This is a genomic window from Pseudomonas sp. GW822-FHT02G04 (assembly GCF_058802085.1).
In genome coordinates this window covers 1-57,671 of sequence record NZ_JBXANU010000018.1, presented here as the reverse complement: position 1 = coordinate 57,671, position 57,671 = coordinate 1, and the positions used below count along the sequence as shown (strand labels likewise).

Annotated in this window: 32 protein-coding genes, 1 rRNA gene and 3 pseudogenes (1 of these 36 running past the window's edge); 10 read left to right on the top strand and 26 right to left on the bottom strand. The window is 61.4% G+C overall.

The window, feature by feature from the left end; genetic code table 11:
- The 7 genes from AC1RO5_RS20910 to AC1RO5_RS20880 form a co-directional block, all read right to left on the bottom strand.
- Positions 1–217: the 5' portion of a sulfotransferase family protein gene (locus AC1RO5_RS20910; RefSeq protein WP_493177366.1), read on the bottom strand. It extends 728 nt beyond the left edge of the window; 217 of the gene's 945 nt are visible here — the first part of the coding sequence; its start codon is at positions 215–217; its stop codon lies off the left edge, out of view.
- On the bottom strand, positions 205–990 hold the full coding sequence (locus tag AC1RO5_RS20905; protein WP_493177456.1) for an aspartyl/asparaginyl beta-hydroxylase domain-containing protein: 786 nt from the start codon (positions 988–990) through the stop codon (positions 205–207). Before AC1RO5_RS20905 ends, AC1RO5_RS20910 begins: the two co-directional genes overlap by 13 nt.
- A complete protein-coding gene (gene cysC / locus AC1RO5_RS20900; protein WP_493177365.1) occupies positions 987–1,592 on the bottom strand; it encodes an adenylyl-sulfate kinase in 606 nt (201 codons plus the stop codon). Before cysC ends, AC1RO5_RS20905 begins: the two co-directional genes overlap by 4 nt.
- On the bottom strand, positions 1,576–3,093 hold the full coding sequence (locus AC1RO5_RS20895; protein ID WP_493177364.1) for a TolC family protein: 1,518 nt from the start codon (positions 3,091–3,093) through the stop codon (positions 1,576–1,578). The genes cysC and AC1RO5_RS20895 overlap by 17 nt, the downstream gene beginning before the upstream one ends.
- Positions 3,094–3,134: 41 nt before the next feature.
- Complete coding sequence (locus AC1RO5_RS20890) at positions 3,135–11,000, bottom strand: Ig-like domain-containing protein (RefSeq protein ID WP_493177362.1); 7,866 nt, start codon at positions 10,998–11,000, stop codon at positions 3,135–3,137.
- A gap of 50 nt (positions 11,001–11,050) precedes the next feature.
- The gene (locus AC1RO5_RS20885; protein WP_018929397.1) at positions 11,051–11,896 is read right to left on the bottom strand and encodes a sulfotransferase family protein; all 846 of its coding nucleotides are present in this window, start codon (positions 11,894–11,896) and stop codon (positions 11,051–11,053) included.
- Positions 11,897–12,043: 147 nt separating this feature from the next.
- Entirely contained in the window at positions 12,044–13,615 is a 1,572-nt protein-coding gene (locus tag AC1RO5_RS20880) for a glycosyltransferase family 39 protein (RefSeq protein WP_493177360.1), read from the bottom strand.
- A 291-nt stretch (positions 13,616–13,906) separates the two neighbouring features.
- Here AC1RO5_RS20880 and AC1RO5_RS20875 point away from each other — a divergent pair, with 291 nt between their 5' ends.
- Positions 13,907–14,494 (top strand): phage tail protein, encoded by a 588-nt coding sequence (locus tag AC1RO5_RS20875; RefSeq protein WP_493177358.1) that lies wholly within the window; start codon positions 13,907–13,909, stop codon positions 14,492–14,494.
- Positions 14,495–14,550: 56 nt separating this feature from the next.
- Complete coding sequence (locus AC1RO5_RS20870; RefSeq protein ID WP_493177356.1) at positions 14,551–14,862, top strand: DUF6916 family protein; 312 nt, start codon at positions 14,551–14,553, stop codon at positions 14,860–14,862.
- 123 nt (positions 14,863–14,985) lie between these two features.
- Here the strand turns inward: AC1RO5_RS20870 and AC1RO5_RS20865 are convergent, their stop codons facing one another.
- The 15 genes and pseudogenes from AC1RO5_RS20865 to AC1RO5_RS20795 form a co-directional block, all read right to left on the bottom strand.
- A complete protein-coding gene (locus tag AC1RO5_RS20865) occupies positions 14,986–15,483 on the bottom strand; it encodes a GNAT family N-acetyltransferase (RefSeq protein ID WP_493177355.1) in 498 nt (165 codons plus the stop codon).
- Between the two features lie 12 nt (positions 15,484–15,495).
- Positions 15,496–17,592: a site-2 protease family protein gene (locus AC1RO5_RS20860; RefSeq protein ID WP_493177353.1), complete on the bottom strand. Its 2,097-nt coding sequence runs from the start codon at positions 17,590–17,592 to the stop codon at positions 15,496–15,498.
- The gene (locus AC1RO5_RS20855) at positions 17,593–18,912 is read right to left on the bottom strand and encodes an efflux RND transporter periplasmic adaptor subunit (RefSeq protein WP_493177352.1); all 1,320 of its coding nucleotides are present in this window, start codon (positions 18,910–18,912) and stop codon (positions 17,593–17,595) included.
- On the bottom strand, positions 18,909–19,691 hold the full coding sequence (locus AC1RO5_RS20850; RefSeq protein ID WP_493177350.1) for an efflux RND transporter periplasmic adaptor subunit: 783 nt from the start codon (positions 19,689–19,691) through the stop codon (positions 18,909–18,911). Before AC1RO5_RS20850 ends, AC1RO5_RS20855 begins: the two co-directional genes overlap by 4 nt.
- Positions 19,692–19,971: 280 nt before the next feature.
- The gene (locus AC1RO5_RS20845) at positions 19,972–21,537 is read right to left on the bottom strand and encodes an efflux transporter outer membrane subunit (RefSeq protein ID WP_493177348.1); all 1,566 of its coding nucleotides are present in this window, start codon (positions 21,535–21,537) and stop codon (positions 19,972–19,974) included.
- The gene (locus AC1RO5_RS20840; RefSeq protein ID WP_493177347.1) at positions 21,534–22,604 is read right to left on the bottom strand and encodes an HlyD family secretion protein; all 1,071 of its coding nucleotides are present in this window, start codon (positions 22,602–22,604) and stop codon (positions 21,534–21,536) included. The genes AC1RO5_RS20845 and AC1RO5_RS20840 overlap by 4 nt, the downstream gene beginning before the upstream one ends.
- Positions 22,605–22,630: 26 nt before the next feature.
- Positions 22,631–24,169, bottom strand: a complete 1,539-nt coding sequence (locus tag AC1RO5_RS20835; RefSeq protein ID WP_493177345.1) for an MFS transporter — start codon at positions 24,167–24,169, stop codon at positions 22,631–22,633.
- Positions 24,170–24,347: 178 nt separating this feature from the next.
- Positions 24,348–25,268: a LysR family transcriptional regulator gene (locus AC1RO5_RS20830; protein WP_493177344.1), complete on the bottom strand. Its 921-nt coding sequence runs from the start codon at positions 25,266–25,268 to the stop codon at positions 24,348–24,350.
- Between the two features lie 76 nt (positions 25,269–25,344).
- Complete coding sequence (locus AC1RO5_RS20825) at positions 25,345–26,211, bottom strand: ABC transporter permease (protein WP_493177342.1); 867 nt, start codon at positions 26,209–26,211, stop codon at positions 25,345–25,347.
- Between the two features lie 20 nt (positions 26,212–26,231).
- Positions 26,232–27,092, bottom strand: a complete 861-nt coding sequence (locus AC1RO5_RS20820) for an ABC transporter ATP-binding protein (RefSeq protein WP_493177340.1) — start codon at positions 27,090–27,092, stop codon at positions 26,232–26,234.
- A gap of 5 nt (positions 27,093–27,097) precedes the next feature.
- The gene (locus tag AC1RO5_RS20815) at positions 27,098–28,123 is read right to left on the bottom strand and encodes an ABC transporter substrate-binding protein (RefSeq protein ID WP_493177338.1); all 1,026 of its coding nucleotides are present in this window, start codon (positions 28,121–28,123) and stop codon (positions 27,098–27,100) included.
- Between the two features lie 15 nt (positions 28,124–28,138).
- Positions 28,139–29,050 (bottom strand): TauD/TfdA dioxygenase family protein, encoded by a 912-nt coding sequence (locus AC1RO5_RS20810; RefSeq protein ID WP_493177337.1) that lies wholly within the window; start codon positions 29,048–29,050, stop codon positions 28,139–28,141.
- Between the two features lie 319 nt (positions 29,051–29,369).
- On the bottom strand, positions 29,370–30,737 hold the full coding sequence (locus tag AC1RO5_RS20805; RefSeq protein WP_493177335.1) for an HlyD family type I secretion periplasmic adaptor subunit: 1,368 nt from the start codon (positions 30,735–30,737) through the stop codon (positions 29,370–29,372).
- A complete protein-coding gene (locus tag AC1RO5_RS20800; protein ID WP_493177333.1) occupies positions 30,727–32,883 on the bottom strand; it encodes a type I secretion system permease/ATPase in 2,157 nt (718 codons plus the stop codon). The genes AC1RO5_RS20805 and AC1RO5_RS20800 overlap by 11 nt, the downstream gene beginning before the upstream one ends.
- A gap of 39 nt (positions 32,884–32,922) precedes the next feature.
- A pseudogene (locus tag AC1RO5_RS20795) lies at positions 32,923–33,770 on the bottom strand (TolC family protein).
- A gap of 358 nt (positions 33,771–34,128) precedes the next feature.
- Here AC1RO5_RS20795 and AC1RO5_RS20790 point away from each other — a divergent pair.
- From AC1RO5_RS20790 to AC1RO5_RS20780, 3 genes and pseudogenes are all read left to right on the top strand, one after another.
- Positions 34,129–34,554: pseudogene (locus tag AC1RO5_RS20790) on the top strand (retention module-containing protein); the annotation flags it as partial.
- A gap of 93 nt (positions 34,555–34,647) precedes the next feature.
- A pseudogene (locus tag AC1RO5_RS20785) lies at positions 34,648–44,658 on the top strand (immunoglobulin-like domain-containing protein); the annotation flags it as partial.
- A gap of 147 nt (positions 44,659–44,805) precedes the next feature.
- Complete coding sequence (locus tag AC1RO5_RS20780; RefSeq protein WP_019582912.1) at positions 44,806–45,144, top strand: hypothetical protein; 339 nt, start codon at positions 44,806–44,808, stop codon at positions 45,142–45,144.
- A 48-nt stretch (positions 45,145–45,192) separates the two neighbouring features.
- Here the strand turns inward: AC1RO5_RS20780 and lapD are convergent, their stop codons facing one another.
- Both lapD and lapG read right to left on the bottom strand, forming a co-directional pair.
- Complete coding sequence (gene lapD / locus AC1RO5_RS20775) at positions 45,193–47,139, bottom strand: cyclic di-GMP receptor LapD (RefSeq protein WP_493177331.1); 1,947 nt, start codon at positions 47,137–47,139, stop codon at positions 45,193–45,195.
- Between the two features lie 14 nt (positions 47,140–47,153).
- Complete coding sequence (gene lapG, locus AC1RO5_RS20770) at positions 47,154–47,846, bottom strand: cysteine protease LapG (protein WP_493177330.1); 693 nt, start codon at positions 47,844–47,846, stop codon at positions 47,154–47,156.
- Between the two features lie 243 nt (positions 47,847–48,089).
- Between lapG and AC1RO5_RS20765 the strand changes: the two genes are divergently transcribed.
- From AC1RO5_RS20765 to AC1RO5_RS20745, 5 genes are all read left to right on the top strand, one after another.
- Positions 48,090–48,800 (top strand): GntR family transcriptional regulator, encoded by a 711-nt coding sequence (locus AC1RO5_RS20765; RefSeq protein ID WP_493177328.1) that lies wholly within the window; start codon positions 48,090–48,092, stop codon positions 48,798–48,800.
- Positions 48,801–49,557: 757 nt separating this feature from the next.
- Positions 49,558–50,334, top strand: a complete 777-nt coding sequence (locus AC1RO5_RS20760) for a DUF3050 domain-containing protein (RefSeq protein ID WP_493177326.1) — start codon at positions 49,558–49,560, stop codon at positions 50,332–50,334.
- Complete coding sequence (locus AC1RO5_RS20755) at positions 50,331–51,260, top strand: diiron oxygenase (protein ID WP_493177325.1); 930 nt, start codon at positions 50,331–50,333, stop codon at positions 51,258–51,260. The genes AC1RO5_RS20760 and AC1RO5_RS20755 overlap by 4 nt, the downstream gene beginning before the upstream one ends.
- 13 nt (positions 51,261–51,273) lie before the next feature.
- Entirely contained in the window at positions 51,274–54,690 is a 3,417-nt protein-coding gene (locus AC1RO5_RS20750; RefSeq protein WP_493177323.1) for an amino acid adenylation domain-containing protein, read from the top strand.
- Between the two features lie 30 nt (positions 54,691–54,720).
- Positions 54,721–55,188, top strand: coding sequence for an SRPBCC family protein (locus tag AC1RO5_RS20745; RefSeq protein WP_493177321.1), 468 nt, complete (start codon positions 54,721–54,723; stop codon positions 55,186–55,188).
- 118 nt (positions 55,189–55,306) lie between these two features.
- On the opposite strand, the gene AC1RO5_RS20740 is transcribed toward AC1RO5_RS20745, so the two are convergent.
- Both AC1RO5_RS20740 and rrf read right to left on the bottom strand, forming a co-directional pair.
- A complete protein-coding gene (locus AC1RO5_RS20740; RefSeq protein WP_493177319.1) occupies positions 55,307–57,187 on the bottom strand; it encodes a methyl-accepting chemotaxis protein in 1,881 nt (626 codons plus the stop codon).
- A gap of 409 nt (positions 57,188–57,596) precedes the next feature.
- Positions 57,597–57,671 (bottom strand): 5S ribosomal RNA (rrf, locus tag AC1RO5_RS20735); the annotation flags it as partial.

The following is a 57,671-nucleotide window of genomic DNA, read 5'->3' as shown; positions in this document are numbered from 1 at the left end:
GGCCGGGACTGCAAGCCCGCCAGTCCGCGAGGATCGACAATGCCGTTTTTCGGCGAAATGCCTGATTGAACGGCAGTCGCAGCGCATCCTCCACGGCGTCACGAAAAAACGGTTGATGCAGCCGCGTCTCCCCGAACCAGCACCAGTCGACTTGCCATTGCCCGGCCTCTTGCCACACGCGAATCGGCAACCAGCCTTCGAGGTTCAGGCGCTCCATTGTTCAGTCCACTGGCGGCGACCATCGCGCATCGCCGTGCGCAATTCTTCGCGGGTGAACACAAGGCCACGCTCGGCGGCCAGCTCCAGAGTGCGGGCGATAAAGGCCTCGTTGTCCCGCAATCCCTGCAAGGTCTTGCACAGCTGCGGATCGCCGGCCAGCAGTGCCTTGAATTGCTCTAAAGCTTGATGACCGATTTGCGACGACGGCGTGGTTGCCACCCCATCGATAATCGCCTGCTCCAGCCAGGCACCGGGCCGACAATCGAGCACCAGATGAATCCGTGCCTGGGTATCGCGATTGTCCACGCGATGAGGTCTCGCCAGATCGAGATACCAGCATTCGCCAGCAGCCATCGGCATGCGCTGGCCGTCCAGCATGAAGTCCACTTGAGGTGGGCTGAGCAGCGGAATGTGCAGACGCAAGTCCGCATCCGGTTCGCCCAGGTCATAGTCGCGATGCTCGTGGATACGCCCGCCCGGACCGAGTCGCAACAGGCGCGCGCAGACGATCTGCAGCGGCAGATCCCGCAACCCTTGCTGCCATCGGGCATCCCGTCGCCAGGATTCGCGCAATCGAGGTTCACCGCGACCGGGTGCCAGCTCGGTCAAGGCATCGGCCGCGGATATCAGCGCCACCCCGCTCCAGTCGCCAGTGTAATAAGCGCTGTTGAAATGACCGTGCCAGTCGTCCTCACCAATCGCCGCCAGCGCCTGCAACAGCAACGGCAAATCCACCGTCACCGGCAATCGGGAGAATGCCGGCCGGCTCATCGTTTCGGCAGCACCGCGCATTCGCCGAGCCAGGTCAGCAAACGGTCAAGACAGGCCTCGACCGATTGCGCGCCTGTGTCGAGCACCAGCGACGCACACGGCGGTGGTTCGTAAGGCGCGGAGACACCGGTAAACCCCGCCAACTCACCCCGTCGAGCCCGGGCGTAGTGACCTTTGGGATCACGCTGTTCACACACCGCCAAAGAGGCGCTACACCAGACTTCGCGGTAATCCTCACCCAGCCGGCGGGCGAACAGTTCGCGCAACTCCACCAAGGGCGCGATCATCGCGAGGATGACAATTTGCCCGTTCTCGACCAACAGCGCCGCCAGTTCGCTGGCGCGGCGGATGTTTTCCAGGCGATCGCTGTCGGTGAACCCCAGATCGCGATTGAGCCCGACCCGCAGTCCATCGCCATCGAGCACCACACTCTGCACGCCATGTTCGAACAGCTCGGCGTGCAGTGCCTGGGCCAATGTCGACTTGCCCGCCGCCGGTAAGCCGGTCAGCAGGATTGCCGTGCCGCGATGACCGTTGCGGGCCTCCCGTTGGGCGCGGCTGATGCTCGCCGTCGGCGCCAGCAGGTTAGCGGACCGGGGCATGGGCCACCGGCGGTACTGAGATGTTGCCCGCCGCCCACGCCTCTTCGCGATTGGCCAGTGCCGTGGCGATGGACTGGACTTCGGTTGATTGCACTTCGTCCGGCAGCGGATCGAGACCGGCGCTGGCGAAGATTTGCCCGTAAGCGTTGCGCAGGTCAGCGTAGGACAGGTCGCGACGCAGATCGGCCTGCAACGTGTTCAGCTCGCCCTGGATCAAATCCAGCTCACCCAGCCCGGCCGCCTGATAGCGGTTGCGCAACTGGCCGACGATTTGCCCATCGATGTTCGACAGTTGCTGATTGGTCTGGAACTGCCGCAATGCTTCGCGATAGTTGGCGTTGGCCACGTAGAGCTGGGCCAGCACTGCGATGGACATCGCCTGGCGACGTGCTGCGGCGACTTCTTCGCCGGCCTTGGCGACGTCGATCGCGGCGGGCGCGGAGATCACGTTGAACAGGTTCCAGGTGACTTTCACCCCGTAATCCGCCCAGCCCTGCTCCACCAAAAACGAGTTGCTGTCGTAATGCCCGCCGGCGGAAAACTCCAGCCCCGGCAGCAGGCGCAGCATGGCTTTGCGGGTTTCGGCGGCGCTGATGCGGGTCTGGTAATCCTGCTCGCGCAACTCCGGCCGACTGGTCAAGGCTTCCTGTTCCAGGCTGGCGAGGTCGACCTTGAGTTCCGGAATGACGTAGTCGTCCTGGGTCGCCAGCGTCAGCTCGGTGCTCGGAGGCAGGTTGATCAGGGTCGCCAACTCGGTTTTTGCCAGCGACAGCGCGCGGCGTTGCTCTTCCAGTTGCCGGGTGGCTTCAATCAGCGAGCGCTGATAACCCAATGCCTGAATCGGATCGCCGATACGCTGCTGGCTCATGCTCTGGCTATTTTCACGGGCGGTGTCGACACGGGCCATCAGGCTGTCGATTTGTTTGAGCAAACGCTCGGCGGCCACGGCTCGCCAATAGGCCGAGCGCACGTCCTGGACGATGGTGTTGATCACCTTGCGCCGACGCTCCTGCACGATCAGGCGCTGATCGCCCTGCTGCTTGGCGCTGATGTAGCTGACACCGAAGTCGAGCACGTTCCAGACCATGGTCAGGTCCGCCACGTCACGGTCGCGGTCCTGGGAGGTCGACGGTTCCAAAGACTGAGTGCCGGTGCGCACGCTCTGGCTACTAGAGGCGTTGACGTTGTTGCGCCCCACGTAACCGGCATCCAGCGCCATGCGCGGCAGCATGTCGAAACTGGCGAGGTCGAGTTGGCGCTTGGCCAGGGCCTCTTCCATGATCTTGAGCCGGCCTTCGAGGTTGTATTTCACCGCGCGGGCCATGGCCTGGTGCAGGGTCAGCGGGCCGCTGAGGGGCTCCTGACCCTTGTACATGTTTTGCAGATCGCTTTTGGCGCGCTGTTGGCTGACGCTGCGTTCGATCGGTTGACTGGTGACTGCACATCCGCTGATCGCCAGCGCCAGCAGGCTGGCGCCGAACAACTTCTGACTTCTTTTCATCCTTGTATTGCCCCCAGTGCCGTACTGCTTTAATGGTTTTTTCAGGCCTGCATTTCACTGATACCGACCTGTTGCAAAGCCGCGGCCAGGCTGTCGACCTGCCGTTGCTCGGTGTCTTTGAGTTGTTGTAATTGCTGGCCAAGACTCGGTGCGCCAAACACGCCGCGCAGCCCTTGGGAAGCATCCCCCGCCCTGATTGACTGATTACCAAAGGTGTTCAGCGAATCCCCCTCGCTACTGGTGTTCTGATTGAACAGGCTCGACAGCGTGCTGCTACCGAAGACCCCGCCGTCGCCCCCGCCAAAGCCAAGGAAGCCGTGGCCTGAGCCATCGCCACCGTTGTCGCTGCTGGTGAATACCTGGGCGATAAAACTCGGCGTCAGCGCCCCGTGGTTTATGAAAATGTCGCCCAGAGGCCGAATGCCATTGCCGATCACTCGTTGTTCAAACAGCGGGGCAAAGGTCAGTGGCGAGCCGAGATCGCCAGTGGGTGGGGTGAAGATGATCGGTTGCAATGGCACGTTCGGTGGATCGGCCACGACCACCGGTGTCAAGACCAAGGGCGGGGGCGTCGGTACGGTGTTGATCGTGTAGTTATTGGATACCGCGACGCTGGCGCCCAGGTTGCCTGCCAGGTCCGTCACATTGCTGGTGTCCAACGCAATGAAGTTACTCGGGTCGGTAATGTTCGCGGCGGGCGTGAAGGTGCCGGTCCAGGTCTTGCCGCCGTCGCTGCTGGCCAGATTGGTCAGTTCACCGTTGGTCACGCTCAAGTCCGACAAGTCGAAATTGCTGACCGCCTCGCTGAACGTGAAGGTCACCAGCGTCGTCTGACCAATTCCCAGCACCGGGTTGGCAACCACGATGCTGACGGTCGGGCGAGTCGCATCCAGCGCGTAGTTGTTGGAGATGGCGATGCTGGCGCCGGCATTGCCCGCGGCGTCGAGCACATTGCCGGTGTCGAGCAGGATCAGGTTGGTCGCATCGTTGAGGCTCGCGGTCGGCGTGAACGTCGCGGTCCAGGTCACACCGCCGTTGTTGCTGACCAGATTGGATAGCACACCATTGGCCACGCTGAGGTCCGACAGGTCGAAACCGGACACCGCTTCGCTGAAGGTAAAGGTCACCGTGGTGGTCTCGCCGATCCCCAGTTTATTGTCCGCGACCACAATGGTCGCGGTCGGGCGAGCGGTGTCGATCGCGTAGTTGTTGGAATCGGTCACGCCGACGCCGCTGTTGCCCGACCCGTTGGTCAGTCCACTGTTGTCCAGACTGATCAGGTTAGTGGTGTCCGTGACGCTGGCAGTAGGCGTGAATGTCGCGGTCCAAGTCACGCCACCATCGCTGGACGAAACGTTGCTGAGGGTGCCGTTGGCAACGGTCAGGTCAGCGTTGGTGAAACCGCTCACCGCTTCGCTGAAGGTAATAGTCACCAGCGATGTTTCACCCACCTTGAGGGCATTGTCGGCGACTACGATAGTGGCGGTCGGTATCTGGGTTTCCACCACATAGTTGGCCGAGTTGGTGGTGCCCGCCCCGGTGTTGCCAGCCAGGTCCGAGACGCCGCTGTTGCTCAGGGTAATGAGGTTGCTGGCATCGGTAACCCCGGCAGTCGGGGTGAAGGTTGCGGTCCAGGTGATGCCGCCGTCGCTGCTGCTCACCGCGCTCAAGGTACCGTTGGCGACGCTCAAGTCACTGTTGTCGAACCCCGTCACCGCTTCGCTGAAGGTGATGGTCACCACGGCGGTTTCCCCCGGTTTCAGGGTCGAATCGCTCAATACGATGGTGGCCGTCGGGCGTTGGCTGTCGACGGCGTAGTTGTTGGAGTCGGTGGTGCCGCTGCCGGTATTGCCAGCCACATCGGCTACCCCGGTGTTGTCCAGGGTGATTACGTTGGTCGTATCGGTGATGCTCGCCGCCGGCGTCAGGGTGGCGGTCCAGGTGATGTTATCGCTGGTGCTCAGACTGCTCAGGGTACCGTTGCTCACCGTCAGGTCGGCGATGCTGAAGCCGGTCACCGCCTCGGAGAAGGTGATCGTCACCACTGATGTCTGACCCACCGCCAGCGCCGAGTCCGCGACTACGATGGTGGCCGTCGGGCGCACGGTATCAATGGCGTAGTTGTTGGAGTCGGTGGTGACGCTGCCGGCGTTGCCCGAGGCGTTTTGCACACCGCTGTTATCCAGGGTGATGACGTTGCTGGTGTCGGTGATGGCGCTGGTCGGGGTGAAGGTCGCGATCCAGGTGATACCGCCGTCGCTGCTGCTCACCGCAGTGAGCGTACCGTTGGCAATCGTCAGGTCGGCGTTGGTAAAACCGCTCACCGCTTCGCTGAAGGTGATCGTCACCAGCGACGTTTCACCGATTTTCAACGCATTGTCGGCGACCACGATGGTGGCCGTCGGCAGCACCGTATCGATGGTGTAGTTGCCGGAGTTGGTGGTGCCGCTGCCGGAGTTGCCCGCCAGGTCGCTGACCCCGGTATTGTTCAGGGTGATGACGTTGCTCGAGTCATTCACGCCGACGGTCGGGGTGAAGGTCGCGGTCCAGGTGATGCCGCCGTCGCTGCTGCTCACTGCCGTGAGTGTACCGTTGGCGATGCTCAGGTCCGCGTTGGTGAAGCCGCTGACCGCTTCGCTGAAGGTAATGGTCACCAGCGAGGTTTCGCCGGCAGTCAGCGTCGTATCGGCCAGCACAATCGTGGCGGTCGGACGAACAGTGTCGATGGCGTAGTTGTTGGAGTCGGTGGTGCCGCTGCCAGCGTTACCCGCCAGATCGTTGATCCCGGTGTTGTCCAGGGTGATCAGGTTGGTGGTGTCGTTGATACTGGCGCTCGGGGTGAAGGTCGCCGTCCATGTGATGCCACCGTCGCTGCTGCTCACTGCAGTGAGCGTACCGTTGGCGATGGTCAGGTCGGCGTTGGTGAAACCGCTCACCGCCTCGCTGAAGGTGATGGTCACCAGCGAGGTTTCGCCGATTCTCAGCGCCGAGTCCGCGACCACGATGGTGGCCGTCGGGCGTACGGTGTCGATGGCATAGTTATTGGAATCGGTGGTGCCAGTGCCCACGTTACCGCTGGCGACAGCCTGCACACCGGTGTTGTCCAGGGTGATCAGGTTGGTCGCGTCGGTGATGCTGGCGGTCGGGGTGAACGTCGCCGTCCAGGTGATGCCCCCGTCGCTGCTGCTGACGGAGGTCAAGGTGCCGTTGGCGATGGTCAGGTCGGCATTGCTGAAACCACTCACCGCTTCACTGAAGGTAATGGTCACCAGCGACGTTTCACCAATTTTCAGCGCATTGTCGGCCACCACGATGGTCGCCGTCGGAAACACCGTATCGATGGTGTAGTTGCCGGAGTTGGTGGTGCCACTGCCGCTGTTGCCCGCCAGATCGCTGACCCCGGTGTTGTTCAGAGTGATGACGTTGCTCGAATCATTCACGCCGACGGTCGGGGTGAAGGTCGCGGTCCAGGTGATGCCGCCGTCGCTGCTGCTCACCGCCGTGAGTGTACCGTTGGCGATGCTCAGGTCCGCGTTGGTGAAGCCGCTGACCGCTTCGCTGAAGGTTATGGTCACCAGCGAGGTTTCGCCGGCAGTCAGCGTCGTATCGGCCAGCACAATCGTGGCGGTCGGGCGTACGGTGTCGATGGCGTAGTTGTTGGAATCGGTGGTGCCGCTGCCGGCGTTACCCGCCAGATCGGCGATCCCGGTGTTATCCAGGGTGATCAGGTTGGTCGTGTCGTTGATGCTCGCCGAAGGCGTGAAGGTTGCCGTCCAGGTGATGCCGCCGTCACTGCTGCTCACCGCCGTGAGCGTACCGTTGGCGATGGTCAGGTCAGCGTTGGTGAAACCGCTCACCGCTTCGCTGAACGTAATGGTCACCAGCGAGGTTTCGCCGATTTTCAGCGCCGTGTCCGCGACCACGATGGTCGCCGTCGGGCGCACGGTGTCGATGGCGTAGTTGTTGGAATCGGTCGTGCCAGTGCCCACGTTACCGCTGGCGGCCGCCTGCACGCCGGTGTTGTCCAGGGTGATCAGGTTGGTCGCGTCGGTGATGCTGGCAGTCGGGGTGAACGTCGCCGTCCAGGTGATGCCGCCGTCGCTGCTGCTCACCGCCGTGAGCGTACCGTTGGCGATCGTCAGGTCGGCGTTGGTGAAACCGGTTACGGCCTGATCGAAGGTGATGGTCACCAGTGACGTTTCGCCGATTTTCAGTGCGTTGTCAGCTATCACGATGGTCGCGGTCGGCGGGGCGGTGTCGATCACATAGTTGTTCGAGTTGGTGGTGCCGCTCCCAGAGTTGCCCGCCAGATCGCTGACCCCGGTGTTGTTCAAGGTGATCAGGTTGGTCGGGTCATTGATGCTGGCCGTCGGGGTGAATGTTGCGGTCCAGGTGATGCCGCCGTCGCTGCTGCTCACCGCCGTGAGTGTACCGTTGGCGATGCTCAGGTCCGCGTTGGTGAAGCCGCTGACCGCTTCGCTGAAGGTAATGGTCACCAGCGAGGTTTCGCCCGCGGTCAGCGTCGTATCCGCGACCACGATGGTGGCCGTCGGGCGTACGGTGTCGATGGCGTAGTTGTTGGAGTCGGTGGTGCCGCTACCGGCGTTACCCGATAGATCGCTGACCCCGGTGTTGTTCAGGGTGATCAGGTTGGTCGTATCGTTGATGCTGGCGCTCGGGGTGAAGGTTGCGGTCCAGGTGATGCCGCCGTCACTGCTGCTCACCGCCGTGAGCGTACCGTTGGCGATGGTCAGGTCAGCGTTGGTGAAACCGCTCACCGCTTCGCTGAACGTAATGGTCACCAGCGAGGTTTCGCCGATTCTCAGCGCCGTGTCCGTGACCACGATGGTGGCTGTCGGGCGCACGGTGTCGATCGCATAGTTGCTGGAATCGGTGGTGCCACTACCGGCATTGCCCGCCAGGTCGCTGACCCCGGTGTTGTCCAGGGTGATCAGGTTGGTCGTGTCGCTGATGCTGGCGGTCGGGGTGAAGGTCGCCGTCCAGGTGATGCCGCCGTCACTGCTGCTCACCGCCGTGAGTGTACCGTTGGCGATGGTCAGGTCCGCATTGGTGAACCCGGTCACCGCCTCGCTGAAGGTGATCGTCACCAGCGAGGTTTCGCCGATTTTCAGCGCCGTGTCCGCGACCACGATGGTCGCGGTTGGACGGAGCGTATCAATTGCATAGTTGTTCGAATCGGTGGTGCCGCTACCGGCGTTGCCCGACAGGTCGCTGACCCCGGTGTTATTCAGGGTGATCAGGTTGGTCGTGTCGTTGATGCTGGCCGTCGGGGTAAAGGTCGCCGTCCAGGTGATGCCGCCATCGCTGCTGCTCACCGCCGTGAGCGTACCGTTGGCAATCGTCAGGTCGGCATTGGTGAACCCGCTCACCGCTTCGCTGAAGGTAATGGTCACCAGCGAGGTTTCACCGATGCTCAGGCTGGTATCGGCCACCACAAGGGTCGCGGTCGGGCGCACGGTATCGATGGCGTAGTTGTTCGAATCGGTGGTACCGCTCCCGGCGTTGCCCGCCAGGTCGCTGACCCCGGTGTTGTCCAGAGTGATCAGGTTGGTCGTATCGGTGATGCTGGCGGTTGGGGTGAAGGTCCCCGTCCAGGTGATGCCGCCATCGCTGCTGCTCACCGCCGTGAGCGTGCCGTTGGCAATCGTCAGGTCCGCATTGGTGAGACCGGTGACCGCTTCGTTGAAGGTGATGGTCACCAGCGAAGTTTCGCCGACTCTCAGCGCATTGTCTGCCACTACGATGGTCGCGGTCGGGCGTACGGTGTCGACCGTGTAGTTATTGGAGTTGGTGGTGCCGACGCCGGCGGTGCCCAGACCGTTTATTACTCCGGTGTTGTCCAGGGTGATGACGTTGGTCGTATCGGAAATACTGGCGGACGGGGTGAAGGTTGCCGTCCAGGTGATGCCGCCATCGCTGCTGCTTACCGCCGTTAACGTACCGTTGGCGATGGTCAGGTCGGCGTTGGTGAAACCGGTCACGGCCTCGGAAAAGGTGATCGTCACCAGGGACGTTTCGCCGATGCTCAGTGTGGTGTCGGCGACCACAATGGTCGCGGTCGGCGGTGGCGAATACGCGGTGTTGAGTACGCCACCGTCGTTGTAGATAGTCGCGAAGGAGGTCGGCGAGGTGCCGGTTGAACCTCCGCCCTGCGCGGTACCGCCTGCGCCACTGGCCGCGGCATTACCGGCCAGGGCGGCGAAGTTGGCGGCCGTCATCAGCAGCGTGCCTTTGTTCCAGATCGCACCGACGCCCCGGCCGCCAATGCCGCCATTACTGGCATTGCTGCCTTGGCCACCGCCACCGCCACCGCCGCCACCGGCGCCGATGTTGTTGCTGATGGTCGACGTGCCGATGACGGTGATGGTGCCGCTGCTGGCGTTGTAGATCCCGCCCACCGCGTTGCCGCCGGCGCCACCCACCTTGTCCCAACCGGCCCCGCCGCCGCCACCGCCAATGGAAATCGTGCCATTGGTGGCCGTCGAACCGTTACCGCCGTTGCTGTAATAGGAAACGCCCACCCCGCCAGCACCGCCAGTAGTGGTACCGCCGCGACCGCCCATGTGGGTGGCGTCATAACCGCCGCCATAACCACCGACACCGCCGCTGCCCGCCTGGCCGCCCAATGTGCCGGTGCCCGGCCCTGCCGAACCGCCATGCCCGCCGCCCTGGCCACCCAAGCCGCCGCCACCACCACCGCCACCGCCGTAAAAAGCGCCGGTGACACCGCCACCGCCACCGCCACCGGAAGCGGCGTTGGAGGTCACGGTAACGTTTTTCAGGGTCAGAATCCCTGCGTTGAAAATCCCCCCGGCCATCGCGCCGGTGGCGCCGTAGCCACCGTTGCCACCGTTGCCCGACACCAGGCCACGGGTGATCACCAGGCCATCGAGTGTCACGATGCTGCCAGACGCCACTTCAACCACTCGGGTCTTGTACTGACCATCGAGAGTCACATCTGCCACACCGTCGTTGTTCAAGTCGCCATCAACGTAGACGTTCTTGTTGATCAGCAATTCGGAGGTCAACTGCACCGTCATACCGCTGCTGAAAGTGACGATATCGCCGGCCTGCGCCGAAGCGAGGGCGGCACGCAGCGAGCCGACGCCCGTGTTGGCGTTATTGGTGGCGGTCCAGGTGGCCAAGCCCCAGTGATAGTCGCTCATGGCCGTGGTCGAGAGCACGTTGGCGCTTTCGATGTTGCCGGTGGCAATTTCCAGATTCCAGTCGCCACCGACCCCGGTGCGGTTGCTGGAAGCGGCGATATCACGGCCGGTCAGTTGCGCCAGCGAGTCGACGAAACTCAAGCCGCGCTCGCCTTCGGCGGTGTAGCAGCCGTAGATCAAAATATCGCCGCCGACGTTCATGTCCTTGCCGATTTCCGCCAGCACGGCGCTGCGGGCCGCGACGTTATCGGCCGACAGATAACTATTACCCAGCCACAGATCACCTGCGTTGCCGTGGGCGATGATCTGCACCGAACTGATGCCCTGATGGGTATCGAGGTAGTCGGCAATCTGCTGCAAGCCGTCCTTGCTCGCCTCCAGCTGGACCACCTGGGTGCCGGGCGCGACGCCTTTAAGCAGGCTGTTGGTGTCCTTGACCCGCGAATCGACGAATACCACGCTTTGCCCCGGCACCGCGACAGCCGTCGGGGTTGGCGTGGCATCGGCCTGGCCGTGGGTATCCTTGCTGGCGACCGACTGGTCGGCAGTCGGTGCCTTGACCGCGTCAGCCGTGGTATGGCTGTCAGCCTGGGCGGTATCGGCAACCGTGGCGGCCACCGCACCGTCGAACAGCATGCGCGGCTCCAGGGACATAATCATTGGCGAGGCCAGCGCTCGTGCGCCTTGAGTAACCCGCGACTTGCCTTTGCTCCACCACATGCTGCTCACCCGGACTCGAACTTTTTGACAGACCAATGAAAACGCCGCGATCAACTGATCGCGGCGTCGGCTTTCATACGAATGACATTGGCGGCGCTGGCTGAGCCATCGAGCCAAAAGGACAACTCGGCGTACTGCTTGAACAAGTCCGGCGGCAGGATCGTGCGCCTGGACTGCAATTGGACCTTGGCCTTCACCTTGTGCAGCCCTGAGAGGCCAAGGGCCTGGTCGAATTCCGGCGCGTCGTAGGCCAAATGATCGAAATCATGTTCGAACCAGGGCTCACCGATGAAGTCGTAGACCAGCCGCATCACCCGCTCCGGCGCCTGGCTCAGCAGGTCGTAGTCGATGATCAGCAACGAGTCGGCGTGTTCGCCGTAATAGGCTTCCTTGAGCGCGGCCCAGGAAAATCCCACCAGCCGATTGCGCTGGGCCAGGGTTTCGCAGCGGCTGTAGACCGTGTTGCGCTCGACCGCATCGCCGAACAGCTTGGTGTTTTCGAAGGGATTGGCGCGGTACAGGCGCTCGATGCTGTCCATGACCCAGGCGACATTACGCACACAGGCAATGATCTTGGCTTGAGGGAACAGATCGCTGATCGCCGGCAGGCGCGAACTCCACAAGCGGTTGGTGTCGAACACCACCGGTTTGTCGGCCTTGTCGGCGTAGTAAGAATCGAACAGGCCGCGCAACAGGCGGCGACGCAGGTCGGTGTCGATCACCGCACCGAATTCGCTGCCGGCGCTGCATTGTTCCAGAACACCGGAAAAAAGTGCGCCCACTGGGCTGGTCATGCCGGCATGAAAACGCGGGTTCTGCAAAAGAATGGCAGAAAGCAGGGTCGAGCCCGAGCGCGGCAAGCCGGAGATAAAGTGGAATTGTTGCAATCCATTCACCCGTCATTCAGTCCTTTGTACGACGGAGCGTAGACCATGAATGGCCTTACATCTAGTGGTGTTTTGATATCAAATCGGAGCTAAATCGACTGGAAAACGCGATTTATATAACGGACTGAAAGATGAATCGTTTAAGCCCTCACCGGATTACTTCAGCACATACAAGCGTGCCTCGGCGCCGCCCGCCCGGGCATCGCTGACACGTTGCCAGCCTGCGGGTAACGGCGCGAACTCGTCCGGCCCCTCGATGCTACCGACCAGCCATATTCGACCAGTGCCTTTGGGCAAGGCGCCAAGGCTATCCAGGTAGATGTCATTGGTCACCAGCGTGCCGAAGCCGTAGGCATTCGGCCGGCTCGATCGGCCATCGGCCATCGGCGGTGTGTACAGCATCGGTTTGGCGGCGGTCTGGTTGTAATAGACGTAACTCAGGTACCAGAGCATGTCGCTGGTGACGATTCGGTCGCCTGGCATGAAGTGCTGGTTCACATAGTTGACCATGACGCTGATCTGATCGCCGGTATCCACCGTGGCATTGTTCTTCAGCCCCACCAGCTCGACGCCGGCAAACAGCAGCAACACGGCCAGCGCCAATACCTTGAAGTCTGCGTACAGCCGATCGACGGCTAGCGCGACAACCATCGGCAAGCCCAAGGCATAAGCGGTCAGGTAACGCTCGATGAACACCGGCGAGATGAACGACACCGCAAACACCAGCAATAACGGGATCACGGTGTAGATCACCGCCAGCGCACTGCCACGGAACACACTGCGGTCGCGGGCCAGCGCCACACCCGCCACGGCCACCAGCGCCAGTGGCAGCGCGATAAAAATCAGCGTGGGCAGGTTCTCGCCATCGTCCTGGATCAGGAGCGACCAGATCATCGACGGCAATGAGTCGAGCGTGACGGGGGGCTCCCACCCCACATCGCCATTGGCCTTGAGCAGATCCATGTGCTGGATCAGATCGATCAGGCTGGGCACCCACGGCAGGTACAACAGCACAATGGCCACATTGGCCAACCACCAGCCCGAGCGCTGAATGTGCCGCAGTCGATACCCTGGCTGCACACGGATCACACCCAGATACAACCAGTGACACAGCACGCACAGCGCGGTGAAGTAATGGGTGTAGAACGCCGCAGTCATCAGCAGGGTGTAAATCACCAGATAGCGCGTACGTTGCGGCTGTTTTATCCAACACATCAAGGCGATCGTGGCAGCGATCAGCCACAACCCCAGCAGCGAATACATCCGCACTTCCTGGCTGTAACGCACCGCCGTGGGCAACAGCGCCAGCAGAACCCCGGCCAGCAACGCGGCGCGGCGGGTCGCGAGCAGGTCCACCAGCCAGACGCCGAGCCCGACCGTGACAATCCCTGGCAGCGCGCTGAGGATGCGAATCGAAAAAATGCCGTCGCCGAACAATTCGATCCAGCCGTGCAGCAGCATGAAATACAGCGGCGGATGCACATCATGGGCCGCATGTTCCCAGATCCCGACCAGGGAATACTGGCTCAGTAACAGGCTGGAGCCTTCGTCGCCCCAGATCGCCGCCGCCGTCAGGTCGTAAAACCGCACCAGCGCGGCCAATGCCAGGATCGGCAGCAGCCAGTGCTCCCGCGCCCATCGCAGCAAGCGCCGGGCAGCCGCCCACGAGCCCGGCATCGCGTGCGGATCCTGGGTATCGCCCAGCGGTGTTTCTCTACGCGCCTCCATTGCCTCCCCTTGTTTTGACTTGGTGAGCCACGACCCAGTGGGCTACTACCCAGTGAGCTACTACCCAGTGAATCAGGAAATTTCCCGAGCACTGTAGGACAGCCGCAGGCCCGTCGTCGATGCCGACTTTGCGACGGACGACGTCCGGCAATCATTGCGATCAGCGTCTACGCTTTGGCGTGGCGTGACCCAGCCACGGAGATGAATGGAGTCGGCTGATCACTGCGAACTACCCGGATAACCGGGCCTGCAACGTGACGCATCAGACACTAACCTGAGGGATGAGGAACTATGGAAGCATTCATGGGCACTATCCAACCTTTCGCCTTTAACTTCGCCCCCAACGGCTGGGCCCTGTGCTATGGCCAGACGCTGGGGATCTCCCAATACCAAGCGCTTTTCTCACTGCTGGGAACCTACTATGGAGGCAATGGCACCACCAATTTCGTGCTGCCCAACCTGCAAGGCCGCATGCCGGTTTGCATGGGCAACGGCCTGGGCCTGACCCCGCGCGTCATCGGCGAAGTCTCCGGGACCGAGAACGTCACCGCGACCATCAATAACCTGCCCAACCACACCCACGCCTTGTCCGGGCTCACGGCCACCACCACCCTGCAACTGGCCAGCCCGGCGAGCAGCCCGGTCAGCAACCCGACCGCGACCAACTCGTACATCGGTGCCTCGAGCGGCGGGCCCGGCTCGGCGAACATCTACTCCGATCAGCAAGGTGCCGCGGCCGTGCCGCTCAAGGGTATAACCAGCACAGTGACGGGGGAAATCTCGTCCGCCGGCAACGGTTTGCCCATGACGGTGATGAACCCGTTCCTGGTGCTCAACTTCAGCATCGCCCTGAACGGGCTGTTCCCTTCGCGTAACTGAGGGTCTGGCCGGGGGACGCACATCCCCCGGCCACTTTTGCTTGATGGAGGGATGCCATGCTGCAACAGGTTCAAAGCCAACACTTTCAGGCACTGCTGGGCAAGACCGGGACGCTGCGGCTGCCCGATGGCAGTGAATTGCCGGTCCATATCGACACCCTGAAAGAAACGCCTCATTCACAGATGCCCAAAAGCGAGCGCATGCCATTCAGCGTCGAGCTCAACAGCCTGCAACCCACTGACTTTGTCGATGGCTTGTGTGCGCTGGAGTTACCGGAATTGGGCGAGGTGGAAAATATTTTTGTCTCGCGAGTGCCGACGATGGGGCGGGATCCCGACGTGGGTTATTTCTACATCGCGTTCAATTGAACAGCGACGCTGATCGCTTTATGTAGGAGTTGCCGCAGGCAGCGATCTTTTGATTTTGATTTTTTTAAGATCAAAAGATCGCAGCCTCGTTTCACTCGGCAGCTCCTACAATCGGTTATGGGTTCAGCCTTGCGGATACCACACCAGCCGCTCCGCCGCGGGGTTGCGCTCTTCAACCTGAAACCCCAGCGCCAGGTAATGCTGGCGCGCATGGGGATTGTTGGCCCAGACCACCGTCGCCACCGGGCAGCGGATTTGTTGCGCGGCTTTTTGCACGCCTTGCAGCACCGTCCGCCCGTAACCCCGGCCTCGGGCCTGGGGGATGAACGCCAGGTACAGCACGCGAATTTCATTGGAGCCAAAATCCGTGGTCAGTGCGCCGATGGCCGTGTCGAGTTTCTCGATCACGTAATGCATGGCGTTGGGAAAGTTCTCCTCCAGCCCTTGTTCCTGCACGTTGAATTGCTGGGCAACCACCTGTTGGACCACTTCCTGCTCGCCGTCGATCCATTGCAGATCCGGCCGCGCCGCCTGGTAAAGGCTGTGCAGAAAAGGTCCATCGCTGGCCCGCGAAGGCCTGACCACCAAGCCGTCCGCTGCCACTGAATCGCTGCTCGCCATCGCTGTTCTCCCTTAGAAACCGCTTTCCCTGACCCCCAGGGCCGCCATGCGCCGCCAGGCAACGCCCAGCAACGATTCGCCGCTGCCCTGCAACACCACAATGCCGCGTAAAGGTTGCACCGGCGTCGGCGTATTTTCGAGGATGCTCAACCGCGCGCCATACTGCGCCTGCACCGGCTCGGCGCGCTGATGCTGATCCCGGCGCACGGCAATCGGCCCGTGGTGATCGGAGGTCAGTGCTTCCTGATCGACATAGGCCACGCCGTTGGTATCGATTTCGCTCAATTGCACGGCGATCGCCGGGTGCATCGGGTCATCGGCGATGAACCGCCCGCTGGCACCCGGGGCGACACGCCAGAGCTCGGCTTCGGCCAGATAACCGCGCAACCGTGCGCCGTCTTCGACCACCCGAGCCAAAGGATCCTTGGTCGAAAGCCAGCGACCGACCGTTAGCTGCGGCAACAGATCGCGCACCTTGCCGGCGTGGGGCGCACGCAACAGCAGACGCTCACGCCGGGCGACCAGGCCTCGGTATTCGGCCACCGCTTCCGCCAAGCGCTGTTCGACGATTCCGGCGTCGGCCGCGGTTTCGCTACGGCTGGCCTGACGACGCATCTGCGACTGCTGAATCTGGATCTCGCGACGGACGATGGCCTGGCGTGAGTCCAGATCCGGTGATTCCAGCTCGATCAGCACCTCGCCTTGGGCGACGATCTGGCCGTCGTGCACATTCACCGTTTTGACTCGCGCCGCCACCGGCGCGTACAGGGCACTGGCGCGGCCAGCTTCCAGCATCGTCGGCAACTCCACCGCGCTGCGCCACGGCAGCGCCAGCAGCAACAACAGCCCGAACAACGTCAGGCCGCTGAGCAGTACCCGAGGCGTATGCGCCTGCTCGCGACGACTCCACCATTGCCGCCACTCGCTCAGGATCGGCAGGAAGATGAACCACACCAGTTCCACCAGCATCAGGAAGATCCCCAATACCTTGAAGAACAGGTGATAAACCGCCAGCGCAATCCCGAAAAACAACGCCGCGCGCCACAGCCACGAGCCGTATCCCCAGATCAACAAACGCCGCTGCATCTTCGGCGACCACGGCTCCGGTGCCGGGGCAGCGTAGCCGAACAGAAACTCGCGCAATCGCCAGCGACACAAGGCAAAGGCGCGCCCCTGAAGGTTGTCCACTTCCCAGAAGTCGCTGAGCAAGAAGTAGCCGTCGAAACGCATGAACGGGTTGAGGTTGATCACCAGCGTGGTGATCCAGGTCGCACTGGCGAGCATGAACGCCGCCGTGCGCCCGGGGCCATCGGGCAGCAGTGACCAGGCGAGCAGCGCGATACACGCCAACACCAGTTCCGCCAGCACCCCGCCGGCGCCGATCAGCAACCGCGCACGTCTGTCGTTGACCCGCCAGGCGTCGCTGACGTCCGTGTAAAACATCGGCAGCAGCACCATGAACGCCACGCCCATGCTCTGCACCCGACAACCGGCGCGCTTGGCCATGAAGGCGTGGCCGAACTCGTGGCACAGCTTGGCGAAAAACAGCGCCACCGCGAACGCCAGCGCGCCGCCGAGGCTGAACAAGTGCGGAAAGGTGGCAATGAATCGCTGCCAGTCCCGCGACACCAGAAACACCCCGAGCCCCAGCGTCGCGGGCAATCCGTAGCGCAATGCGTGTGGGCCGAAACGCTCCAGCCACGGCCAGACACGATTGAGAAAAGCGTCCGGGCGCCACAGCGGAATCCGGAAAAACAGGTATTGATGCAGCAGGATTTTCCACAGGCTCTGGCGCTGAGCCGCGGCCTTCAGGCTGTAACTGGCGCGCTGCGATGGGTCGAGGGCGCTGATCAGGTCGTGGCCGCGCAAAAATTCCAGCAATTGCTCAAGCGCCGCGCCGTCCAGCGGCAGCCCTGGCTCGCGGTTGGCGGCACGCAGCACCTGCTCGGGATCACCGAGGGACCAATGACGCAGCAAGCGCATCGCCGCCGCGCCGAGTTTGAAATAACGCCCACGCACCGGGTCGGCCAGGGTCCAGCAAGGGGACCCGTCGAGGGCCGGGGCCGCCGTCGACAATTGCAGGTCTGCCCGCAGGCTCGGCAGGCTCATCTAAAGGCCCACGCTCTGACGCAACCCAGCCAGCGGTCGACGCAATAGGTACAGCGCCAGCGGCGCACGGTCGCCGAAGACTTTCGCGGTGCCACGCAGGCCAATGCGCGGCGGTGCAGCGTCGAACGTCGCATCCAGTCGATAAGCCAATTGCCCGCCAGCTGTTGGCTGCGCTTCATAGGCCGAACGTTCGAGTCTGGCCTGGTGCCGCTGTAACGGATCGCTGTCGAGAAACAGTGCGACCTGCGCCCCCGGTTCCAGGGAAATCGCATCGCCCACGGCCAATTCGATGCGCAACTCGGCCTGGTTCGGGTCGGCAAGTTCCATCAAGCGCTCGCCGGTCTGCACCGGTTTGCCGGTCCAGCGTTCGGCATCGGCGAACACCGCGATGCCGTCCCGTTCGGCGCGTACTTCGCTGCGCTTGAGCAGTTCACGGGCGTAATCCCGTTCGGCGCGCTTCTGCTCGACGCGGGCCGCCAGCAGATCGATTTTCGAGCTGGATTCGGCATCAGCGAAAGAGCGTTGGGAATTGGCCTTGAGTTCCGCTTCGGCAACGCCCAGAGCGCGCTCGGCCACATCAGCCTGAGCCTTGAGCGTGGTGCTTTCGAAGCGCAGCAACAGGTCGCCGGTTTTCACCGTCTGGTTGGGTTTGACCAGGAATTCGGCGATCACCCCGTCCAGCGGCGCCGCGACCACCCGGCCGCCCAACGGGACGACCTCGGCCGGCGCCAACACCGATTGGCGCACCGGAATCAGCAACCCGAGCAACAACACGGCGACCAGTGCCACCTGACGCTTACGCGTCCAGCGCAGTCGCCAGGGTTTGCGCGGTTGCAGTGCCAGCCAGGCATGGCTGTAAGTGCCGCCCAGTTGCGACAGCAGCACTTGCTCGGAAGGGTTCCACGGCATATCCCGCGCCAGCCACAGCCCGCCGAACACCTCGCCCTGATGATCGATCAGCGGCAACCAGAACACCTGAGCGGCCGACAGACTTTGCCAGTCGGCCTGAATCGATTCGTTGAGCAGATCGGGCGCGATCACCCGTGCCTGTCTCAGCACCTCGAGCTTGAACAGCTGCGCGACCGCTTGCTCGACAAACGCCACGAACGGCGCATTCGGCTCCACCGCACTGACACCGGTCACCGCCTGCACCTTGCCGGCGATCAACAATGCGGCATGACGAAAACCGAACAGCACCTGGCCGTCATTGACCAGGCTGTAAGCCAGTTGCGAAGGATTGCGAGCGGCGCGGGTCTGGCGTTCGAGATCAAGAAACCTGGCGAACACCTGCTCCGCGCCGCCCGTTACCGGGGCGTTCACTTGAGCTCCGCGAAACGTGCCGTTCCGCTCATGCCGGCCAACAGACCGCTAGCGTTGGGCAGCGTCGCCACCAGCAGCAAAGTCTGGCTGCCTTCGTCGATCCGCGCGCCGAGACGCTTGACCGTGGCATCCAGCGGCTGACCGGTTTCATCGGGGACAAAACTGAACGTCTGGCCGGGCTTGAGTTTGCCCATCCAGCGTGACGGCACCAACAGGTGAATTTCCAGGGTGCGGTTATCGACCACATCCAGCAACGGCGCGCCGGCGGCAACGCTTTCGTAGCGTTTGACCTTGCGCTCGACGACCTGGCCATCGAACGGCGCGACCACGCTGCAGCGTTTGACCTGAACCTGATAAACCTGAGATTGCGCCTGGGTTTCGCTGACCTTGGCCTCGGCCCGCGCCACTTCAAAGCGCCCCACCGAATTCAACGCCGCCAGTTGCCGATTATGAGTCAGCTCCTCACCGGCGCCACGGTTGGCGGCCTGAGCCGCGTTGAGCTGAGCCTGATAAGCCGAACAGTCAAACCGCGCCAGGGTGTCGCCCTTTTTGAACGACTCGCCCTCACTGAACGGCAACTCGACAATCCGCCCGGACAACTCACTGGCGAGCACCGCCTGATCCCGGGCTCGCAGCACGCCACGGGCCTCGCTGCTGGCTGACGCGTTACCGCCGACCGCGTTGCTTTCCGGCAACGGATCGTCTGGCGCAGGCGTTTGCGCCTGTACTACGCACGTTACAAAGGTTAATCCCGCAACCCAAATACGAAAACGCCGCATAACCGTAACTCCCTGACGGATGAACGGAGTCTAAGACAGCGGGGAGGCTCGTCAAGCGGATGGCCATCATTGGTTGGAAAGCGCGTTGGCGGATAGGTATTAATTTCCTTACAAATCATCCGGAAAGTTCCCACGCCATAGCCGGACAACCACACATTGCAGGCGCAGACATATCACCTTAATCTCGCCGAACTGAACCCTACACGCAGCGATTAAGTTCGCTGGCAGTCAGGGTGAAGAAACCGGCTCCGGCCGGTTTTTTCGTTTTTCTGCGAGCAGATTAACGTTGTGCCATCTTCGCCACCGGATACACCGACTCCCATCCCCCACCCAACGCCTTGTACAAACCAACCATCGCCAACGACACCCCGGTCGAGCTCTCGACCCACTGCTGCTGGGTCGCCAGCAACTCGCCTTGCACGGTGAGGACGTTGACGAAATCCACCACCCCTTCGACGTATTGCTGTTGCGCGGTGCGCAGGGCGATCTGGTTTTGGCGTACGGCTTCGGCGAGGCTGTCGCGGCGCAACTGGCTGGCGTTGTAGGCGGTGAGTTGATTGTCGATTTCATGCCAGGCCCGCAGCACGGTTTGCTGGTAGGCCAGCGCCGCTTCCTGTTGTTGGGCTTCGCGCAGGTGCAACATGCCGCGCAAGCGGCCGCCGTCGAACAGCGGCAAGCTCAATTGCGGACCGATGCCGAACGAGCGCGAGCCCCAGGAGCCGAAATCGCTCAGTTGCAGAGCTTGCGAACCGATGTTGCCCGACAGGGTGATCCGCGGATAAAAGTCCCCCTTGGCCACGCCGATGCTGGCGGTAGCGGCATGCAGTCGGGCTTCGGCCTGACGGATATCCGGGCGGCGCTCGGCCAATTGCGACGGCAAACCAATGGCGACCTGACGCGGAGTTTGCGGCACCGGAGCATCTGTGGATAACTCGGCGGACAGCGCTTGCGGCGGTTCGCCCATCAACAGGCTCAGCGCGTTGATCAGTTGCGACTGACGCTGCTCCAGCGCCGGTAAACGTGATTCGATGGCCGCGACTTGCGCGGCGGCTTCGGCGACGTCCAGATCCGTCGCCACACCGTCGGCCAGACGCAGTTGCGAGAGTTTCAAACTATGCCGGGCGACGTCGAGGTTCTGCTCGGTGACGGCCCGGGTGTTTTGCACACCGCGCAGTTGAATGTAGTCCTGAGCCGTTTCGGCGAGCACCGACAGCAGCACCCCACGGCGATCGTTTTCCGCTACTTCCAGGGTGGCATCGGCGGCTTCGGTTTCGCGGCGCACCCGGCCCCAGATATCCAGTTCCCAGGCGGCGGAAAAGCCTGCATCCCATAGGTTGTACACCGAATCGCCGTTGTTGCCCGACGGATCGTTCAGGCCTTCACCGCTGTTGCGTTTGCGCCCATAGCTGCCGGTGGCGGCGGTGTTGGGGTAGCGCTCGGCAGTGATCACCTGGCGCGCGGCGCGGCTTTGTTGCAAGCGGCTGCTGGCGAGTTTCAAGTCGAGGTTGTCGGTCAGGGCGCGTTGGGTCAGGGCCGAGAGTTTCGGATCGTGGAACACTTCCCACCAGCGTTCGTCCATCTCGTTGGGAACGACCTGACTGGCGGCTTTGGTCGGTTTCGACCATTGGGCGACTTGCTGCGGCTGAGGGCGCTGGAAGTCGGGGCCGACGGTGCAGGCACTCAACGAAAGTAGACTCAACACAATAGCGACTGAACGAATGCTGACGCTGTGGCGAGGGAGCTTGCTCCCGTTCGAGTGCGCAGCACTCGCAAATTTTGGGTCCGCTTCGCGGCCCAGCGGGAGCAAGCTCCCTCGCCACAGGGATGTGCGATTAGCGAAGTTCATCGTTGTGCGACCTCATGCTCATCGGCGGTAGCGCTGGCAGTATCAATACTCGCCTCCACCGACATCCCCACCCGCAACCGCTCGGCCAATGGCTGGCCCGGGTCGAGGATGATTTTCACCGGAATCCGTTGCACAACCTTGGTGAAGTTGCCGGTGGCGTTGTCCGGTTTGACCGAGGCGAAGGTCACGCCGGTGGCCGGTGCGATGCTCTCGACGCGCCCCTGCAGGGCTTCGCCACCAAGGCTGTCGACATGCACTTGCACGTCCTGCCCCGGCTGTACGTCGGTCAGCTGGGTTTCCTGAAAATTGGCGACCACATACGCCCGTTCCAACGGCACTACGGCCAGAATCTTGCTGCCCGGCGTGACATAGGCGCCGACCCGCACCGCGCGCTCGCCGACCATGCCATCCAGAGGCGCAACGATGCGCGTATAGGACAGTTCGAAGCTGGCCATTTCCAGCGCCGCTTGCGCTCGTTTCAACCCACCTTCGGCCGCATCGCGCTGGGCGGTCAGTATCTCCACTTGTTTGCGCTCCGCCGCCAGCACCGCCGTGGCATTGGCCAACCGAGCGCTGGCCTGATCGATGCGCGTGCGCGCCTGCTGAGCATTCTGCACGGTGCCGGCGCCCACCCCGGCGAGGTGGTTGTAGCGGTTCAGTTCATGCTCGGCGAAGGCCATTTCCGCCTTCGCCGAAACCACCGTAGCCTGGGCCTGAGCGATCACCGACGTCTGGCGCTCCAGGGTCGCCCGAGCGTTCTGCAGCTGCGCCCTGGCCACCAGGGTTTCAGCGTCAGCGGCTTCAGCAGCAGCGCGCAGGTCGCGGTCGTCGATCAACGCCAGCAGTTGCCCTGCCTTGACCCGTTGGTTGTCCTCCACCAGCACTTCCTTGATGAATCCCGCTACGCGCGGCGCCACCAGGGTGAAGTCCGCCGAGACGAAGGCATCGTTGGTGCTCTGCTGTGTACGCTTGCCGAACACGCCCGGCGCCAGCAGGTAAATCAACACGCCGACCGCCATCACTGCGGCAACGCCGACAGCGACTTTTTGCTTTGATTGAGTCGTCATAAAAACCTTCTGTTTCAGTGAAGCGTTCAAGTTGGCGCACGCGGTGGATAGATCCGCGTCGGCAGCCAGAAAATCAGCAGGATCAGCGCCACGGCGACGCCAGCCATGCACAGATAAAGATCGGAAGAAGTCAGCACCACAGCCTGCTGATGCAGACGGTGAGCGAGGCCCGCGCTAGCGCCATCAACCAGAGGCGAGTTACCGAGGTTGTCCACCAGCATGCTCGAGTGAAAATGCAGCCTTGTAGTGGTCAGCGCGTCGATCACACCGGTGGCGATCACCGCCGCCAGGCCTTTCACCGTATTGAACCAGGCCGAGGCGAACGGCCCTTCCATCGGGGTGATGCTGCCGGTGGAGAGCATCAACAGCGGCAGCACGGCCATGGGCTGACCGAAAATCTGCAGCCATTGCAGGACGTAGAAATCGTCACGAATCCACGCCGACGTCAGCTGCGAGCCGCCGATGCAAGACAGCGCCAGCATGCTCAGGCCGATCCCCAACACCCAGCGGCAATCGACCCAACGCAGGTTGCACAGCGCCGCCACCAACGGCAGCGCGATCAACTGTGGCAACGCCGCCAACAGCATGATTGGCGCCGTCTGCAGCGGGCGATAACCCTGGACCTGAGCCAGGTAACTGGAGGGAATGATGACCACCGCGAGCAACACCACCAACACGCCGGCCAGGGTCAACAGCGCGAACGACAGGTTGCGAATGCCGAGCATCTGCAACTTGAAGAATGGAATCGGTTGCGACCACTCATTGATCAGGAACAGCACCAGCAACAGCAGCCCGCCGCCGAGCAGTGCGCAGATCAGGCTCGATTCGAACCAGTCCAGCCGATTGCCTTGCAGGATGCCGATCACCAACATGCAGATCGCCGGAAACCCCAGTAGCAAGCCACGCCAGTTGAATGACTTGAAGCGTTCCAGACGCAGTGGATCCTGGGGCAAACCGTAAGCCACCGCTGCCATGGCAATCAGGCATGGCACGATGATTTGCCAGAAGGTCCATTGCCAGCCGACGTACTCGGTCCACAACCCGGCCAGCGGGGTGCCGAGACCGGGGCCGAACGTCGCCGTCAGGGCATAACCGGCCAGGCCATAGAGCTTCACGTTGGCCGGCAGGAACCGCAGCGCGACGGTCATCAGCATCGGCGGCAACGCTCCGCCGGCCAGGCCTTGCAGAGTGCGCATGACCAGCAAGCTTTCGTAATTCGGGGCAAACGGGCACAGCACGCCCAACAAGGTAAAGACGCTGATGGCGCACAGGGTGAAGCGCCGCAACGAGAACGTCACCGAACACCAAGGGGCAAATGCCATGGCGGCCACCGAGGTCGCGGTGTAGCTGGCGACCAGCCAGGTGCCTTCGTCGTAGCCGATGGCTAACGCACCGCGAATGTCGGCCAAGGCAACCTTGGTCACCATCTCGTTCAGTCCCGACACCAGCACCGCCAGCAACACGCCCACCAGGCCGATGATGATTCGCGGGCCGAAGACCGGTGGTGCGACGGCAGCCGCAGGTTTGGCCGCGGCGAGAGGTGCCGTTGCCGCGAGGGAAGTCATGTACTGCACGCTCCGGAAGGGGGGTCCGAAGTATTTTAGGAAGTGCGAGAGCTTACGAAAATTGACTTATTGGCAACTTATAAGTGCGCGATACGCAATGGTTAAAGTCAAAAGATCGCAGCCTTCGGCAGCTCCTACGCGCCTGTGGGAGCTGCCGAAGGCTGCGATCTTTTGATCTTCAAACCGGCTGCGCAGCCAGCCAGGTCTCATCGCAACAAGTTTTGAGGGTTTCACGCATCCAGCGATGAGCCGGGTCTTTGTCGAAACGCGGGTGCCAGGCCTGGGTCAGCATGAGGGTCGGCAGCGGAATCGGCAGGGTGAACGAACGCAGCTTCAAGCCCAGGCGCCGCACGCTCAGTAAAGCTTCTTTGGGCACCGGCAGAATCAGGTCGGAATCCGGCAAGGCGAACATCGCCGCATGAAAACTCGGCGCAATCACCGCCACCCGCCGCTCCAGCCCCAAGGCGTTGAGCGCCGAGTCGATCGGCCCGCGGGCGATCCCGCGACGGGACATGCTGATATGGGAAAAGCCGGCGTAACGCTCGGCGGTGATCTCGTCATCGAACAGCGGATGGTCCTCGCGCACCAGCCCGACAAAGTGAGTGGAGAACAGGTTCTGCACCTTCACTTCCGGCATCAACGGTCGATTGTTGCTGACACTCAGATCGATGCGTCCTTCGCGCAAGGCTTCATCGTCCCCGTCGCCCTCAGGGACAAAGCGCAATTCGCAATGCGGGGCCTGGCGCTCCATCGTGTCGAACAGCTTGCCGCCATAGACGCCCACAAAGAAATCATTGGCGCGAATGCTGAACCGCCGGCGCAAGCTGCCCAAGTCCACGTCATCGGCAGAGCGGAACAGCAAGGCGGCCTGCTCCACCAGGTCCCGCACCTGCTCGCGCAACTCCAGCGCCTTGGGCGTCGGCACCAGGCCACGGCCGGCGCGCACCAGAATCGGATCGCCGATGGCCTCGCGAATCCGCGTCAACGTCCGGCTCATCGCCGCCGGGCTGAGGTTCATCCGCCGCGCAGCGCCCACCACACTGCCCTCATCGAGCAAGGCGTCGAGGGCGACCAACAGGTTCATGTCCGGGAGTTGCATGCTGAGCACTCGTAGCTGATCTGGATTGATTCAGACGCAATGCTAGCAGATCAAAAGATCGCCTAAATTAATCGGATCACCGCTGCATCCCCCAACGCTTCACCGTCACCCGCTCCAACGTATCAAACACCAGATTCTCCACCAGCAACCCAATCAGGATTACCACCGCCAACCCGGCAAACACCTTGTCGGTGTACAGCTCATTACGGTTCTGGAAGATGTACCAGCCCAATCCACCCTTGCCGCTGGTCGCTCCAAACACCAGTTCAGCGGCGATCAGCGTGCGCCAGGCGAAGGCCCAGCCGATTTTCAAACCGGCGAGGATCGACGGCAACGCGGCCGGGATCAGGATGAACAACACGAAACGCATGCCCTTGAGGCCGTAATTGCGCCCGGCCATGCGCAGGGTTTCCGAAACGCCAAGGAACCCGGCATAGGTGTTCAAGGCCAACGCCCAGAGCACCGAATGCACCAGTACAAAAATCAGGCTGTTCTGCCCCAGCCCGAACCACAGCAGCGCCAGCGGCAACAGCGCAATCGCCGGCAACGGGTTGAACATCGAGGTCAGCGTGCTCAGCAGATCGCGACCCAATTGCGTCGACACCGCCAACGTGGTCAGGGCAAACGCCAGCACAATCCCGATCAGGTAACCCTTCAACAACACCACCAGCGAAATCCACACCTTGCCCAGCAGTTCACCGCTGAGCAGGCCGTCGTACAGCGCGCTGGCGGTTTGCAGAAAACCCGGCAGCAGCAAGTCGTTATTCTGGTAACGGGCGACGGCTTCCCAGAGCACCGCGAGCACAATCAGGATCAGGCTTTTACGCAACCAGCCCTGTTGCCAGAGACGCTGACCGAGGGGTAACTCACGCTCCAGCGGGACGCTCGTCAGCGGCTGCAAAATGGTTTCGTACTCTTTACGCGCAGATGATAACGGGCTCATCGGGCACTCCTTTCAATGGCTCAATAAGCGATGCGAATGTCGGAAAAATCCAGCGCGCGCTCGGTTTCCGGTGACTGGCCTTCATCGAACAACAGCCGATGAATCCGCCGCGCCGATTCCTGGAACGCCACACCGCCGAGGCTGTGCAAATCGTATTGATGGCTGTGGACTTCCGCCCGTACCCGCCCCGGATGAGGTGACAGCAACAAAATCCGGTTGCCCACCACCAACGCCTCTTCGATGGAGTGGGTGACGAACAGCAACGTGAAACGCACCTCTTCCCAGAGCAGCAGCAACTCCTCCTGCATCTTGCGTCGGGTCAGCGCATCGAGCGCGGCGAAGGGTTCGTCCATCAACAGGATTTTCGGTTGCATCGCCAACGCCCGGGCAATCGCCACCCGAGCCTTCATGCCGCCGGACAAGGTATGCGGATAGGCATCGGCAAACCCCGCCAGACCGACCTTGTCCAGATAGTGCAGCGCCCGCTCTTCAGCCTCTTTGCGCTTGAGGGTTTTGGAAGCGAGCAGCGGAAACATCACGTTCTGCTTGACGGTTTTCCACGGCGGCAGCTGATCGAACTCCTGGAAAACCACGATCCGGTCCGGCCCCGGCGCATCGACCCGCTGGCCTTGCAGGCGAATCTCGCCCTCACAGGGCGGGATGAACCCGGCGATCGCCTTGAGCAACGTCGATTTGCCGCAGCCGGACGGACCGAGCAACACAAAGCGGTCCGCCGGATCGATCTCAAAACTGACCTGATGGGTCGCTCGAACCACACGCGCAGGCGTGCGGTATTCCAGGCTGACCTTGTCGACCGACAGCAGCGCTTGCGCTGCCGCGATCGGATTGCTGGCCGTGTGGCCTTGCAAAGGGGCGTTCATGTCGATCAGCTCCCTTGCAGCGGTTTGGCGTCCTGGAAGAAGTAGTCCTTCCACGAATCCGGTTTGTTTTTGATCGCACCGACGCGGTAGAGAAACTCGGCCAGCGGGTAAGTATTTTTCGGCGTGACGGTAAATTCGAACTGCGGGTTGTCGATGATTTTCAGCAACGCCGTGCGGTCGATTTTTGCCTTGGTGACTCGGATATAAGTGTCGGCCGCCGCGCCTTTGTCGTTCTGCGCAAACTCGGCCGCTTCGGTGAGCGCCGCGATAAAGGCTTTATAGGTTTTCGGGTTCTCGTTGCGGAATTTCTCGGTGGCGAACAGCACGGTCGGCGAGTTCGGGCCGAGCAGGTCATAGGTGTTCAGCACCACGTGCACGTTGGGGTTTTCCAGCGCCTGATCCTGGAATGGCGGGTTGGAGAAGTGCCCGGTCAACTCGGTACCGCCAGCGATCAGTGCCGCAGTGGCATCCGGGTGCGGAACAGCGATGGTGTACTTGTCGAGGCGATTGAATTCCTTGTCGCCCCACTGCTTGGCCGCCGCGTATTGCAGGAAGCGCGACTGCACCGAAACCCCGACCGCCGGCACCGCAATGCGATCTTTCTCGGTGAAGTCAGCGATGGTTTTGACCTTTGGATTATTGCTCACCAGGTAGTAAGGGAAGTTGCCCAGGGAAGCCACGGCCTTGACGTTCTGCTTGCCGTGAGTGCGATCCCAGATGGTCAGCAGCGGCCCGACGCCGGCACCGGCAATGTCGATGGAACCGGAGAGCAACGCATCGTTGACCGCCGAGCCGCCGGAGAGCTGGGTCCAGTCAACCTTGATGTCGATGCCTTCCTGCTTGCCGTACTTCTCGATCAAGTTCTGATCGCGCACCACGTTGAGCAGCAGATAAACGATGCCGAATTGTTCGGCGATACGAATTTCACCCTCGGCGTGGGCCACGCTCGGCGCCACCAGGCTGCCGGCGAGCAGGCTGAAACCCAGGCCGATTGCAGCGGCCAACGGTGCAAATGGAAGACGTTTGGACATGAGAGTTCTCCGAAATCAGAAAGGCGCGTCGCCCTGGATGGTGGTGCGATACAACTTGCGGCGCAGATGGCTGGGGCATCCGGAGGCGAGGTGAATCAGCGAGCGGTTGTCCCAGAACACCAGGTCGTGGGCCTGCCATTGATGGCGGTAAATGTTTTGCGCCAGCACGCTGTGGGCGTAGAGCTCGTCGAGCAGTTGTTTGCTCTCGTCTTCCGGCAAACCGACGATGCGGGTGGTGAAGCCCTCGCTGACGAACAACGCCTTGCGACCGTTTTCCGGGTGGGTACGAACGATCGGATGAACAACTTCAGCGACCTGAGCCAGTTGCTCCGGCGTCAGGGTCGGACGCCAGTTGCCCTCGAATTTGGCCTCGCTGTAGCGCGCCGTGTAGGAATGCGCAGCTGAACGGCCTTCGACGGCTTTGCGCAGCGCCTCGGGCAAGCTGTCCCAGGCTTTGTGCATGTCGGCGAACAGCGTGTCGCCGCCTTCGGAGGGCAGCTCCTGGGCATGCAGCATCGAGCCCAGGCTCGGCAGTTCTTTATAAGAAAGATCGGAGTGCCAGAACTTGCCGGCATCACCGAGGCCGATGGATTGGCCGTTTTCGATGATGTTGGAAACGATGAGGATTTCCGGATGCCCGGCGAGCAGGAATTGCTTGAGTACATGGATCTGCAACACGCCGAAACGGCGGCTGAAGGCGATCTGCTGTTCGGGGGTTATGCGCTGGTCGCGGAACACCACCACGTGATGGTCCAGGTGCGCGCGATGGACGCGAGCGAAGTCCTGGTCATTGATCGGGCGGGACAGGTCAAGGCCGATGATTTCGGCACCGACGGCGCCGCTGAACGGGCGGATTTCGAAGGCTTGCGACGCGAGGGTGGCGACGCTTGTTGGCTCAGGCTTTGGGGAAAAAGAGACAGCTGACATAAAAATCACTCCCACGCACGGCGCGCTCAAGGGCGCGCGTCGATCAGAAACTCACGGAGGTCCCGTGTTGGTTCGTGTCGTGCGGCGCGCCGATTGGTCGGCAGGTACGCAGGGAAGTGACTTTATAGGTATAAGAATTTAAATTTAAATACCGTTAGCGAATAACGATATGGCTTTTATCTACCACCGATTGTTCCCACGCTCCTGCGTGGGAATACATCCCGTGACGCTCTGCGTCACAGTGGACGCGGAGCGTCCATGGCGGCATTCCCACGCAGAGCGTGGGAACGATCAAAAGCTCCCTCGCCACAGTAGCGTCCTACCGCTCGTGCAACGCCTCGGCCCGAGCCCGGATAATCGGCTTGAGCAAGTAACTGAGCACAGTCTTCTTGCCGGTAATGATATCCACCGACGCCACCATCCCGGGAATAATCAGCAACGGTTTTTCATCTGTCCCGAGGTGGCTGCGCTCGGTGCGCAGTTTGATGATGTAGTAAGTGGTCTTCTTGTCTTCATCGGTGATGGTGTCGGCACCGATCTGTTCCAGCTTGGCCTTCAGCCCGCCATAAATGGTGTAGTCGTAAGCCGTGAACTTCACCGTGGCGTCTTGCCCCGGATGCAGGAAGGCGATGTCTTGCGGGCGAATCTTGGCTTCTACCAGCAAGGTGTCGTCCAGCGGTACGATCTCCGCCAGGTCGCTGCCCGGCTGAATCACGCCACCGATGGTGTTCACCAGCAACTTGTTGACGATGCCGCGTACCGGCGATGTCACCAGCGTCCGGCTGACCCGGTCTTCCAGCGCCTTGCCGGTCGCCTGGGCCTTGTTCAGATCGGTGCGCGCTTCGTTGAGTTGAGTCAGGGCCTCGCTGCGGAATTTGCCGCGAGTCTCGTCGATCTTGCGCTGCACTTCCTTAATCGCCGATTCGGCGCGAGGGATCGCCAGGGTGGTGGCGTCCAATTGGCCACGGGTTTCGACCTCGGCACGCTTGAGTCGCAATACCTCAACCGGGGATACCGCGCCCTGAGCCACCAACGGCTCGGACATGGCGATTTCCTGACGCTGCAAGGACAGGCCGCTGCGGTACTGGGCCTGTTTGGAGGTGAACTCGCGCAGCTCCTGCTGCTTCTGGATCAACTGCTCCTGCAAGCCACCGATCTCATCGTGCAGTTGCTGACGACGGCTGATGTACAGCGACTCTTCGCTGGCGGCCTGGCCGGGCACGGCTTTGAGCACATCGGCAGGGAAATTCAACGGGCGGTCATCGACCTCGGCGCTCAAGCGCTCCACGCGCAACAGCATCGACAGCCGATCGGCCTCGGTTTCGCCAACGTTGGAGGCGAACCGTGTGTCGTCCAGACGTATCAGCGGCGCGCCAGCCTCGACGATTTGCCCTTCCTTGACGAACAGCTCGGAAACGATGCCGCCCTCAAGGTTCTGGATTTTCTGGATCTTCGACGACGGAATTGCCTTGCCGTCACCCTTGGTGACTTCATCGATCACCGCGAAGTTGGCCCAGAGCATCAGGAACACGAAGAAGCCGATGATCGCCCAGATCGTCAACCGCACCACGCGCGGGGCGTCTTCGATCAGCGCTTTGTTGACCTCGGGAAGAGGCTGGCCTTGCAGCGACGCGGAGCCTTTGAAGTAGCGGCGGATGGATTCTTTGACCCCGGACTTAAGCAACACTGATCTGCCCCTTTTTCAACGCTTCCATCACGGCGGCTTTCGGGCCATCGGCGAGAATCTGCCCGCGGTCGATCACCAACAGGCGATCCACCAGCGACAACAGCGAAGCCCGGTGCGTCACCAGCACCACGGTCTTGTTTTCCACCACGGCAGCGAGGCGTTGTTTCAGACGCTCTTCGCCGGTGTTGTCCATCGCGCTGGTGGGTTCGTCCAGCAGCAGGATCGGCGGGTTGAGCAGCAGCGCTCGGGCCAGGGCCACATTCTGGCGCTGACCGCCAGACAGGTTCTGCCCACGCTCACCGACTTGCAGTTCATAACCTTGCGGGTGCAGGCGGGCGAACTCGTGGACGCCGGCCAGCTCCGCGGCTTGCAGCACCATTTCGTCTTCGACATAGCGCGCGCCCGACACCAGATTGTCGCGCAACGTACCGGCGAGCAACTGGATGTCCTGGGGCACGTAGCCAATGTTGTGGCGCAGTTCGCTGACGTCGATCTGCCGAATATCCACACCATCCACCAGCAGCGCACCGTCGTCCGGCTGATAGAGGCCCACCAGCAGTTTGGCCAGGGAGCTTTTACCCGAGCCGCTGCGGCCGATAATGCCGATCTTCTCGCCCGGCTTGATGATCAGGTTGATGCCCTTCAGCGCGGGGTTCTGCTGATTCGGATAGGTGAAGGTCAGCTGACGGCATTCAATGGCGCCTTGCAGGACCTTGCGGCTCAGCGGGCGCTCGTCGAAATTGCGCTCCTGGGGCAGCTCCATCATCTGATCGACCGAGGTCATGGTCACCCGGGCTTGCTGGTAGCGGGTCAGCAGACCGGACAGCGAGGCCAGCGGGCTGAGGGCTCGACCGCTGAGCATGTAACAGGCGATCAAACCGCCCATGCTCAGGTTGCCGGCAATGATCTGGTACACGCCGAAGACGATCATGATCACCCCGGCCAGTTGCTGAATCAGCAAGGTGATGTTCATCGCCAGACCGGACAGCATTTTCACCCGCAGCTCAAGGCGGCTGAGGGTGCCGATGGTCTGCTCCCACTGATACTGGCGTTCGCTTTCGGCATTGTTGACCTTGACCGCATCAAGGCCGGCGAGGGTTTCGATCAGGCTCGATTGGCGCTCGGCGCCCAGGGCCATGGTTCGCTCCATGGTCGCCACCAGCGGCTTCTGCAAGGCATAGCCGATCAGCAGCGCAATCGGGAACGCCAGCACCGGAATCCACACCAGATGCCCGCCGAGGATCGCGATGACCAGGAAGATCAACAGCGTAAACGGCAGGTCGATCAGGCTGGTGAGGGTCAGCGACGCGAGGAAGTCGCGCAGGCTCTGAAACTCATGGATGTTCTGGGCGAAACTGCCGACCCGCGCCGGGCGGTACTTCATGGCCATGCCGACGATGCGTTCGAACAGCGTCGCTGAAATGATCAGGTCGGTTTTCTTGCCGGCGAGGTCCAGGCACAGGCTGCGCAGGCTCTTGAGAATCAGGTCGAACACATAGGCGCCGGTGATGCCGATGGCCAGCACCCAAAGGGTCGATTCGGCCTGGTTCGGCACCACGCGGTCGTAGACATTCATCACGAACAGCGGCGCGGCCATGGCGATGATGTTGATCAGCAGACTGGCGGCGATGGCGTCGACGTACAGCCAGCGAGAACGCTTGAGGGTGTCGCGAAACCACGAACGCGCGCGCGGGATCAGCGTGCCGTGGTTGACGTCGAATTTGTGCTGGGGTTGGGCGAAGAACACTTTGCCGCTGTAGTCGTCGGCGAGCAGTTCACGACTAACGCAGACTTCGCCACCATCGCTTTCGCTGAGCAGCAAGCGGGCCTGGTCTTCACCGTGCCAGCCGAGCAGCACCGCACTGCGTCCGTCCTTGAGCAGCAACAGCGCCGGCATGGCGATCGCCGGAATCTGCTCCAGCTTGCGTTGCAGCACCCGCCCTTGCAGCCCGGCGCGAGCGGCCGCGCGAGGCAGCAGTTCGACGCTCAGACGCTGCTTGGGTAACGGCAGGCCGGTGGTCAGCATTGCCGCGCTGGCCGGCTTCTGGTGCAACGTGCAGAGGGCTAGCAGACCGTCCAGTAATGGATCGTCATGCAGCGCGCGTGGATCATGAATGAGTTGAACTCGACTGACTTCTGATTCCACGCTCGACACTCTTGGCTAACAGTTGAAATGGGGCAGGACTCAATTCATCCCAGGCAGCTGGACCTTTGGCTTCACGTCATTTTGCACAACGGAGGCCAACGGTGCGCCAACGCCCTGACTTTTGAGCAATTCGTCCATGGTCGCCTTGATTCGGTACTGAGTAAATAACTGAATGTTCTTGATCTCGGCGAGCCGACGGGCAGCCGTGAACAGCTCGTTTTCACTGTCCAGCAGGTCGAGCAATGTCCGCTCGCCGAGGCTGAACTGCTTCTGATACGCGCCACGCACGCTGGCACTACGATCGACATATTGCTGGGCGATCGGCACTTTGGTCTCGGCGTCTGCCAGGTTGGTCTGCTCAGTGATCAGGTTGTTGCAGGCCTGGGCCAAAAAATCCGTTCGTGGTTTTTCAGGTTGTCTTCGGCCAGGCGCACGAATTCGCGGCGGGTCAGCACATCGAGATAGACCTGAGCGACGCTCAACGCGGTGCGTTCCGAGGTGCCCAGCAAGGAATAAGCACGGGAATTAACGGTGGCTTGTTGACGCCCCACTTCGCTGGACGTCGCAAAACCGTCAAAAACCATCTGCGACAGACGTAAACTTGACTCGCTGCGGTTCAGCGTTTCTCAGTGGTTGCTGCCGCCAGCGGCACGGGTGGAGACGCTGTCGGTGCCTTCGCGACCATAACCGCCCAGCAGATCGACCCGTGGCAGGTATCCACCTTTTGCAGCCTTTAACTGATAATCCGCGGCCAGCCGACTGTTGACCGCAGCCTGGATTTCCGGATGGCCATCCAGCGCCTGTTGCATGGCCTGCGCAAGGGTCTGCGCCTGAACAAAGCTGGCGGCAAGGGCGAAGGGTAGAACCTTGAACAGGTGCATACGCATAGTTGGAATTTCCCGGGGCTTCTTGTGTTGAATCACTGCAGAACATGGCACTGCATCGCATGATGGCAACCGGAATGACCGCATGTCGGAAAGTTCAAAGTCGGAACTGGATCACTCGCTGTAGGACAGGTCGCCGCTTAAATATCAATGCGACATTACTTGGACGGTTTGTTTAGGATGGCTCCCACAAAGTCAATAGTTTGGCACAAAGTTAATTTCGAAAAAATATAGCCAAATTGCTGACGATTCGCGCGTCAAAGTTATGTATTAAATTTTGTAAGAACGTCCAGCCCCGATCGGCGAACACGCCCGAGCGGTTCATGGAAGTCAACTGAACGTGACACCCGGAGAATCTTCAATGAGCAGTGTTGTTGCCATCGTCAAAAGCATTGTTGGTCAGGTTTTCGCGGTGTCCCCAGAGGGCATCCGCCGCGTACTCGTTGAAGGCGACCGGTTGTTGGTAGGCGACCAGGTGGACACGGGTGCCGCCGGCGCCATCACCCTTGAACTGGCTGACGGCCGGACCCTGGACCTGGGCCGCGACACTCAGTGGAGCGGTAGCGATCCGGATTCCAGCGCTGACCTTGCGCAAGCCACTGCACAAGCCGCGCCATCAGTTGACGAATTGCAGCAAGCCATCGCTGCCGGTGTCGACCCGACCACTGCTCTTGAAGCCACCGCAGCCGGCCCTACTGCCGCGAGCGCGGGCGGCTCTGCCGGTGGCGGCCACAGCTTCGTGGCCCTGGAGGCAACCGCTGCCCGGGTCGACCCGACCATTGGCTTCCCGACCGCGGGCCTCGCCACTGCGGCTTCGGCAACACAAAACACCACCGGTGGCCAGACGGCCAGTACCAACGCCACCACCCTGCTCGAATCGACCCTGAGCCTGAGTGCCACGCCGACCATCACCGAGGCCGGTGGTGTGCTGGTTTACACCGCGACCCTGACCCAGGCACCGCTGACCGACTTGACCATCACCCTGTCCAACGGCTCGGTGATCGTGATCACAGCCGGCCAGACCACCGGCACCGTCAGCGTTCCGCTGGCGCCGAACGACACTGTTTATAACGATCCGACCCAGATCGACGTGACTGTCACCGGCACCACGGGCGGCAGCGGTATCGTGGTCACCCCGCCGACCGTTCCAGCCGTGACCCAGGTCACCGACACTATCGACACCACCACCATCACGCTGACAGCCGGCTCGACCGTCACCGAAGGTGGCCAGATCACCTACACCGCCACTCTGACCAATCCAGCGCAGACGCCGGTTACCGTGACCCTGTCCAACGGTTCGACCATCACCATCGAAGCCGGAAAAACCACCGGCTCCGTGAGCGTCGAAACCCCGGCCAATGATGTCTACAACAACGGCAGCACCGTCAGCACCACGATCACCGGCACCACCGGCGGTAACTTCGAACAACTGACCCCGAGCACCGAGCCGGCACTCACCACCATCACCGATTCGAAAGACGACACCGGCCTGAGCCTGTCGGCGTCCACCGAAGTGGCCGAAGGTGGTCAGATTCTGTATACCGCGACCCTGACCAATCCGGCGGGCACGCCGGTCACCGTGACCTTGAGCAACGGGGCCGTGATCACCATCGCCGCTGGCGCGACCACCGGCAGCGTGAGCGTCGCCGCCCCTGCCGATGACGTCTATAAAGATGCCGGGCAAGTCGAAGTTACGATCAAGGATGCAGAGGGTGGCAACTTTGAAAACCTGGTGACTGACTCGACGGCCGCTGTCACCAGCGTGACCGATACCATTGATACCAGCACTGTTTCGCTGACTGCTACTGCGGGCGTTGTTGAGGGCGGTACCGTGGTTTACACGGCTTCCGTCACTGCTCCGGTGACTGGTACGCCGGTGGTTGTGACCCTGTCGAATGGCCAGACCATTACCATTCCGGTTGGTGCCAGCAGCGGTTCTATCAACTTTGTTGCGCCGAACGACGCCTTGGCTGGCGGCGGTTCACTGAGCGTGAAAATCGACGACGCCAAGGGCGGCAACTACGAGAAGCTGGAAGTTGACGGCAAGTCGGCGGACACCTCGATTACCGATACACCGGACACCACCAACCTGTCGCTGACTGCGACCGGCGCTGTAGATGAAGGCGGTCAGATCACCTATACGGCGACCCTGACCAATCCCGCTGGCACACCAGTGACCGTCACGCTGAGCAATGGCGCCGTCATCACCATCGAAGCGGGTAAAACCACCGGTTCCGTAACCGTCGATGCGCCGAAGGACGATGTCTACAAAGACGCCGGCACCGTTGACGCGACCATCAAAGACGCAACCGGCGGCAACTTCGAGAATCTGATAGCCAGCGATACGCCTGCGGTCACGACCATCAACGACACCATCGACACCAGCACCGTTTCGCTGACTGCGACCGCGAACGTCGCCGAAGGTGGGACCGTGGTGTACACCGTTTCCGTCACTGCTCCGGTGACTGGTTCGCCAGTGGTTGTGACCCTGTCCAACGGCCAGACCATCACCATCCCGGTCGGCGCCAGCAGCGGCTCTGTTAATTTTGTTGCACCCAACGATGCCCTCGCAGGCGGCAACTCCCTGAGCGTCAAGATCGACGACGCCAAGGGCGGCAACTACGAGAAGCTGGAAGTCGACGGCAAGTCGGCGAATACCTCGGTGACCGACACTGCGGACACCACCAACCTCAGCCTGAGCGCAACCGACTCGGTGGCTGAAGGTGGTTCCATCGTCTATACCGCGACCCTGACCAATGCCGCCGGCACACCAGTGACCGTGACCTTGTCGAACGGCGCGGTGATCACCATCGCCGCTGGTGCCACCAGCGGCAGCGTGACTGTCGACGCACCGAAGGACGACGTCTACAAGGACGCCGGCCAAGTCGAAGTCACGATCAAGGATGCCGCAGGCGGCAACTTCGAAAACCTGGCGACCAATCCTGCGGCGGCGGTTACCGATGTCACCGATACCATCGACACTTCGACCGTCAACCTGACCGCGACCAGCACTGTGGCTGAGGGCGGCACCGTGGTGTACACCGCGTCCGTCTCCGCGCCGGTCACCGGCTCGCCAGTGGTTGTGACCCTGTCCAACGGCCAGACCATCACCATTCCGGTCGGTTCGAGCAGCGCCAGCGTGAATTTCACCGCACCGAACGACGCCTTGGCGGGCGGCGGTTCTTTGAGCGTGAAGATCGACGATGCCAAGGGTGGTAATTACGAGAAGCTGGAAGTCGACGGCAGGTCGGCGGACACCTCGATTACCGACACACTGGACACCACCACCCTCAGCCTGTCGGCAACCGACTCGGTCGCTGAAGGCGGTTCCATCGTTTACACCGCGACCCTGACCAACGCCGCCGGCACGCCGATCACCGTGACCTTGAGCAACGGGGCCGTGATCACCATCGAAGCGGGCAAAACCACCGGTTCCGTAACCGTCGATGCGCCGAAGGACGACGTCTATAAAGACGCCGGCACCGTTGAAGCGACCATCAAAGACGCAACCGGCGGCAACTTCGAAAACTTGGTGACCAGCGATACGCCTGCGGTCACTACTGTCAACGACACCCTCGATACCAGCACCGTTTCGCTGACTGCCACTTCGAACGTCGCCGAAGGCGAAACCGTGGTCTATACCGCGACGGTCAGCGCACCAGTCACCGGCTCGCCGGTGGTCGTCACCCTGTCCAACGGTCAGACCATCACCATCCCTGTCGGTGAAACCATCGGCAGCGTGAACTTTGTCGCACCGAACAGCCCCCTGGCGGGTGGTAGCTTCCTGAGCGTCAAGATCGACGATGCCAAGGGCGGTAACTACGAGAAGCTGGAAGTCGATGGCAAGCCGGCGGATACCTCGATCACCGATACACCGGACACTACCAACCTGTCGCTGACTGCGACCGGCGCTGTAGATGAAGGCGGCCAGATCACCTATACGGCAACCCTGACCAATGCCGCCGGCACGCCAGTCACCGTGACATTGAGCAACGGTGCCGTCATCACCATCGAAGCGGGCAAAACCAACGGTTCCGTAACCGTCGATGCGCCGAAGGATGACGTCTATAAAGACGCCGGCACCGTTGAGGCGACCATTAAAGACGCAACCGGCGGCAACTTCGAGAACCTGGTCACCAGCAATACGCCTGCGGTCACCACCGTCAACGACACCCTCGACACCAGCACTATTTCGCTGACTGCGACCGCGAACGTCGCCGAAGGCGGCACCGTGGTGTACACCGCGTCCGTCTCCGCTCCGGTCACCGGCTCGCCAGTGGTTGTGACCCTGTCCAATGGCCAAACCATCACTATCCCGGTCGGTTCGAGCAGCGCCAGCGTGAACTTCACCGCACCGAACGATGCCCTGGCCGGTGGCGGTTCCCTGAGCGTGAAGATCGACGATGCCAAGGGCGGCAACTACGAGAAGCTGGAAGTCGATGGCAAGTCGGCGGACACCTCGATTACTGATACTTCGGACACCACCACCCTCAGCCTGAGCGCAACCGACTCGGTCGCCGAAGGCGGCTCCATCGTCTACACCGCGACCCTGACCAATGCCGCCGGCACACCAGTGACCGTGACCTTGTCGAACGGCGCGGTGATCACCATCGCCGCTGGTGCCACCAGCGGCAGCGTGACTGTCGACGCACCGAAGGACGACGTCTACAAGGACGCCGGCCAAGTCGAAGTGACCATCAAGGACGCGGCGGGCGGCAACTTCGAAAACCTGGCCACCAGTCCGGCGGCGGCAGTCACCGATGTGACTGACACCATCGACACCTCAACCGTGAACCTCACTGCGACCAGCACTGTGGCTGAAGGCGGCACCGTGGTGTACACCGCGTCCGTGTCGGCGCCGGTCACCGGATCGCCGGTGGTTGTGACCCTGTCCAACGGCCAGGCCATCACCATCCCGGTCGGTTCGAGCAGCGCCAGCGTCAACTTCGTTGCGCCGAATGACGCCTTGGCCGGCGGCGGTTCCTTGAGCGTCAAGATCGACGATGCCAAGGGCGGCAACTACGAGAAACTGGAAGTCGATGGCAAGTCGGCGGACACCTCGATCACCGATACCCCGGACATCACCAACCTGTCGCTGACCGCGACCGGCGCTGTAAATGAAGGCGGTCAGATCACCTATACGGCGACCCTGACCAATGCCGCCGGTACACCAGTGACCATCACGCTGAGCAACGGCGCCGTCATCACCATCGACGCCGGCAAAACCACCGGCAGCGTGACCGTCGATGCACCGAAGGACGATGTCTACAAGGACGCCGGTCAGGTTGAAGCCACCATCAAAGGCGTAACCGGTGGCAATTTCGAGAACCTGGTCACCAGCGATACGCCTGCGGTCACCACCGTCAACGACACCCTCGACACCAGCACTGTTTCGCTGAGTGCTACCACGAACGTCGCCGAGGGCGGCACCGTGGTGTACACCGCGTCCGTGACTTCGTCGGTCACCGGTTCGCCGGTGGTTGTGACCCTGTCCAACGGCCAGACCATCACCATCCCGGTCGGCGCCAGCAGCGCCAGCGTCAACTTCACCGCGCCGAACGACGCCTTGGCGGGCGGCGGTTCGCTGAGCGTGAAGATCGACGATGCCAAGGGCGGCAATTACGAGAAGCTGGAAGTCGACGGCAAGTCGGCGGACACCTCGGTGACCGACACCGCTAACACCACCAACCTCAGCCTGTCGGCAACCGACTCGGTCGCTGAAGGTGGCTCCATCGTATACACCGCGACCTTGACCAACGCTGCCGGCACGCCGGTGACCGTGACCCTGAGCAACGGCGCCGTAATCACCATCGCTGCCGGCGCCACCAGCGGCAGCGTGACTGTCGACGCGCCGAAGGACGACGTCTACAAGGACGCCGGTAAAGTTGAAGTCACCATCAAGGACGCCGCGGGCGGCAACTTCGAAAACCTGGCTACCAATCCCGCAGCAGCGGTTACCGACGTCACCGATACCATCGACACCTCAACCGTGAACCTCACTGCGACCAGCACTGTGGTTGAAGGTGGCACCGTGGTGTACACCGCGTCCGTGTCGGCACCGGTCACCGGCTCGCCGGTGGTTGTGACCCTGTCCAACGGCCAGACCATCACCATCCCGGTCGGCGCCAGCAGCGGTTCTGTCAACTTCGTTGCGCCAAACGATGCGTTGGCGGGCGGCGGCTCCCTGAGCGTCAAGATCGACGACGCCAAGGGCGGCAACTACGAGAAACTGGAAGTCGATGGTAAGTCGGCCAACACCTCGATTACCGACACACCGGACACCACCAATCTCAGCCTGAGCGCAACCAACTCGGTAGCCGAAGGCGGCTCCATCGTTTACACCGCCACTCTGACCAACGCCGCCGGCACGCCGGTCACCGTGACGCTGAGCAACGGCGCCGTGATCACCATCGACGCCGGTAAAACCACCGGCACCGTCACCGTCCCAGCCCCATCCGATGACGTTTACAAAGACGCCGGCACGGTCCAGGCGACCATCTCCACCGCCACCGGTGGCAACTTCGAGAACTTGGTCACTAGCAATACAGCAGCGGTCACCACCGTCACCGATACCATCGACACCTCGACCGTGACCCTGAACGCCACCGCTTCGGCGGCTGAAGGCGGCACCGTCACTTACACCGCGACCGTCGGTGCGCCAGTGACTGGCAGCCCGGTCACCGTGTCCCTGGCCAACGGCCAGACGATCACCATCGACGTCGGTAAAAACACCGGTACCGTGACCACCACCGCGCCGAACGACGCGTTGACCGGCCACGCTCCACTGACCAACTCGATCACCAGCGTCAGCGGCGGCAACTACGAGAACCTGGTGGCGGACAAAACGCCGGTCAGCACCACTGTGACCGACACCGTCGACACCACCAACCTCAGCCTGAGCGCCACCAACTCGGTGGCCGAAGGTGGCCAGATCACTTACACCGCCACCCTGACCAACGCCGCCGGCACGCCAGTCACCGTGACATTGAGCAACGGTGCGGTGATCACCATCGACGCCGGTAAAACCACCGGCACCGTCACCGTCCCGGCTCCATCCGATGACGTTTACAAAGACGCGGGCACAGTCCAGGCGACCATCTCCACTGCCACCGGTGGCCATTTCGAGAACCTGGTTCCTAGCACTGTCCCGGCAGCCACCACCGTCGCCGACACGATCGACAAAACCGAAGTCAGCATCAACGGCAGCACCTCGGTGACCGAAGGCCAGACCGCCAGCTACACCGTCAGCCTGACCCACCCGGCGCAGACTGAAGTGACCCTGAAAATCGTCTACAGCGGCACTGCCGCCGACGGTTCGGACTTCACCGGCGTGTACACCGTGAAAATTCCGGCAGGCGCCAGCAGTGCGAGCTTCAACGTCGCGACGCTGGACGACAAGCTCACCGAGGGCACCGAGAACTTTGTGGTCAAGATCGACTCGGCCACCGGCGGCAACTTCGAAAACCTCGCGGTCAGCAGCACCAACGGCAGCGTCAGCACCTCGATCATCGACAACGATGCCGCGCCGGTTCTCGACCTGGACGCCAACAACTCCAGCGGGGCCACCGGGGCCAACTACAACGTGACCTTCACCGAAGGCACCACCGGCCAAGGCGTCTCGATCGGCGACACCGACCTGACCATCACCGACCCGGACAGCACCATGCTGACCGGCGCCACCATCGTGCTGACCAATCGTCAGCCGGGTGACGCGCTGAACCTGGGCAACAGCGTCAATGGCATCAGCATCAACGCCAACAGCCAGGACGGCACGGTCACCCTGACCCTGTCGGGCAACGCGACGCTGGCCGACTACATGCAGCAGATCAAAAACATCAGCTTCACCAACAGCAGTGAGGATCCGAGCACCGTGCCACGGATCATCACCGTGACGGTGACCGATGGCAGCAACTACTCCAACACCGCGACCACCACCGTCAACGTGGTGGCCGTAAACGACGCGCCGACCACCGCGCCGGTTAACGTCACTGGCACCGAAGACGCCCCGTTGATCCTTGGCTGGTCGACCTTCGGCGTCAGCGATGTCGACAGCCCGGCCGCCAACCTGGGGGTGAAAATCACTCAGCTGCCGGGCGACGGCAAATTGCAGTACCTGGACGGTGCGACCTGGAAGGACGTAACGACCAATCAGACCATCAGCAAGGCCGACATTGATGCCGGCAAGTTGCGCTTCACGCCGGATGCCAACGAATCGGGCGTTGACGGCTACGGTGGCAGCGGCGTGGGCAATAACCAGGCGGACTACGCGCAGATCAAGTTCCAGCCAACCGACGGTCAACTGCTGGGCAACGCCGGCACGGTGAAAATCGACATCACGCCGGTTGCCGACGCGCCATCCCTGAGCGTCGCGGACAACAGCGTCAAGTCCACCGGCCTGGTCAAGGAAGTCTGGACCGGTCTGTCGGGTCTGGGCACCGATGGCAGCGGCGCGTCGTCCGGCACGCTGAGATCGGTCATCGACGCCGCAGGCACCCCGAACTCCACCGGCACCGTGACCAACGTTCAGTCCGACGGCGGCGTCACCGCCGGCACGGCCTCGAAAACGTCCGGCCTGATCTACCTCGAAGCCGGCAAGACGTACACCTTCAGCGGTACCGGTGATGACAGCCTGTTGGTGACCATCGGTGGCCAGAACGTAGCCGCGACGACTTGGGGTGCAGGCGGCAAGCTGAATGGCTCGTTCACCCCGACCACCAGCGGTTACTACACCCTGGATATCTACCACCACAACCAGAGTGGCCCCGGCAACTATGACGTCAATCTGTCGGTCAACGGCGGTACAGCGGTCGACCTGAGCAGCGCTGGCGTGCCGCTGTACACCGGTGTGGCGGATCTGGCCGCCTCTGGCGTGACGGTTTCCGACCTGCACGGCACCAATGGCGAAGGCTACTACGATGGCTACAAACTCAACGAAGGCGCCGAAGGCACCAGCGTTCACCTGTCCGCGATCAAGACCGCACTGACCGACACCGACGGCTCTGAAAGCCTGAGCGTGAAGATCAGCGGCATGCCGGCGGGCTCCGTGCTCAGCGATGGCGCGGGCCACACCTTCACCACCACCAACGGCGAAGCCAACGTTACCGGCTGGAACCTCGGCAGCCTGACCGTCACCCCGCCGCCGTACTACAACGGCCAGTTCACCCTGACCGTGACCTCGACATCCACCGAAGCACTGGGCGGCTCGGCACTGAGCACTGCGCAGATCCCGGTTACGGTGTACCCGTCGGTCTACAACGCCGTGACCGCCACGGCGGCCGACGACACGATCACCGGCACCGACGGCAACGACATCATGGTCGCCGACATCGGCGGGTTGACCGTGGTGCCGGGCACCAATTACAACATCGCGTTCATGGTCGACAGCTCGGGCAGCATGAGCAGCACGTCGATCAATGCCGCCAAGGATTCGCTGACGGCGGTGTTCAACACCCTCAAGCAAAGCCTGGGCGGCAACTCTGGGACCGTGAATATTTTCCTGGTGGACTTCGATACCCAGGTCAACAAATCGGTGTCGGTGAACCTGAACGACCCGAACGCGCTGACCTTGCTCAAATCCGTTCTGGATTCGATGTCGTCCGGTGGCGGCACCAACTACGAGGACGTGTTCAAGACCACGACCAACTGGTTCCAGAGTGCCGACGCCCTTGCCAACACCGGTGCCAAGAACCTCACGTACTTCATCACCGACGGCAAGCCGACCTACTACCAGAGCGGCGAGCAAACCAACCCGACCTTGTACGGCAACGTGAAGCTCGATGACGTCATCACCACCACCAATTACAAGTTGGGGCAGACCTATTCCGGCTATCTGGACAGCACTCACTATCTGAGTATCGACAGCGCTGGCAACGTCACGCTGCAAACTCAGCAAAAAAAGGGCAACTGGCACAGTGCTGAACTGGGCACCCTCCATGCCGAGGGTAACGGCACGTACGAACTGTCCTATCGCGATGGCACCGGCTATAGCACCGACTCCACCGCCATCGACAACTCCTCCAGCGGCTTCGCATTGCTGAGCAACGTGTCGACAGTGGAAGCCATCGGTCTGAACACAGACGTCACCCTCACCGACCTCAAGCCGTACGACTCGGATCAAACGCCACAAACCAACATCGATCCGAAAGACCTGGCCAACTCGATCATCGGCCATACCGAAGCGACAATGCCGGGTGCCGACACGGTCAGCGGCGGTGACGGCAACGACCTTCTGTTTGGCGATCTGGTGAGCTTCAATGGTATTGCCGGCGAGGGTTATCAGGCGATGCAGGCGTTTGTCGCCCAGCAAACCGGCGTCGACGCCAGCAAAGTCACCACCAGCAACGTGCACCAGTACATCACCGAGCACTACACCGCGTTCGACGTGTCTGGTGCTCATGACGGCAACGACACCCTGCTGGGTGGCGCAGGCAATGACATTCTCTTTGGCCAGGGCGGCAACGACCTCCTCGACGGCGGCAAGGGCAATGACATCCTGCTCGGCGGCACCGGCAATGACTCGTTGATCGGCGGTCAAGGCAACAACATCCTGATTGGCGGCTCGGGTGCCGACACCTTCATCTGGAAGGCTGGCGACACCGGCAGCGACGTGATCAAGGACTTCAAGGCCAGCGAAGGCGACCGCATCGACCTGCGTGATTTGTTGCAGGGTGAAAGCGGCAGCACGATCGACCACTTCCTGAAGATCACCACCGTGGACGGCGTGTCGTCCCTGCAAGTCAGCTCCGCCGGCAAGTTCAACGGCGCCGACGCCGCAGCGACCACCCCGGACGTGACGATCAAACTGGAAGGTAACAATTGGTCCAGTGCCAGCATCAACTCGCTGATTGCCGGCAGTGACCCGACCATCAAGATCGATCACAACAACAGCTGATACGCAGGCTGACGGCCGCCCCAACCGGGCGGCCGTCTTGTATGCCCACACCTCACGGGTGACGATTTCGTCGTCGCCCCGCATACTCGCCTGCGTTGGCCTATGCTGCTGACAGCACGACGCTGGTCCATTTCCGAGGGATGCTCAATGTTTTACGTGCAACGCGATGCGCAAGGTCAGTTAGTGCGCGTGGAAGCCACGGCCTACGCCGAGGCCACGGAAACGCTGCCGGCCGACCACCATGAAATCCAGGCCTGGTATGCCCACGAAGTGGTGGAGACCAGCCTCAAGCAGCTCAAGCAGAGCGACCTGGAAATGATCCGGGTACTCGACGACTTGATTCAGGTGCTGACCCAAAAAGGCGTGATCCGCGTCACCGACCTGCCGCCGGCTGCGCAAGCCAAGCTCATGGACCGGACCCAGGCTCGTGAGGCGTTGGGCGGGTTGAGCCAGTTGATCGATGATGATGAGACGGGGTTGATTTAACGCCCGACGCCGATCGTTCCCACGCAGAGCATGGGAATGATCAGTGGGCTACTGCCAAGGCTTCGGCTCACCAAACAACTGCCCCTGAACCCCGTACAACCCCATCTCGCGAATCACCGACAACTCCCCTTCGGTCTCGACCCGCTCGGCGATCAACGGCAAATCGATGCTGTGCGCCGCTCGCTGAATCGCCTCGATGAACAGGCGCTTGTCGCTCTCCAGATCAATCGCGCGGATGTAACTGCCGTCGATTTTCAGATACGCCAACCCCAGCCGCGCCAGGTTGCCGATCATGCTGAAGCGCCCACCAAAACGCTGCAGACTCAGCGAAAACCCAAGCTCGTGCAGACGCCGTGTCAGCTGTTCCAGCACCGCTTGCTCGGGCAATTGTTCTTCACCGATTTCCAGGGTCAGTCGTTCGCCAAGATTCGAATGCTGACGCAGGATGTCGAACACTGCGTTCAGCGCCTGCGGGTCCGCCAGTGTTGCCGAAGACAGGTTCAGCGCCAGCGACTCTTGATGGTCGGCCATCTGCTCAAGCACCAGTTCCAGCATCAGACGGTCCAGCCGCGCGGTCCAGCCGAAACGCTCAAGCCATGGCAAGAAACGCCCGGCGGGAATGGTCTGGTCCTGCTCGTCGAGCAGGCGCGACAGCACTTTGTAATGCAGCACCAACTTTGTGTCGTGGCTGGCCAGCACCGGCTGGAAATACAGCTCGAAACGCTGCTGGTCCAACGCCTGATCCAGCAGGGTGTGCCAGGCATGGTGATCGTCGCCAACCCGCGCCAGCGCACCCTGATCGAGGCATGCCCAGCTCGGTTCGCCCTGGCTTTCCGCCTGGGCAAGTGCCTGATCCGCCAACCCGATCACCGCTTGCGGCAAGTCGCCATGGGCAAACGGCGCCAGCCCGATCGAAGCCACCGAAGCCACGTCCGTGGCGCCCGTCGCATGCAGGCTCGCCAGGGCACTCTCCAGGTTGCTCGCCAGTTGCAGTGCTTCTTCACGCACCAGCCCCGGTGCCAACACGGCGAATTCGCCGCCACGAATGCGCGTAACGAGGTTCTGGGTTTCCGGGTACTTGGCGCACGCGCGGGACAACTGCTCGCCTACCGCTTTCAACAACTCATCGGTACGCTGACCGCCCAGCCGCTGGTTCAACCCGGCCAGATCCTTCACCCGCAACAGCAGCAAATAACCGGAGCTGGCCTGCTCCGAGTTGCTCACTCGCGCGTTCAATTGCATTTCGAAATAGCGCCGATTGGCCAAGCCGGTCAGGTTGTCCTGATAGGACTCGGCCCGCAGCTTTTCACTACGCTCGGCCTGCTCCTGGAACAGTGCCTTGAGCTTCTCGACCATCTGGTTCATGGCCTGTACTACCCGACGCAGTTCCGGGGTGCGCGGCAGTTCCGGCAGGCTGAGGAATTCGCGGCGAGCGATGGCGTGGGATTGCTTGACCATGTAGTCCAGCGGCTTGAGTTGCCGACGCAGCAACAACGCGCCCAGCACCGCACTCACCGCGCCGCAGAGCAGCAACCAGCCGAGGCTGCCCAACGCGCTCTGCCACAGCTTGGCCAACGCGAACATCGGATGGCTGACCACCTCGACCCGCGCGGCCTGCTCCCAGCCACGGCTGACAATCGCATCGCCACCGGCCGGTTCCAGGCCGATCAGTTTGACGAACCAGTCGGGCACGTTGGTGACCGCCGGGATGCCGCTGCGCTCGACAATCGTCTTGTCGTTGGTCAGATCAACCACGCGGATGCTCGCGTAGTAACCGCTGTCAAAGATCGAGCTGACCAGCAACTCGACCATCGCCGGGTCGTCGATGTTCGGCGTCAGGGACAGCGCCAATGCCGTCGCGGCGTCTTGGGCGTGAGAGCGCAACTGGTTGACGTACTGGGTGCGCGAGCTTTCCAGACTGACCATGAAGCTGCCGGTGAAGGCGACCACCAGGAACAGACAAATAGCGATCAACAGCTGTTTGAACAAAGACATCTGAGCGCGCGCTCCTAGTTAATCGTCTCGACCGGGAAACCTTCGGCCTGCATTTTCTTCAACACGTCCTGCCAGCGAGACAAGCGTTTGGTGTCTCCGACCTTCTTGTTGCCCTTGGCACCCGGTAGCCACAACCCTTCGGCATTGAAAGAGTAGACCGGCAGCAAATCGGTTCGCTGGTTGGCGGGCTTGATCGCATCGATCAGGCTGTCGAGCACCAAAGGCATGGCCTCGGGGTTCGCGTAGTAGGTCAGCACCATGTGCGCGCGGTTCAGGCGCAAAGCCTTGACGTAGGTAATGCGCAGCTTGTCACTGGAGACACCAAGATGACGCAGGCTGAAATATTTGGCGATAGCGTAGTCTTCGCAATCGCCGGCGCCCTTCCACAAGGCTTCGATGGGGGTTTCCCAATAATCGACCTCGTGCCACAGGTCGATGTCTTCTTCGTAGCGCATCTGCCTGTTGAAGAACTGGTTGACCACGTTGAGCTGCTCCAGCTCGCCGACCTGTTTTTGCGTGGCCAGCAACTGCTGCCAGGCATCGATGCGCTGCCGCCCTTCACCCAAAGGCCCGTACAATGCCTGCGCGCGACGGCTGATCAGCGAAAAATCCCAGTCGGCATGCAGCCCGCCCAGCATGACGCCGGCCAGCAGCAGTGCGCAGCCTAGCCAGCGCAAAGTCCGAGGGATCGCGAAACGTACCGCCAATGCGAGGCATCCAGGTCAGGCAGATGAAAATCTGCTTGATGGTGAAGGTTAGTCTGCTAAAAGACAATGGCACGGTGAGATCACTGCCAACACGCTAAACTTTGCATTACGGGTGCAATAAAAAGATCGCAGGAGCTGCCGAAGGCTGCGATTTTTTGACTTTCCGACTGTTTGACAACCCGTCAGGCAGTCACTAGTGTCCATTTGGATCCAAATATTTCAGCCAATCAGGGTGCGTTTGTCGTGACACAGAAGCCCAACCCTCTCAGCAGCATCAAGGTCAACGGGCCGATTCCCGCTCATCTGGCACGCTCGGTAATCGAAGAAACCCTGCGCGCGGCCATTCTCGACGGTCGTATTCCTTGCGGCACCGCCCTGCGTCAGCAAGACCTCGCCGACCTGTTCGGCGTTAGCCGTATGCCGGTGCGCGAAGCCTTGCGCCAGCTTGAAGCGCAAGCGCTGCTCAACGTGATCGCCCATAAAGGCGCGGTGGTCGCACCGCTGGTTCAGGGCGATGCGGCAGAGACCTATGAGTTGCGGATCCTGCTGGAGTCCGAAGCCTTGCGTCGGTCGATCCCCCTGCTTGAAGACGCCGATTTCCAACAGGCTGCACGCTACATCGAAGAGTTGGAAACGGAACACGACTACACCGAGATAGGCCGGCTCAATCGCCTGTTCCACATGGCGCTTTACAACAAAGCCCCCAACCAGCGGCTGCTGAGACTGGTCGAGGACGGGTTGAACGAAGAGGAACGCTTTCTGCGCTTCAACCTGGAAGCCATGGGCCTGGGCAAACTGTCCCAGGAAGATCACCGAGCGTTGTTGCGGGCCGCCGAGGACCGGGATATCGAGCACTCGGTGATGTTGCTCGAAAACCACCTCAACCGGGGTGTCGAAGTCATCACGCACTACCTCGCAAGCCCTGAGGCGCAGCGCAGAAAAACCTCGAAGTAAACCGCGGCGACAACCCCGAGCGAACCCATTGAACGGCTCGCTTTCGTTTGCCGCGATTTCTAGCCGATCCGCACCTGGACTGCTCGACGAACAAATCTGCTTACAAATCCCCCTTTTGTTCACACCGCACCGGTGTGCAACGACTTCTTGCCCACTCCCCAAAGCCCCTGCCACCCCCGAGCCCGATAATTGCACCTATCAGATCATGCAGGGGTGATAGCGACTGCCGTGAATTACGCTCACTCTTGAGCTGCCAACGAACAATGACGGGCGACGCACCGCACCCGCGGAGCAGTCACCCGCACCAAGAACCAATGGAAGGAGTCTTGTCACGGGAAAGGAAGAACCGGCGTCGCTCCCAGCCAACTTCCACCCCCTCAGATCACGTCAACGATCCAAGTAGAAAGTTGCTTTGAGTGAGGCATTCACTCTTTATTTGAATTTTGGCTTATATACGCCGAAAGGAGCAACTACGCCAAAATAAAACTTTATATAAAAGTCTTATTGAAACTTCTCGCACTCAAGAAAGTTAAACTTTCAATTAATTAAAAAATGACTTGCCGGGAACTTTATTCGTGTATTAGTTTTTGTCCGCCGCCCATAAATACTGGGGGCCAGGCACTAATTAGCGATCACACAGACCTGAAAATCATCAATTCAATTGAGGCACCCGCTCGCCAATAGAAAGCTTCAAGCAACCGTTACTTATTGATCAACACTCCCTCAACGGTATTCCAGATCACTTATAGGCTCACTCATGAAACCGACTAAAGATCGTCTTAATCAGAAGAAAGCAGAACTTGGTGCGCACCCGATTTTTTCTGAAATACATTCGTTATCGGTGCTTCAACGCTTCATGGAAACCCATGTGTTTGCCGTGTGGGATTTCATGTCGCTGACCAAACGCCTGCAACAGGAACTGACCTGCGTTCAGCTGCCCTGGCTGCCGCCACGAGATCCGCAGGCCGCGCGTCTGATCAACGAGATCGTGCTCGGTGAAGAGTCCGATGATCGTCCGGTCCAAGGTCACTACAGCCATTTCGAGTTGTACCTGGATGCGATGCGCGAAGTCGGTGCAAGCACGGTCGCCGTCGAACGCTTCGTGGCGCTGCAAAAAGAAGGTGTGAGTTACGAGGTGGCCTTGCAAAGCGTGGACGTCGACCCTGCGGCGGCGCAGTTCGTGCGCCATACCTTGCACACCGCATTGCATGCACCGGGGCACAGTGTGGCGGCGGCGTTTCTGCACGGCCGCGAGAGTGTCATCCCGCAGATGTTCCAGCGGATTCTCGACGACTGGGGCATTGGCATCGAACAGGCGCCGACCTTCCGTTACTACCTGGAACGGCACATCGAAGTCGACTCCGAAGACCATGGCCCGGCGGCGGAAAAACTCCTCGCACGCCTGGTCGATGGCGATCCGCAGCGCGAAGAAGACGTTTACGCCAGCGCCATCGCCGCCGTGGAAAGTCGCATCGCGCTGTGGGATGGCTTGCGCCTGAGCATGAGCGAACCGCTTGCGGAGGTGAACGCATGAACGCCGCCGACTACCAATCCTTCGCCGACGCCTGGGAGAGCCGCGCAACCATTCGCACCCGCCCCCGGCGCGTGCTGGAGAACGATGACAAGCTGATCTATCCGCTGAGCCGCCAGCCGCTGGTGCTGAGCGAAACCTTCCTGCGCGAATGCCCGGAACAACGGGACTTTGCCCTGGTGCAGACGCTCTACAAGTTCATCAACGACGTGGTGATTTTCGAAACCGAGATCGTCGACAAGACCGCCCGCAGCATCGCCAAAAACCGCTTCAGCGTGGCGTTCCCGTTCGCCTGTCGCTACGACGCCATGACTGTGGTGGTGGACGAGGATTACCACGCCCTGGTGGCCATGGATTTCATGCAGCAGACCGTCGCCATGACCAGCATCGCGCCGATCGAACTGCCGGATGAAATCGAACTGAGTCGCGCGATTCCAGCCGCCGTGGCGCTCGCACCGGAGCACCTGCGCAGCGCCGTAGAGCTGATCTGCGTGGCCATCGCCGAGAACACCGTGACCGGCGATGTGGCTGCGTTCGCCAAGGACGATACGGTCAAGCAGTCGATCAAGGGCCTGATGGCCGACCACTTGCTCGACGAGGGCCGTCATTCCGGGTTCTGGTCGCGGCTGGTGCGCATCTATTGGCACACCGCAAGCGAAGACGATCGCCAGTGCATCGCGCACATCCTGCCGGTGTTCATCGGCCATTACCTGACCAACGACATCCAGAAGTCTTTCGACTTCCGCCTGATCGACGCCTTGCAGGTCAGCGACGTGGCGCGTCGAGCACTCAAGAGCGAAGTGTCGGGGCTGGCCTTCCCGATCAATCGCCATCACCCGTTGGTCGCCAACATCGTGCGGTTTTTCCGCAGCAGTTCGCTGCTCGATTCACCGTGCGTGCAAAGCGCCCTGAGCGACTACCTGGTTTAACGAGGAGAACATCATGAGACGTCTCGATATTTTGCTCATCGGGCAAAGCCAGGCCCTGACCGAACTGGCGCTGGAGCTCGAACAACACGGTCATTCACTGGCGCGACTTGCGAATGTGGAAGAACCGCCGCCGGGCACATTTGATTTGCTGATCGACGATGCGAGCCTGCCGTTTCGAGACTTCGGCAATGCGCCGCGCTTGATGCTACAGCTGGGTGTCGGGCTGCCTGGAGCCTGCGGGCTGCCACCGTTGGACCTGTTGTGCACGTACAACTCGACGCCGCTGAGTCGCGTGCCGGTCGCCGAAGAGTTGTCCGGCAACGGCCAGGCATTGCGCCTGCAAGCAGTGGTCGAGCTGGTCGATCACGTGACACTGCTGGTCAGCCGCTTCTCGCGGGATGCCGACTATTTCCTGCAGGCCGAACCAACGACTTCCGCGCACTTCGAGCAGGTAGAAAACCTGCTGTTCTTAGAGCACCTGGCCTTCGTCCATCGCCTCAACAACACGGCGGAACCACGGCTGCTGCAGCTCGGGCAGGTTCCGATGATCGAGCGGCTCGAACAGCGCTTCATTCAGTCTGCCGAGCGTGCGGCGCTGAACATTGCCGGCACGTCGCTGAGCTATCGGCAACTGCACGCCCACAGCCGCGCCATCCAACAGCGTTTGCAACCGTTGCTCGATCAGCATCAAGGACCGTTGGTGGTCGGGATCTGCCTGCCAAAATGCAGCGCGTTGTATGCGGGGATTCTGGCGATCCTCGGCAGCGGCGCGGTATACCTGCCGCTGGAGCCGAGCCACCCGCTGCAACGTCAGCAGTACATTCTGGAAAACGCCAGGGCGGTGTTGTTGCTGCATGACGGAGAACACCCGCTCGGAGAGACGATGCCGGGGCTGGACATCAGCCGTATCGACAGCGGCGATGTGAATCTCGACCAACCCTTGATGCGCCAACGCCCCGATCTCGACGCGCCATGCATGGCGCTCTACACCTCGGGCACCACAGGTCACCCCAAAGGCGTGCTGCTCAGCCAGGCCAACCTCGCGCACTTCACCGCGTGGTACGCCGACTACGTGCAGCTGACCGAACAGAGCCGGGTGTTGCAGTTTTCATCGTTGAGTTTCGACTCGTCACTGATCGATATCTTCCCGACCCTGCTGCAGGGCGCAGAACTGATCGTGCCCAACGAAGACCAACGTCGCGACCCGCTGCAACTGGTCGAGCTGATCCGCCACCAACAACTCAGCCATGCCTTTTTGCCGCCAGCCTTGCTGAGCATCCTGCCGCTGGATCAGTTGCAGGTCCTCGATCATGTGATGACCGGCGGCGATGTCTGCGAACCCTACGTGGTGCAGCAACTGACCCGCCAAGGCAATCTCTACAACCTCTACGGCCCGACCGAAGCCACAGTGCTGATCACCGCGCGGCAACTGCGTACCGGCGACAGCAACCGGACCCTCGGCGCACCAATTGCCAACAGTCAGGTGCTGATCCTCGATGAGGATTTGCAACCGGTGACCGAGCAAACCGTCGGTGAGTTGTACATCGTCGGTCCGGGGGTGTGCCTGGGTTACCTGAACAACCCGCAGCAGACAGCCGAACGCTATCTGAACCTGCGCCTGCCGAACGGCCAGAGCCTGCGCGCCTACCGCTCCGGCGACATGGCCAAGTGGACCACCGACGGTATCGAGCTGTGCGGGCGGCGAGACAACCAGGTGAAGATTCGCGGCTTTCGGGTCGAGCCGGAAGAGATCGAACGCTGCCTGCGCGACAGCCAGCTGTACCGTCAGGTGGCGGTGGTCATCGATAGTCATCGGCGGATTCTGGCCTTTCTCGCGCAACCCCAGGAAGCGCAACCCGGTGCTGCTCGCGAAGCCTTGAAAGCCCATGCGATGCAGTTTCTGCCGGACTACATGCAGCCGATCGCCTGGACCGAACTGGCGAGCATGCCGTTCGCCAGCAACGGCAAGGTCGACCGCAAAGCGCTACTGGAACTGCCCGTCAACGTGACCGAAAACAGCCCACGGCGTTTGCCCGCCAGCGCCGATGAAGCGCTGTTGCTGGAGATCTGGGCCGAGCTGCTGGAGCTGCCCGCCAGCGACATTTCCACCGACGAAAGTTTCTTCAACCTCGGCGGGCATTCGATCCTGCTGTCGCGCATGCTCCTGCGTTTGCGTGAGGAGTTCGGCCGCAGTATCTCGATCAACCGCTTTATCGAGCTGCCGACGATTGCGAAGCTGGCGACGTTGGTACGCGGCTCCGGGACCGAGGAAGTGCTGAGTGAAAAAGCCCTGGCCGACGCCTTCCGCGAATTGGACATTGAGCCGTTGCCGGTCAGCCGAATGGGCGATGTGCACAAGGTGATCGTCACCGGTGCCAACAGCTTTGTCGGTGTTCATATCGTCGAAGCTCTGCTGGCCTGGGGCGCCAGCGAAGTGGCGTGCCTGGTGCGCGATGGCGGCGGGCAATCGGCGGCGCAACGCTTCGCCCAGGCGTTGCGGGAAAACCGTCTGGAACACCTGGACCTGAGCCGGGTGCAAGTTTACGCGGCAGACATCACTCGCCCGCAACTGGGGCTCGGCGAAGACGTCTATCAACGACTGGATCGCGAATTCGGCGCGCTGGTGCACAACGCCGCCAACGTTAATCACGTCCTCGATTACGAGTCTTTGGCGCGGGATAATGTCGAGCCGATTTTCGAGTGCCTGCGCCTGTGTGAAGGGCGTAGCAAGAAGATCTTCAATTTTGTCTCGACGCTCTCAGCCTCCAGCACGATTTCCGACGATGGCCGGGTGCTGGAATTGCCCGCCGCGCAGACGCCACCGATCTACATCAAGAACGGCTACAACCTGTCCAAGTGGGTTGGCGAGCGGATTCTCGAACGGGCGCGGGGGCGCGGGGTGCGGGTCAATCTTTATCGCCCCGGCAACATCAGTTTCAACAGCCTCACCGGCGTCTGCCAGCCCCACAAGAACCGCCTGATGCTGATGCTCAAAGGCTCGATCCAGCTCGGTCAGGTGCCGGAGTTCGCACTGAATTTCGACCTGATGCCGGTGGATTTTCTCGCCCGTTTCATCGCCTTCCATGCCAGCCGTTACCAGGCCGAAAAAGCGGTGTTCAACCTGCACAACCCAGAACCCCTGAGCTGGGACACCTACGTGGCGTCCTTTCGCGAAGCCGGTCGCGAGTTTTCCATGGTCAGCGTCGCCGACTGGCAGCAGCAATTGGGCCGGGTCGACAGTGATAACGCGCTGTTTGGCGTGCTGGGTTTCTACCTCAACGGCTTCGAGGAAGACATCGGCGACATCTCGATGATCGGCCACGACAACGCCCAGGCCGGCTTGCGGCAGATGGGCGCGCACTACCCGGAAAAATCCCCGGCGCTGCTGCGACGCGGCTGCGACTACCTCAAAGAAATCAATTTCATCTGATTCACCCTAACCAAGCACGGAGCAAAAACCATGAATACTCTGCAACCCGATACCCTGATCAAAAACCCTCACGGCTGCCACGTTGTGTCTTCGGTGGAAGTACCGGCCGACACGGCGCAAGTCTGGGCAGTGGTCGGCAATTTTGCCGGCTTCGACCGATTCATTCCGGCGTTGTCGCACATCGAAATGACGGGCGAAGGTGTGTCGTCGCTGCGCAAGAAGTTCTTTAAGGACGGCAACCTGGTGGTCGAGCAGCTCAACTCCCGCAACGACCAGGCGCTGAACATGACCTGGACCACGATCTACAACACCTTGGGCGTGGCCAATTTGTGGGCAGCGATGAGTGTGGAATCCCTGGGCGCAGACAAGTCGCGGGCGACCTGGACGATCATCGCCGAGCCGGCGCAGGGCGGCGCCGAGGCCCTGCCAGGGTTCAAGGAGTTCGTTCAGGGGTTTGCCGATGATGCGATGGGGAATGTGGTGAAGCTGTTTGAGTAGGGCTTCGGTTCAGCGGTGACTGATCTACCGCTTTCGCGGGCAAGCCTCGCTCCTACAAGTTAGTTGTAGGAGCGAGGCTTGCCCGCGAAGAACGATAACGCGGTAAAACTGACCTCAATCAGATCTTGAAGCTATCAACCAGTTGCTTCAAACGATTGGCTTGCTGAGACAGCGCATCACAATCCTTCAATGTTTCATTGAGGTTGGCCACGCTTTGCTGATTCAACAGGTTGATCTGGTTGACGTCGACGTTGAGGGTTTCCACCACGGCCGTCTGCTCTTCGGTCGCCGCGGCCACCGATTGGTTCATGCCGTCGATTTCGCCGATGCGCTGGGTCACGCTGACCAGTCGCAGGCCGGCCTGGTTTGCCACTTCGACGCTCTGCTCGCTGGACACCTGACTGGCGTTCATCGTAGTCACCGCTTCACGAGAACCGATCTGCAGCGAGCTGATCATCTTGTGGATCTCTTCCGCGGACTCCTGGGTGCGATGAGCCAGGTTGCGCACCTCATCCGCCACCACCGCAAAACCACGACCGGCCTCACCGGCACGGGCCGCTTCGATGGCCGCGTTGAGCGCCAGTAAATTGGTCTGCTGGGAGATGCCTTTGATCACATCCAGAATGTGGCCGATGTTGTCGGTGCTCGCGTTCAGGGTTTCGATCTGCGTGCAGGACAGGCTGATTTTCTGCGACAGCTCGGTCATGGCCTGGATGGTTTGCTCCACCACCTGACGGCCGTCATCGGCCTGCTCGCTCGCGCCGCTGGCGTGTTGCGAAGCATCGGCGGCATTGCGGGCGATTTCCTGGGTGGCGGCGCCCAATTGGTTGATCGCCGCGGCCACGCTATTGGTGCGGGCGCTTTGTTCGTCGGAGCCGATGATCGAGGCGTTGGACGATGCCATTACCCGTTGCGACAGATCATGAACCTGGCGGGTCGCCGAGGACACTTCACAAATCGATGCGTGAATCCGCTCCACGAACTGGTTGAAGGAACCGCCCAACTCGCCGAACTCGTCTTTGCTTTCTACGACCAGACGACGGGTCAGGTCGCCCTCACCCTGAGCGATGTCCTGCATCGCACGGCCCATCGTGGTCAGTGGACGCATCAGCACATTGATCAGCAAGCTCAGCAGCACGGCAATGGCGGTCACGGCGATGAACATCGCGATCAGCGCCGAGGTGCGGAACTGGCTCAGTGGTGCGTAGGCCTTGGCCTTGTCAATCGACAGACCGACGTACCACTCGGCATTCGGCAAACCGCTCACCGGAGTGAACGAGAGGATGCGGTCCTGCTTGTTCAGTACGACTTCCTGGATGCCTTTCTCGATGCGAACACTGGAACCCGGATAGATATCTTTCAGGTTCTTCATTACCTGATCCTTGTCCGGGCTGACGATCACTTGACCGTCGGCGCTGACGAGGAACGCGTGACCGATGCCACCGAAGTCCACCGAGTTGATGATCTTCACCAAGGTTTCCAGGCTCAGGTCGCCGCCGACCACGCCCAGCAGTTCGCCGTTCTTTTTCACCGGCATGGCGATGGTCACCACCAGCCCGCCGACCGCGGCCATATATGGCGGAGTCAGCATGGTCTTGTCGGCGACTACGGCTTGTTTGTACCAAGGGCGCTGACGCGGATCGTAGCCGTCCGGCATCTTCGCGTCAGGACGCTGGGTGAACATGCCATTGGCTTGCCCGACGTAGGTGAACTGGAAGTTCGAGGTGAGGGCCGGTTGATCGACCAGCCCCAGCAAATCGGCATTGGCACCTTGATGGGCGACGTTCTGCGCGAGGTTTTCCAGGACCAGCACGCGGCCGCTCATCCAGTTCTGCACGCTGCTGGCAGTCAGGTCGCCGGCTTGCTCAACGGAGGACTCGATGTTTTGCCGAATGGTGTTTCGTTGCAGATAGTCGTTGTACAAAGTGAACAACGCAAACGCCAGCACCACGACGCCTGAAGCGGCCAGCAGGATTTTATGGCTGAACTTGAGATTCATTTCATGGGACTTCTTATGCCAAAAGTGGGGATGCGTTCCGGGTTGCAACATTCCATGTGACAGCGCAGACGGCATTCTGAAGCCGCTCTACTTTGGTGCACGCATGTGTCATCAGTCTTTCGGCACGAGCGGGAGAAAACTTAAGGATTTGTACAAAACCCGTCAGATAACCGCCGAACGGCGTGCTAGAAGGGACGGATTATTGGGCTTACCGCACGTCATGATCGCGGTGTTGGGTGTTTGGGTTGTGGTGTTATCGATGAGGGGGGGGTCTATATCTGATGCTACTGGCTCGAAGGAGTAGCAAGACACGCAGACCTGGATTTGACCCACTTCGGACTTAGACTTCTATAAGCCCAGAAAGACAAAACCCCTGTCTGCATAAGCAGACAGGGGTTTCGGAATTCAATCTTGACGATGACCTACTCTCACATGGGGAAACCCCACACTACCATCGGCGATGCATCGTTTCACTGCTGAGTTC

What these genes read in the sequence shown, in the direction of transcription:
- AC1RO5_RS20905 (WP_493177456.1), bottom strand. Translation starts at nt 990, where the DNA reads ATGAGCCGGCCGGCATTCTCCCGATTGCCGGTGACGGTGGATTTGCCG.
- cysC (WP_493177365.1), bottom strand. Translation starts at nt 1,592, where the DNA reads ATGCCCCGGTCCGCTAACCTGCTGGCGCCGACGGCGAGCATCAGCCGC.
- AC1RO5_RS20895 (WP_493177364.1), bottom strand. Translation starts at nt 3,093, where the DNA reads ATGAAAAGAAGTCAGAAGTTGTTCGGCGCCAGCCTGCTGGCGCTGGCG.
- AC1RO5_RS20890 (WP_493177362.1), bottom strand. Translation starts at nt 11,000, where the DNA reads ATGTGGTGGAGCAAAGGCAAGTCGCGGGTTACTCAAGGCGCACGAGCG.
- AC1RO5_RS20880 (WP_493177360.1), bottom strand. Translation starts at nt 13,615, where the DNA reads ATGGAGGCGCGTAGAGAAACACCGCTGGGCGATACCCAGGATCCGCAC.
- AC1RO5_RS20875 (WP_493177358.1), top strand. Translation starts at nt 13,907, where the DNA reads ATGGAAGCATTCATGGGCACTATCCAACCTTTCGCCTTTAACTTCGCC.
- AC1RO5_RS20870 (WP_493177356.1), top strand. Translation starts at nt 14,551, where the DNA reads ATGCTGCAACAGGTTCAAAGCCAACACTTTCAGGCACTGCTGGGCAAG.
- AC1RO5_RS20865 (WP_493177355.1), bottom strand. Translation starts at nt 15,483, where the DNA reads ATGGCGAGCAGCGATTCAGTGGCAGCGGACGGCTTGGTGGTCAGGCCT.
- AC1RO5_RS20860 (WP_493177353.1), bottom strand. Translation starts at nt 17,592, where the DNA reads ATGAGCCTGCCGAGCCTGCGGGCAGACCTGCAATTGTCGACGGCGGCC.
- AC1RO5_RS20850 (WP_493177350.1), bottom strand. Translation starts at nt 19,691, where the DNA reads ATGCGGCGTTTTCGTATTTGGGTTGCGGGATTAACCTTTGTAACGTGC.
- AC1RO5_RS20845 (WP_493177348.1), bottom strand. Translation starts at nt 21,537, where the DNA reads ATGAACTTCGCTAATCGCACATCCCTGTGGCGAGGGAGCTTGCTCCCG.
- AC1RO5_RS20840 (WP_493177347.1), bottom strand. Translation starts at nt 22,604, where the DNA reads ATGACGACTCAATCAAAGCAAAAAGTCGCTGTCGGCGTTGCCGCAGTG.
- AC1RO5_RS20835 (WP_493177345.1), bottom strand. Translation starts at nt 24,169, where the DNA reads ATGACTTCCCTCGCGGCAACGGCACCTCTCGCCGCGGCCAAACCTGCG.
- AC1RO5_RS20830 (WP_493177344.1), bottom strand. Translation starts at nt 25,268, where the DNA reads ATGCAACTCCCGGACATGAACCTGTTGGTCGCCCTCGACGCCTTGCTC.
- AC1RO5_RS20825 (WP_493177342.1), bottom strand. Translation starts at nt 26,211, where the DNA reads ATGAGCCCGTTATCATCTGCGCGTAAAGAGTACGAAACCATTTTGCAG.
- AC1RO5_RS20820 (WP_493177340.1), bottom strand. Translation starts at nt 27,092, where the DNA reads ATGAACGCCCCTTTGCAAGGCCACACGGCCAGCAATCCGATCGCGGCA.
- AC1RO5_RS20815 (WP_493177338.1), bottom strand. Translation starts at nt 28,123, where the DNA reads ATGTCCAAACGTCTTCCATTTGCACCGTTGGCCGCTGCAATCGGCCTG.
- AC1RO5_RS20810 (WP_493177337.1), bottom strand. Translation starts at nt 29,050, where the DNA reads ATGTCAGCTGTCTCTTTTTCCCCAAAGCCTGAGCCAACAAGCGTCGCC.
- AC1RO5_RS20780 (WP_019582912.1), top strand. Translation starts at nt 44,806, where the DNA reads ATGTTTTACGTGCAACGCGATGCGCAAGGTCAGTTAGTGCGCGTGGAA.
- lapD (WP_493177331.1), bottom strand. Translation starts at nt 47,139, where the DNA reads ATGTCTTTGTTCAAACAGCTGTTGATCGCTATTTGTCTGTTCCTGGTG.
- AC1RO5_RS20760 (WP_493177326.1), top strand. Translation starts at nt 49,558, where the DNA reads ATGAAACCGACTAAAGATCGTCTTAATCAGAAGAAAGCAGAACTTGGT.
- AC1RO5_RS20755 (WP_493177325.1), top strand. Translation starts at nt 50,331, where the DNA reads ATGAACGCCGCCGACTACCAATCCTTCGCCGACGCCTGGGAGAGCCGC.
- AC1RO5_RS20750 (WP_493177323.1), top strand. Translation starts at nt 51,274, where the DNA reads ATGAGACGTCTCGATATTTTGCTCATCGGGCAAAGCCAGGCCCTGACC.
- AC1RO5_RS20745 (WP_493177321.1), top strand. Translation starts at nt 54,721, where the DNA reads ATGAATACTCTGCAACCCGATACCCTGATCAAAAACCCTCACGGCTGC.
- AC1RO5_RS20740 (WP_493177319.1), bottom strand. Translation starts at nt 57,187, where the DNA reads ATGAATCTCAAGTTCAGCCATAAAATCCTGCTGGCCGCTTCAGGCGTC.